General features: G+C 63.9%; 46 protein-coding genes and 1 pseudogene (2 of these 47 cut by a window edge). 28 read left to right on the forward strand and 19 right to left on the reverse strand.

The window, feature by feature from the left end; translation table 11 throughout:
* The 8 genes and pseudogenes from DWG20_RS06035 to DWG20_RS06065 form a co-directional block, all read left to right on the forward strand.
* Positions 1-471, forward strand: partial view of a glycosyltransferase family 2 protein gene (locus DWG20_RS06035; RefSeq protein ID WP_115432967.1) — the 3' end only. The gene continues 561 nt to the left of window position 1, outside the view; the window shows 471 of its 1,032 coding nt (coding positions 562-1,032); the start codon falls outside the window, past its left edge; it ends in the stop codon at positions 469-471.
* A gap of 153 nt (positions 472-624) precedes the next feature.
* Positions 625-1,539, forward strand: coding sequence for a glycosyltransferase family 2 protein (locus tag DWG20_RS06040; RefSeq protein ID WP_115432968.1), 915 nt, complete (start codon positions 625-627; stop codon positions 1,537-1,539).
* Positions 1,536-2,684 carry a hypothetical protein gene (locus DWG20_RS15925; RefSeq protein WP_147289923.1) on the forward strand — a complete coding sequence of 383 codons (1,149 nt, stop codon included), beginning with the start codon at positions 1,536-1,538 and terminating at the stop codon, positions 2,682-2,684. The genes DWG20_RS06040 and DWG20_RS15925 overlap by 4 nt, the downstream gene beginning before the upstream one ends.
* Positions 2,662-3,711: a glycosyltransferase family 9 protein gene (locus DWG20_RS06045; RefSeq protein ID WP_115432969.1), complete on the forward strand. Its 1,050-nt coding sequence runs from the start codon at positions 2,662-2,664 to the stop codon at positions 3,709-3,711. The genes DWG20_RS15925 and DWG20_RS06045 overlap by 23 nt, the downstream gene beginning before the upstream one ends.
* Positions 3,708-4,835, forward strand: a complete 1,128-nt coding sequence (locus DWG20_RS06050) for a glycosyltransferase family 9 protein (RefSeq protein WP_115432970.1) — start codon at positions 3,708-3,710, stop codon at positions 4,833-4,835. Before DWG20_RS06045 ends, DWG20_RS06050 begins: the two co-directional genes overlap by 4 nt.
* Before the next feature lie 25 nt (positions 4,836-4,860).
* On the forward strand, positions 4,861-5,442 hold the full coding sequence (locus DWG20_RS06055) for a D-sedoheptulose-7-phosphate isomerase (RefSeq protein ID WP_115432971.1): 582 nt from the start codon (positions 4,861-4,863) through the stop codon (positions 5,440-5,442).
* 20 nt (positions 5,443-5,462) lie between these two features.
* Entirely contained in the window at positions 5,463-6,926 is a 1,464-nt protein-coding gene (hldE, locus tag DWG20_RS06060; RefSeq protein WP_220272022.1) for a bifunctional D-glycero-beta-D-manno-heptose-7-phosphate kinase/D-glycero-beta-D-manno-heptose 1-phosphate adenylyltransferase HldE, read from the forward strand.
* Between the two features lie 31 nt (positions 6,927-6,957).
* Positions 6,958-7,161, forward strand: a pseudogene (locus DWG20_RS06065) (transposase); the annotation flags it as partial.
* Between the two features lie 89 nt (positions 7,162-7,250).
* Here the strand turns inward: DWG20_RS06065 and DWG20_RS06070 are convergent.
* From DWG20_RS06070 to rpmH, 6 genes are all read right to left on the reverse strand, one after another.
* Positions 7,251-8,945 carry an IS1634 family transposase gene (locus DWG20_RS06070; protein ID WP_115432973.1) on the reverse strand — a complete coding sequence of 565 codons (1,695 nt, stop codon included), beginning with the start codon at positions 8,943-8,945 and terminating at the stop codon, positions 7,251-7,253.
* A 764-nt stretch (positions 8,946-9,709) separates the two neighbouring features.
* Positions 9,710-11,056 carry a tRNA uridine-5-carboxymethylaminomethyl(34) synthesis GTPase MnmE gene (gene mnmE, locus DWG20_RS06075; protein WP_181881007.1) on the reverse strand — a complete coding sequence of 449 codons (1,347 nt, stop codon included), beginning with the start codon at positions 11,054-11,056 and terminating at the stop codon, positions 9,710-9,712.
* Positions 11,057-11,192: 136 nt separating this feature from the next.
* Positions 11,193-12,830: a membrane protein insertase YidC gene (yidC, locus tag DWG20_RS06080; RefSeq protein WP_115432975.1), complete on the reverse strand. Its 1,638-nt coding sequence runs from the start codon at positions 12,828-12,830 to the stop codon at positions 11,193-11,195.
* Positions 12,831-12,847: 17 nt separating this feature from the next.
* The gene (yidD, locus tag DWG20_RS06085; RefSeq protein WP_115432976.1) at positions 12,848-13,057 is read right to left on the reverse strand and encodes a membrane protein insertion efficiency factor YidD; all 210 of its coding nucleotides are present in this window, start codon (positions 13,055-13,057) and stop codon (positions 12,848-12,850) included.
* Positions 13,033-13,395 carry a ribonuclease P protein component gene (gene rnpA, locus DWG20_RS06090; RefSeq protein ID WP_115432977.1) on the reverse strand — a complete coding sequence of 121 codons (363 nt, stop codon included), beginning with the start codon at positions 13,393-13,395 and terminating at the stop codon, positions 13,033-13,035. Before rnpA ends, yidD begins: the two co-directional genes overlap by 25 nt.
* A 3-nt stretch (positions 13,396-13,398) precedes the next feature.
* Positions 13,399-13,533, reverse strand: coding sequence for a 50S ribosomal protein L34 (gene rpmH, locus DWG20_RS06095; protein WP_115432978.1), 135 nt, complete (start codon positions 13,531-13,533; stop codon positions 13,399-13,401).
* A 279-nt stretch (positions 13,534-13,812) separates the two neighbouring features.
* Between rpmH and dnaA the strand changes: the two genes are divergently transcribed.
* The 7 genes from dnaA to DWG20_RS06135 all read left to right on the forward strand — a co-directional run bounded on the left by dnaA (position 13,813) and on the right by DWG20_RS06135 (position 26,620).
* On the forward strand, positions 13,813-15,219 hold the full coding sequence (gene dnaA, locus DWG20_RS06100; protein ID WP_115432979.1) for a chromosomal replication initiator protein DnaA: 1,407 nt from the start codon (positions 13,813-13,815) through the stop codon (positions 15,217-15,219).
* A gap of 32 nt (positions 15,220-15,251) precedes the next feature.
* Positions 15,252-16,358, forward strand: a complete 1,107-nt coding sequence (dnaN, locus tag DWG20_RS06105) for a DNA polymerase III subunit beta (RefSeq protein WP_115432980.1) — start codon at positions 15,252-15,254, stop codon at positions 16,356-16,358.
* A gap of 70 nt (positions 16,359-16,428) precedes the next feature.
* On the forward strand, positions 16,429-18,825 hold the full coding sequence (gene gyrB, locus DWG20_RS06110; protein ID WP_115432981.1) for a DNA topoisomerase (ATP-hydrolyzing) subunit B: 2,397 nt from the start codon (positions 16,429-16,431) through the stop codon (positions 18,823-18,825).
* A gap of 538 nt (positions 18,826-19,363) precedes the next feature.
* Positions 19,364-22,165, forward strand: a complete 2,802-nt coding sequence (locus DWG20_RS06120; RefSeq protein ID WP_281269949.1) for a YjbH domain-containing protein — start codon at positions 19,364-19,366, stop codon at positions 22,163-22,165.
* Positions 22,166-22,224: 59 nt separating this feature from the next.
* Positions 22,225-24,114 (forward strand): SLBB domain-containing protein, encoded by a 1,890-nt coding sequence (locus DWG20_RS06125; RefSeq protein ID WP_115432983.1) that lies wholly within the window; start codon positions 22,225-22,227, stop codon positions 24,112-24,114.
* Positions 24,115-24,171: 57 nt separating this feature from the next.
* Positions 24,172-25,362 carry a GumC family protein gene (locus DWG20_RS06130; protein ID WP_115432984.1) on the forward strand — a complete coding sequence of 397 codons (1,191 nt, stop codon included), beginning with the start codon at positions 24,172-24,174 and terminating at the stop codon, positions 25,360-25,362.
* 262 nt (positions 25,363-25,624) lie between these two features.
* Positions 25,625-26,620: an MBL fold metallo-hydrolase gene (locus DWG20_RS06135; RefSeq protein WP_115432985.1), complete on the forward strand. Its 996-nt coding sequence runs from the start codon at positions 25,625-25,627 to the stop codon at positions 26,618-26,620.
* A gap of 62 nt (positions 26,621-26,682) precedes the next feature.
* On the opposite strand, the gene DWG20_RS06140 is transcribed toward DWG20_RS06135, so the two are convergent.
* Positions 26,683-27,708 (reverse strand): porin, encoded by a 1,026-nt coding sequence (locus DWG20_RS06140; protein WP_181880982.1) that lies wholly within the window; start codon positions 27,706-27,708, stop codon positions 26,683-26,685.
* A gap of 383 nt (positions 27,709-28,091) precedes the next feature.
* On the opposite strand from DWG20_RS06140, the gene DWG20_RS06145 reads away from it, so the two are divergent.
* Positions 28,092-29,552: an NCS1 family nucleobase:cation symporter-1 gene (locus DWG20_RS06145; RefSeq protein WP_115432987.1), complete on the forward strand. Its 1,461-nt coding sequence runs from the start codon at positions 28,092-28,094 to the stop codon at positions 29,550-29,552.
* A 100-nt stretch (positions 29,553-29,652) separates the two neighbouring features.
* Here DWG20_RS06145 and DWG20_RS06150 read toward each other — a convergent pair whose 3' ends face one another.
* From DWG20_RS06150 to DWG20_RS06160, 3 genes are all read right to left on the reverse strand, one after another.
* Entirely contained in the window at positions 29,653-30,429 is a 777-nt protein-coding gene (locus tag DWG20_RS06150) for a 3-hydroxybutyrate dehydrogenase (RefSeq protein ID WP_115432988.1), read from the reverse strand.
* A 240-nt stretch (positions 30,430-30,669) separates the two neighbouring features.
* Positions 30,670-32,082, reverse strand: coding sequence for an ATP-binding protein (locus tag DWG20_RS06155; RefSeq protein ID WP_220272023.1), 1,413 nt, complete (start codon positions 32,080-32,082; stop codon positions 30,670-30,672).
* The gene (locus tag DWG20_RS06160) at positions 32,079-32,789 is read right to left on the reverse strand and encodes a response regulator (RefSeq protein WP_115432989.1); all 711 of its coding nucleotides are present in this window, start codon (positions 32,787-32,789) and stop codon (positions 32,079-32,081) included. The genes DWG20_RS06155 and DWG20_RS06160 overlap by 4 nt, the downstream gene beginning before the upstream one ends.
* 194 nt (positions 32,790-32,983) lie before the next feature.
* Between DWG20_RS06160 and DWG20_RS06165 the strand changes: the two genes are divergently transcribed.
* The 4 genes from DWG20_RS06165 to DWG20_RS06180 all read left to right on the forward strand — a co-directional run bounded on the left by DWG20_RS06165 (position 32,984) and on the right by DWG20_RS06180 (position 38,039).
* A complete protein-coding gene (locus tag DWG20_RS06165) occupies positions 32,984-33,472 on the forward strand; it encodes a Spy/CpxP family protein refolding chaperone (protein WP_115432990.1) in 489 nt (162 codons plus the stop codon).
* Between the two features lie 85 nt (positions 33,473-33,557).
* Positions 33,558-34,712, forward strand: coding sequence for an efflux RND transporter periplasmic adaptor subunit (locus DWG20_RS06170; protein ID WP_115432991.1), 1,155 nt, complete (start codon positions 33,558-33,560; stop codon positions 34,710-34,712).
* 10 nt (positions 34,713-34,722) lie between these two features.
* A complete protein-coding gene (locus DWG20_RS06175) occupies positions 34,723-36,651 on the forward strand; it encodes a MacB family efflux pump subunit (RefSeq protein WP_115432992.1) in 1,929 nt (642 codons plus the stop codon).
* Between the two features lie 11 nt (positions 36,652-36,662).
* A complete protein-coding gene (locus DWG20_RS06180) occupies positions 36,663-38,039 on the forward strand; it encodes an efflux transporter outer membrane subunit (RefSeq protein ID WP_181880983.1) in 1,377 nt (458 codons plus the stop codon).
* Positions 38,040-38,123: 84 nt separating this feature from the next.
* Here the strand turns inward: DWG20_RS06180 and DWG20_RS16110 are convergent, their stop codons facing one another.
* On the reverse strand, positions 38,124-38,261 hold the full coding sequence (locus DWG20_RS16110) for a hypothetical protein (RefSeq protein ID WP_181880984.1): 138 nt from the start codon (positions 38,259-38,261) through the stop codon (positions 38,124-38,126).
* A 433-nt stretch (positions 38,262-38,694) separates the two neighbouring features.
* Here DWG20_RS16110 and DWG20_RS06185 point away from each other — a divergent pair, with 433 nt between their 5' ends.
* From DWG20_RS06185 to DWG20_RS06205, 5 genes are all read left to right on the forward strand, one after another.
* Positions 38,695-39,561, forward strand: a complete 867-nt coding sequence (locus DWG20_RS06185; RefSeq protein ID WP_115432994.1) for an outer membrane protein OmpK — start codon at positions 38,695-38,697, stop codon at positions 39,559-39,561.
* Positions 39,562-39,707: 146 nt separating this feature from the next.
* Entirely contained in the window at positions 39,708-41,078 is a 1,371-nt protein-coding gene (locus DWG20_RS06190; RefSeq protein WP_220272024.1) for a nucleobase:cation symporter-2 family protein, read from the forward strand.
* Positions 41,079-41,241: 163 nt separating this feature from the next.
* Positions 41,242-42,180 carry a LysR family transcriptional regulator gene (locus DWG20_RS06195; protein ID WP_115432995.1) on the forward strand — a complete coding sequence of 313 codons (939 nt, stop codon included), beginning with the start codon at positions 41,242-41,244 and terminating at the stop codon, positions 42,178-42,180.
* A gap of 112 nt (positions 42,181-42,292) precedes the next feature.
* Positions 42,293-43,012: a response regulator gene (locus DWG20_RS06200; RefSeq protein ID WP_115432996.1), complete on the forward strand. Its 720-nt coding sequence runs from the start codon at positions 42,293-42,295 to the stop codon at positions 43,010-43,012.
* A 12-nt stretch (positions 43,013-43,024) separates the two neighbouring features.
* The gene (locus DWG20_RS06205; RefSeq protein ID WP_115432997.1) at positions 43,025-46,993 is read left to right on the forward strand and encodes an ATP-binding protein; all 3,969 of its coding nucleotides are present in this window, start codon (positions 43,025-43,027) and stop codon (positions 46,991-46,993) included.
* Between the two features lie 126 nt (positions 46,994-47,119).
* Here the strand turns inward: DWG20_RS06205 and DWG20_RS06210 are convergent, their stop codons facing one another.
* The 3 genes from DWG20_RS06210 to DWG20_RS06220 form a co-directional block, all read right to left on the reverse strand.
* A complete protein-coding gene (locus DWG20_RS06210) occupies positions 47,120-47,656 on the reverse strand; it encodes a porin family protein (protein ID WP_115432998.1) in 537 nt (178 codons plus the stop codon).
* 323 nt (positions 47,657-47,979) lie between these two features.
* Entirely contained in the window at positions 47,980-49,332 is a 1,353-nt protein-coding gene (locus tag DWG20_RS06215) for an ATP-binding protein (protein WP_115432999.1), read from the reverse strand.
* 27 nt (positions 49,333-49,359) lie between these two features.
* On the reverse strand, positions 49,360-50,070 hold the full coding sequence (locus DWG20_RS06220) for a winged helix-turn-helix domain-containing protein (RefSeq protein WP_115433000.1): 711 nt from the start codon (positions 50,068-50,070) through the stop codon (positions 49,360-49,362).
* 135 nt (positions 50,071-50,205) lie between these two features.
* Between DWG20_RS06220 and rstA the strand changes: the two genes are divergently transcribed.
* The 3 genes from rstA to DWG20_RS06235 all read left to right on the forward strand — a co-directional run bounded on the left by rstA (position 50,206) and on the right by DWG20_RS06235 (position 52,568).
* Positions 50,206-50,907 carry a two-component system response regulator RstA gene (gene rstA, locus DWG20_RS06225; RefSeq protein ID WP_115433001.1) on the forward strand — a complete coding sequence of 234 codons (702 nt, stop codon included), beginning with the start codon at positions 50,206-50,208 and terminating at the stop codon, positions 50,905-50,907.
* 73 nt (positions 50,908-50,980) lie between these two features.
* The gene (rstB, locus tag DWG20_RS06230) at positions 50,981-52,321 is read left to right on the forward strand and encodes a two-component system sensor histidine kinase RstB (protein ID WP_115433002.1); all 1,341 of its coding nucleotides are present in this window, start codon (positions 50,981-50,983) and stop codon (positions 52,319-52,321) included.
* A gap of 61 nt (positions 52,322-52,382) precedes the next feature.
* On the forward strand, positions 52,383-52,568 hold the full coding sequence (locus DWG20_RS06235) for a hypothetical protein (RefSeq protein ID WP_147289924.1): 186 nt from the start codon (positions 52,383-52,385) through the stop codon (positions 52,566-52,568).
* A 125-nt stretch (positions 52,569-52,693) separates the two neighbouring features.
* Here DWG20_RS06235 and DWG20_RS06240 read toward each other — a convergent pair whose 3' ends face one another.
* The 5 genes from DWG20_RS06240 to DWG20_RS16115 form a co-directional block, all read right to left on the reverse strand.
* Positions 52,694-53,374 carry a Fe2+-dependent dioxygenase gene (locus DWG20_RS06240; protein ID WP_115433004.1) on the reverse strand — a complete coding sequence of 227 codons (681 nt, stop codon included), beginning with the start codon at positions 53,372-53,374 and terminating at the stop codon, positions 52,694-52,696.
* Between the two features lie 148 nt (positions 53,375-53,522).
* Positions 53,523-55,706 (reverse strand): TonB-dependent receptor, encoded by a 2,184-nt coding sequence (locus DWG20_RS06245; RefSeq protein WP_115433005.1) that lies wholly within the window; start codon positions 55,704-55,706, stop codon positions 53,523-53,525.
* 282 nt (positions 55,707-55,988) lie between these two features.
* Positions 55,989-56,399 (reverse strand): ExbD/TolR family protein, encoded by a 411-nt coding sequence (locus DWG20_RS06250; protein WP_115433006.1) that lies wholly within the window; start codon positions 56,397-56,399, stop codon positions 55,989-55,991.
* Positions 56,386-57,063: a MotA/TolQ/ExbB proton channel family protein gene (locus DWG20_RS06255; RefSeq protein ID WP_115433007.1), complete on the reverse strand. Its 678-nt coding sequence runs from the start codon at positions 57,061-57,063 to the stop codon at positions 56,386-56,388. Before DWG20_RS06255 ends, DWG20_RS06250 begins: the two co-directional genes overlap by 14 nt.
* Positions 57,060-57,671, reverse strand: partial view of an energy transducer TonB gene (locus tag DWG20_RS16115; protein WP_220272026.1) — the 3' portion only. 51 nt of this gene lie beyond the right edge of the window; the window shows 612 of its 663 coding nt (coding positions 52-663); its start codon lies beyond the right edge, outside the window; the stop codon is at positions 57,060-57,062. The genes DWG20_RS06255 and DWG20_RS16115 overlap by 4 nt, the downstream gene beginning before the upstream one ends.

Genomic DNA, 57,671 nt, shown 5'->3' on the forward strand with positions numbered 1-57,671 from the left:
CAAACACTATCCATACTGGAATACATAAGCAAAAAACCTTTTCGGATTTATTGGTACGAGGATGAGATCATCGAGTCTTACGCGACCCATACCAGCTCAACATGGCTTAAAAATACCTGCGATATTTTCATAAAAAACTGGTATTACGGCATAATGTCGCTATCACCACAATATAGTCATGAAGCCAAGAAAGTCTGCATAAGAAAGCATTCCGACCATTCAAATCTGTTCAATATAAAAAGCATGCTTTTATTTAGCACCCTTGGCGGAGCCAAATTTAGCACCATAAAAAATCACGCATCAATACTACCTGATACAATAGGCCTCAGAAAAACTGCCATCCTCTTAACCGTTTCACTCATACCCCAATCCATTCTTAAAATATCATATTCAGCATACAAAAAATCACAACTCATCAAAAACAAAAAAACACACCCAATAAAAGTGAAAAAACTTAACCGAATTTTTTAGTTTCACACAGAACCCTGATTAATACGCAATAGATATTGCGCCAAGGTTATTATTCTTATTTGCCAAAACACATGACAATTAGACCTTTATCTGGTGCAAAATTTGCACGGCATTATTTCAAGTATATTGCGAGACAAGGAGTAAGGTAGCGCAATGATTTATACGATACTGGTCAACTGGAATGGCGGGGAAGAAACAATTGCATCCCTCTCCAGCTTGATGAAATTGAACGTTGATAAATTCCACGTCCTTGTTTGCGACAACAATTCAACGGATGAATCCCTGGAGAAACTAAACAATTGGGTAACCGAACACAAACTGACTTGTGTTTCTATCTTGCAAACTGGCCATAATCTTGGCTTTGCAGGCGGCAACAATGTGGGCATTAAGGTTGCACTGAAAGACCCTGAGACAACGCATATTTGGCTGCTTAATAACGATACCTTGGTTGATGAAAAGGCACTTACAGCCATGCTGCAAGTAATGGAGAAAGACCCACAAATTGGAATTTGTGGATCCACTCTGCTGTATGAACATGACCCGAAAGCCATTCAAGCTGTTGGCGGATATTATAATTCCTGGCTGGGTATTTCATCACATGCTTTGGGCGGGGAACCTTATTCGGCAGAATTATGTAAAAGCGTTGACCCAGGAAAATTTGATTACATTGTCGGTGCCTCCATGCTGGTCAGCCGGGAATTCATCGAGAAGGTCGGCTTAATGGATGAGCAATACTTTCTGTATTGCGAGGAATTGGACTGGGCAACACGGGCCAAGCGGGCAGGATTCAAGCTGGGATATGCTCCCCAAAGCATCGTGTATCACAAGGAAGGTGCCACCACGGGTAGTGCAGCGCATATTCGACGTAAAGCGCGGTCGGAATTTGCGGATCGGTGTGCATTGCGTAGTCATTTGATCTATGCGAGAAAGTTCCATCCTGTACGAAAGTGGACCGTGTGGCTATTTTACATAGTCAAGTCCATCAAACGGTTGATGCAGGGAGATATCCGGGGCTCCGCGCGCGTGCTAGCCTGCTTTTTTAATGTCAAGCATTTTATTTCGATATGATTGCAAAACGCGACATAGTTTTTTTTGCGCTGCTATTTTTTTCTCAAATATGGACCATCAAAATTGGCCCGTTAAGCGTTGCAATGCTTTTTTTTGCAGCTTGCGCACTTTTTTACCCGAAATTTAATAAAATCCCACTTGCAGCCTATCTTTTAGGGACCGCAGCAGTGTCGAGTATTATTTTTTGGTGGGTCCCTGCATACGACTCAACTCTGCATTATTCAAGATTAATGCCTATCATTTCTGTTTTTTTTGTATTTCTATTTTTAAGCTTAATCAAATTATTTGACAGTTACAAACTTTCCTCCGCAGCAAGAAACTACGCATTGACATGCCTACTGTTCTCCCTCCTTTCTGCCGCCATTTTTACCACGCAAAATTTCATTTCGGCCGAGGACGGCCCCGTTGGCTTTTTTAACGAAAAAGGCCTATATGGATACTATTTGGTTCTACTAGGGTTAATATTAATCACCCAACGACCGGGGCTATTTAGCATTTCAATTTTATTCCTTATTACAAATTATGTTTTTTTTGTTGTAGAAGCAAGTAGAGCTTTACTTCTCTATATTGCCTTTGCCTTTATATACCTCCAAGCAGGAAATATAAAAACCAAAATCTGGCTGCTATTTTTTGCGCTTCTCTTAGCCATGGCTGTTATATTTAGTAACTTCGGGGAAATGCTCGCCTTGAAGTTATCAATATTAGGTTCCGGAGAAGGCACCATCGGGCGATATGCCGCAATGACCTTAGTTGCAAACTCCACTCTTTCTGAATTTGTTTTTGGGCATGGGTTTGGCACATATTTGAATTACCGTGCCATGCATTTGGAACTGCCCGGCGATGCAACTTATGATTATGCAGGTTCGTTGATACTTGAGCTTATTTTTGAAGTTGGATTACCCGCCACATTAATGCTTTTGGTTATTTTAACGAAATATGTTTTTGGACGTTTCTCTGTTTTCCTATTTTGTGCCTTTATTTGCCTTGTTGCAATAGGCGGAAAACACGACATCCAAATGCTCACAAGCATTATTTTCATGAAGATAATTTATGAAAATTTAACAACAAAAAAATTGAATCTATCATTAAGAAATAAATCACAAAATAGAGGGCATAGCCTGAATGCGAAAAGTATTGCTTGTTAAGCTCGCTTCGCTGGGTGACGTATTAGCAACATCACCCTTTCCGATGCTGATAAAAAAGCATCACACCAATCTCAGTCTCCATCATTTAGTTATGGAACACTGCAGGGTGGTGACGGAGCATAATCCATGGCTCGACAAACAGATTGTCATTGAATTCATGCCCTCTGGCAACCGCTGGGTCGATCTGGCCAGAGCGGCCAAACTGGTATTTCGGTTGCGTGCCGAAAAATATGATACCGCCTTCGTTTTTCATCGCAACCTGTTCTTTCAGGTCGTGTGCTGGCTGGGAGGCATAAGGGAAATATACGGCTTCAGTTCCAGGCTGAACCCCTTTTACAAAAAACACATGACTTACCGCTTCGATGTGAATCGCACAGAACAGGAATGCGATTTGTTGCGCATGGGTGGGCTTGATATTCCAAATGTGGAGTCGTTGGAGTTTCACCCCGCTGCAAGTGAATTGTCGGATGAAATCGCCCAGAAACTTCCTGATCAATTTATTGCCTGCAACCCGGGAGGTGGCAATCCACATGCGCCAGCGGATAACCGCATGTGGCCCATCGAAAAATATGCAGCCTTGATCAATGCCTCCAGCTTGCCTTTTGTCATTCTAGGCCATGGAGCAGCGGACGCAGAAAGAGTCAATGAATTGACCAAGATGGTTGACTCGGCCAGGATGGTGAGTCTGGTCAATAACACTTCATTCTCCGATACAGCATTGGTGTTGCAACGGGCAACGCTTTATGTAGGTAACGATAGTTCCCTGATGTTTCTGGCAGCGGCGATGGGGATAAGTACCGTGGGGCTGTATGGGCCAACCCAGTCTGTTGCGGCCAACCCCGTGGGGAAAAAGCAATATGCAATCATTGGAAATGCAGAGTGTGCACCGTGCTACAACCCTTATGATGGCGTGAGCGGAAAGATGTATGCCTGCACAAATAATATTTGCATGCAAGATATTGATGTGGAAGTCGTGTTGAACCGTATCAACACCCTGATTAAAGAATGTGGCGCTGAAAACAAATGAAGTTGTTCTTATTAAAAATTTTCGATCGATCTTTTGCCTTAGTGCTCGCTCTGCTTCCGGCAAAGAAACCACCAAAGCAAAATGTCCCAAGGAAAGTGCTGGCTATCAAGTTGTCAGCGATGGGGGATGCATTATGTTTGATGCCTGCATTGCGGATGCTGCACGACTCCATGCCCGGAGCGGAAATTGATTGGTTAACCACTCGCCGGGCCAACCCTGGTCTCTTTTCAAAACTCGATTTTTTGAAAGACACCTTGCTGTTACCCGTCAGCCCTCACGGCATGCTTCTGTTTTTCTTCAAGCATTTCCGTAAACTACGATCTTATGATCTCGTCATCGATTTTGACCAGTATTACCGGATTTCGGAACTGATCGCTTTTTGTGGTCGAAGCAGTGCCGGGTTCCATGCACCGCTAAAGGGCCGTACCTTTGCCTTAGCGCTGGATTACGAAGCACATAAAAGCGAAAAGCTGCAGTTTTCTGACCTAGTGAACTTGGTCATTGCTTTTTATGGAAAGCAACCCGCAACGTATTCGGTAGAGTTGCCTGAATTGCTTGCGGGATTTGAGCCAAGCAGTGCCTTGCAGGAATTCGCACAATCCCTGACTGGAAAAGGTTTGCCCGTGGTCGTGCTTTATCCGGGCTCCAGCATGAACGCCTCTTTTCGACGTTGGGATTTGAGCAATTACCATGAGGTTATTAAAGGGCTGACGGGACGGTGCTCATTCATCGTGGCAGGGGGACCAGATGAAGTTGAACTGAAGCCCTTCTTTTCTCAAATCGGGCTAGGCGATCTCGACCATATAAATGCATGGACTCTGAAAGAGTGGCTATGGATTTTCAGACATTGTGCAGACTTGCTGGTGGGCAATGATGGTGGGTTGCTACACTTGGCCGAGTCCCAAGGTGTTCCGATGGTGGGTATATTTGGCCCGGCCCTTTATGCAAAATGGGGTTCCATTAATCCAGAAAGCATCGGCATTGAAACAGAAATGGGCTGCCGACCTTGTTTGCGTAATTACGAGGGCCACGTACCAAGCCAATGTGCAAGGGGTGATCGAGCCTGTTTGCAAATGCTGAAACCAGAGCAAGTAGTTCGTGCAATAGGAACACGAATCCGATAACGATTATAGATAAGGAATATAAATAATGAATGATTTGTTTCTGAAAAACGTGCGGCAGCATCTTGACGTCATATCAAAGCTTTCTGACTGCAACGAGGCCGTTAGTGCCAGCATTGAAAAAATAGTTTCTTGCTTGCGAACCGGAGGGAAGGTCATGTTTTGTGGCAATGGCGGTTCGGCTGCGGATAGCCAACACCTTGCAGCTGAATTTACCGGACGTTTTATCAAGGACCGCCGTCCATTGGCTGCGCTAGCACTTTCCACCGACACCTCTGCGCTGACTTGCATCGGTAATGATTATTCGTTCGATGATGTTTTTCTGCGCCAAGTGATGGGTTTGGGTAAGGAAGGAGATTGTCTGGTGGGGATTTCAACCTCCGGCAATTCTCGAAATGTGATCCTGGCTGTTGAGGCCGCAAAAGACATGGGTATCCATACCATTGGTTTGCTGGGCCGTGATGGCGGCAAGCTGGCAACGCTGTGCGATTGCAGCATTGTGGTACCCAGTGATGTGACGGCCCGCATTCAGGAGGCGCACATTCTTATCGGCCACACGCTATGCGGTGGTGTCGAACAGGCTTTGGGCCTCGTTCCTGCTGAATTTTAAAAATACGCAAGGAAATGATCTTGAAACCACTCAGCGATTTGCCGGATTTTTCTCAAGCCAGCATGTTGATCGTGGGCGATGTGATGCTGGATAGCTATTGGCATGGCAATACATCCCGCATTTCGCCGGAAGCCCCCGTGCCCGTGGTGCATGTCACCTCTGAAGAAGCACGGGTTGGCGGGGCGGGCAACGTCGCACTCAATGCGGCTGTGATTGGGGCAAAGTCCTATCTGCTCGGCCTGGCGGGACACGATCCTGTTGCCGATCAGATTGAAGCGATGCTGGCCCAGCAGAATGTGGATTGCCGCCTGGTACGCGTGCCTGGTAGCAAGACGATTACCAAGCTGCGGATTTTGTCGCGCCATCAGCAACTGATCCGGGCTGATTTTGAAGATCATTTCCCCAATTGGGAAACCGGAGAACTGCTGCGCGAGTTCATGCGCATTCTTCCCTCCGTCAACGTCGTGGTGCTTTCGGATTACGCCAAGGGTGTATTGCGCGGCTCGGCTGATCTCGTTTCTGCGGCCCGCAAGGCCGGGAAGCCCGTAATCATTGATCCCAAGGGTACCGATTTCGAACGTTATCGCGGAGCCACGGTGATCACGCCCAATTTGGCAGAATTCGAAGCGGTGGTCGGGCGTTGCGCAACCGAGGAAGAAATCGTCCGTAAAGGTATCAACCTGCGCGAAGCACTCGAGTTGGAAGCCGTGCTGGTTACGCGCAGCGAGAAAGGCATGACACTGCTGGCACGTGGATGCGAGCCCCTGCATTTGCCCACCCGCGCCCAAGAGGTGTACGACGTGACCGGGGCAGGCGATACCGTTGTGGCTACCTTGGGCGCGGCGCTGGCTGCCGGCATGGATATGCCATCGGCTGTAGCGCTTTCGAATGTGGCGGCCGGCGTGGTTGTCGCCAAACTCGGTACGGCCACCGTTTCACCTCTGGAATTGAAGCGCGCCTTGCAAGGGAGCAGCGTTGCCGGCCAGCGCGGGGTATACGATGAAGCCGATCTGCTTTTGCAAGTGGATGCCGCGCGTGGCAAGGGCGAACGCATCGTCATGACGAACGGTTGTTTCGATATATTACATCCGGGCCATATCGATTATCTGGAAAAAGCCAAGGCGCTGGGCGATCGTTTGATCGTGGCCGTGAACGGCAATGCTTCGGTCAAACGCTTGAAAGGCGAGGATCGCCCGGTAAATTCACTTGGCGTTCGCATGCGTATGCTTTCTGCCTTGGCGTGCGTCGATTGGGTGGTGCCTTTTGCCGAAGATACGCCGGCCCGTTTAATCGGTGAGGTATTGCCGGATGTCTTGGTCAAGGGCGGTGATTACGCCGTAGCTGAAATTGCAGGTGGCGACAAAGTAATGGCAGCGGGGGGAGAGGTCAGCGTGCTGAAATTTGTAGCCGGGCATTCCACTTCCGAGCTGATAAACAAAATCCAGAAGAGCATCGCACAAGAGCCGCTAACAAAACCTCCTTGATGCCGACAGCGTAAAGCCCCATCTGGTCGGCATGAAGCGAAGTGTTATCAGCCAGAAGCTCTGGAAATCGTTGCAACCGCTGTTGCCACCCGCGCCTTCAAGCCGGGGGTGGTTGATGACCGGGCGCTTCTCAACGGCATCCTGCTCGTCCTCGCCACCGGTATCCCGTGGGAGGATCTGCCCCCAGGAGCTGGGGTTCGACAGCGGCATGACCTGCTGGCGGCGTCTACACGACTAGCAGGCCCACAGGGTTTGGGACCCCCGAGTTCGACAGTTAAACGCGTAAGTTATTGATTCTTCTGTGACAGCGTTTGAAATGCTCCACTACAGAAGGGGCAGTTGCTTGCTAGCGGCCGGTTTTTTGACCCGCAAGGCGGACAGGATGCCGGTTTGTTCCTGGCTGATCGACGAGATCCCCGAGATTGGTTGAGCGTTGTTCAAAGTCACACGGTGATGCTGGATCCGCCGCAGCAGCGATAGCGCTCGCTCGGGCGACAGGCCGCTTTGACTGGCGGCAAGACGCTGGCGCATCACCCGATACAGGATCAGCGCCATGAAGCAAATCGCCGCATGGGCGCGGATGCGATCCGGCAGTCGGTGGTACACCGGCCCGATCTCGATTTCCGACTTGAGCACGCGAAAGCCGCGCTCGATATCGGCCAGCGACTTGTAGCGTTTGATCACCTCCATCGGCGTCAGATCGGCGGCGTTGGTCACCAACAGCAGCTTGCCGTCCATCCGCCGCGCATGAGCGAGCGCCTGCTCGTCGATGTTGTAGCTGAACAGCTCGCTCTTAAGGTCTACCCGGATGATGCGTGCCAAATGCGCTTCGCACGCCTCATGGTAGAACCGGGCGCGCGCACCGCCGTCCGACAGCTTGCGGCCGCGGCCGCGTTTGCCGGCATCCTGCGCATCGAGCTTACCGCTCCATTCGGCCGCTTTCTGCTCCAACTCGGCGATCGTGTGGTCGCGCTGCGCGCCTTGGTCGGAGGCCGTGTCTGGATTGTGCGCGACGATCAGCCGTAAGCCGTTCCACTTGAGTTCGCCGGTGACTTCCTTGGCCGCGCCCAAGCAATGCGCCTGCTGAAACGACGCCAGCAACTCGGTAAATTCGCTATAGCGCCGTCCCGGCACCGCCAGGATGAACTCGAGCGGCTTGCCGCTCGGCAGCGTGATCGCCTGCAGCTCGGTGAGGTTGTCGGTGGACAGCAGCCCACGATCCGCGACGGCAATCACGCGCTGAATCGGGAAGCGCTGGATCACCTTCTCGATGGTCGGCTTGAGCGTGGTGACTTCGGCGGTATTGCCGTCGAACACCTCATGATAGAGCGGGATGCCGTCGGCGGTCTGCACCACGCCGAGCATGAACTGGCGGGCGATCACCCCTTCCTTGGCCATGCCGAACTGGCGCACGTCGCCGCTCTGTTGCGACAGCCCTTCGGCGCGGATGGTGGTCATGTCGTAGAACACCACCGCCAACTCCTGATCCAGCAACGGGCGCAACAGTGCAGACACGACCTCATCGACGGCGTCCCGATGCTCGATCAAGGCATCCATTGCGCGCAGCAAATGATGGTGCTCGATGTTGTCGAGGACGATGCCAGGCAAGCTGACGGTTTCCAGCCAGCGCAATACGCCGAGCTTGGAATCGGGGTCGCACAGCCGGTTGAGCACCATCACCCGCAGCAGTGCTTCGACGTCGATGCCATGGCGCGTACGGCGGAAGGTCTGGCGCAGCTGGCCGAAGCCCAGTTCGTTCCATAGTTCGGTTAACGCCCAGACATCGCCGAGAGAGAGCGCCGACTCGAAGGTCATCGCAGGCGGCTCGGCGGGCTCTGACAAAGAGCGTCCGGTGACGCGCAGCAAGCCTGAAATGACGGATTCGAGTTCCGAGCCGAGCTGATCCAGCCGCCCGAGAGTGGCAACAGTGCGTTGCTTGGGGCGGCCATGGTCGTCGCGGTAGGCTTCGACCAATTGGACGTAGCGGCGCGAGCCGGATGTGGTGACTTTGACGAACATGCCGTTACTTTATATTGGTCTTGAATGCTGCCAACAAAAACATATCACAACAAAAACGTGCCATTACAAGCGTTGGAGTGCGAACCACGCGGGAACCCGCATGGTTATTAGATGTGAGGGGTCAAAATAGGCCGATTTTGGGCGCTAACTGTCGAACTCGGGGGGACCGTTTGCACCTGGCGCTGTTGACCTAACTGAGTCAATGCAACCCGATAGACTGGAGTTGCACCAGCATCGATGGGGGGGAGTGTTGCCAGCACCCGGGGGCCAGGAAATTTGCCCCAATGCCACCGACCGGGGCAAGCTCGTTAGCAAACGGCATCCGATCGTCGACCGGCGTGGTGTGCTGCTGACGCTGAGCATTACCGGTGCCCATCGCCACGACTCGATGGCCTTCTAGGCGTTGGTACACGCCATTCCGACCATTCCCGCTCTTCCGGGACGCCCGCCCCAGCGACCACACAAGCTGTATGCGGACAAAGGCGATGATTACCGTCGCTGCCGCGCGCACTTACAGCATCGGGGCATTCGGGCCCGCATTGCCTGTCGGGGTCTGGAGAGGCGCGAGAAACTTGAGTGGCCCCGCTGGGGGGTGAACGGTCCCTCCCATGCTTGGCTGGCCGCGCTCGGCAAGCTGCGTATCCGCGTTGAGTGGCGGCTGGACACCAATTACGCCTTTCTCAAGCAGGCTTCTTCTTGATCCGCTTACGCTTTGTCAACCCGTTTTGTTAGTGGCTCTTAGAGAATATCTGGGAAGGGGAAAATTACTTCCCAATACAAAACCGCGAAAAAATCACCCCCAGCAAGTCGTCCGGCGTGAACTCGCCGGTGATCTCCGACAGCGCCGACTGCGCCATGCGCAGTTCCTCGGCCATCAGTTCGATCTGCTGGTAGGCGGCTTCGGCGGCGTCGAGGTGGGCTCGGGCGCGGCGCAGGGCGTCGAGGTGGCGTTCGCGCGCCAGGTACAGCCCTTCCTCGGCACCGTGCCAGCCGATCGCCTTCAGCAGCAGCGCGCGCAGTTCGGGCACGCCCGCCATCGTTCTGGCCGACAGGCGCACCGCCGGGCCGTTTGCTTCTTCGACCCGGCCAGCGTCCTCACCGGTGAGGTCGACCTTGTTGTGCACCGTGACGCGCGGCAGCGCCGGCGGCAGGCGCTCGAGCAGCGCCTCTACCGACGCGGTGACGCCGCTGCGGCTGTCGACCAGCACCAGTGCGAGGTCGGCCTTGTCGACCGCCGCCCAGGTGCGCTCGATGCCGATCTTCTCGACCAGGTCCTCGGTTTCCCTCAGCCCCGCTGTGTCGATCACGTGCACCGGCACGCCGTCGATCAGGATTTCCTCGCGCACCGTGTCGCGCGTGGTGCCGGCGATGTCGGTGACGATGGCGATCTCGTCGCCGGCCAGCGCGTTCATCAGGCTGGACTTGCCGACGTTCGGCTCGCCGACTAGCACGACGTGCATGCCTTCGCGCAGGATGGCGCCCTGCTTGGCGTGCGCCAGCACATGATCGAGCTCGGACTGGATGCGGTGCAACTGGCCGCGCGCGTCGGCGGCTTCGAGGAAGTCGACGTCTTCCTCGGGGAAGTCGAGCGTCGCCTCGGTCAGCATCCTGAGCGTGATCAGGTGGTCGACCAACTGGTGGATGTCGTGTGAGAACGCGCCCTTCAGCGATTTCAGCGCGCTCTTCGCCGCGGTGGCGCTGGACGCGTCGATCAGGTCGGCGACGCTTTCCGCCTGCGCCAGGTCGAGCTTGTCGTTCAGGAACGCCCGTTTGGTGAATTCGCCGGGCTCGGCCAACCTGGCTCCGAGTTCGACGCAGCGCGAAAGCAGCAGCTGCATCACCACCGGGCCACCGTGGCCCTGCAACTCGAGCACGTCCTCGCCGGTGAAGCTGTGCGGGCCGGGGAAATAAAGCAGCAGGCCGTTGTCGATCGGCTCGCCCGCCGTGTCGTAAAAGTCGGTGTAGGTCGCGTAGCGCGGCTTGGGGCGTTTGCCGCCGGAGATCGCCTCGGCGAAGGGCAGCAGGGCGCGGCCGGAGATGCGGATAACGCCGACGCCGCCGCGTCCGGGGGCGGTGGCGACGGCGGCGATGGTGGCTTCGGGATAACGCAGTGGGCTCATCCGGCAAGTATACCGCGCGGCGTGGTGCCAAGGTTGGCCGAGCCTTGCGCGACAGGGCTCGGCCAACCTTCCGGCACAAAAAAACGCCCGTCGCGATCGACGGGCGTTTCGGGTATTGCGAACGAGCTCAGCTTTGCAGCGCGGCCTTGCGCGAGCGCTCGATCGAGCGGTTCACGTGCCACTGCTGCGCGATCGACAGGATGTTGTTCACCAGCCAGTACAGCACCAGGCCCGACGCGAAGAAGAAGAACATCACCGAGAACGCGATCGGCATGATCTTCATCATCTTCGCCTGCACCGGGTCGGCCGGCGGCGGGTTGAGGAAGGTCTGCAGATACATGGTGATCGCCATCAGCGCCGGCAGCACGTAGTACGGGTCCGGACGCGCGAGGTCGTTGATCCACAGGATCCAGTCGGCCTGGCGCAGTTCTACCGAAGCGAGCAGCGACCAGTACAGGCCGATGAAGACCGGGATCTGCACCAGGATCGGTAGGCAGCCGCCGAGCGGGTTGATCTTCTCGACCTTGTACATCTCCATTGTCGCCTGCTGCATCTTCATGCGGTCGTCGCCGAACTGCTCCTTCAGGCGTTCCAGACGCGGCGCGAGCGCCTTCATCTTGGCCATCGAACGGTAGGACGCGGCGTTCAGCGGGTAGAACACGCCCTTGACGATCAGCGTCAGCAGCACGATCGCCCAGCCCCAGTTGCCAATCAGCGCGTGCAGCTTGGTCAACAGCCAGAACAGCGGCGACGCGAAGATGTGCACCCAGCCATAGTCCTTGGTCAGTTCCAGCCCTTCTGCGGTCTTGACGAGGGTGTTGTACTCCTCGGGGCCGGCGTACAGTGGCACGGACAGGCTCTTCTTGGCGCCCGGCGCGATCGCCGGCACGTCGACCAGCGTGGCGGCCGAGTACAGGCCGGCGTTTTCCTTCAGCTCGAAGCGGCAAGCCTTGTCGTTGGCGCACACGCTCGCGCCGCCTTCGGGCTTCAGCAGCCAGGCCGACACGAAGTAGTGCTGCACCATCGCGACCCAGCCGTTGTCGGCGTTCTTCACGTAGTCGGCCTTGCCCTTGGCGACGTCCTCGAAGCTCGCCTTCTGGAACTTGCCTTCGGAGGTGTAGACCGCCGGACCGGTGAAGGTATAGGTGAGACGGCTTTCGCCCTCCGGCGTTTCGCCGTCGCGCAGCAGGCGGTAGTAGGCGGTGGTCGACAGCGGCTTGGCGCTGCCGTTTGCGATGTCGTAGCGGACGTCGACGCGGTAGCTGCCCTTCCTGAACACGTACACCTTGTCGACCTTGACGCCGTTCGCTTCGGGTGCCGACAGGCGGACCTCGAGCGAATCGCCGTTCAAGGTGTAGGCGGTCTGTTCGGCGCTGAACACGGTCTTGTGCGTCGGCAGCGCCGGTTCGGCGGTCGACACCAGGCCGGTCTGCGCGACGTAGACGCGGCCGCCCTTGTCGGTGAACAGCTCGAACGGTTTCTTCTCGTCGTTGGCCGAGTCGAAAGCCTTGAGCTTCAGCTCGCGCAGGTCGCCGCCGACGGTATCGATCTGCGCGTCGAACAGGTCGGTGCTGACCTTGACGCGCTGGCCGCTGGCGAGGCGGGCGGCGTCGCCGCCCGGGGTGGCGGCCGACTGCGGGGCCACCTGCGCCACCTGGGGCTGGGTGGCGGCCACCGGCGGCGCCTTGGGCGCGAAGTATTGGTCCCACAGCAGGATGATGCCGAGGGACAGCGCGATGAAAAGGATGAGACGCTTGGAATCCATCTTCGTTAACCGGAAAGTTAGGGGACCGGGTCGTAACCGCTGCCGCCCCACGGGTGGCAACGCATCAACCGCCGGATGGCCAAGTAGCCGCCCTTGAGGGCGCCGTGTCGCCTGACCGCCTCGATCGCGTAGCTCGAACAGGTGGGCGCGAAGCGGCACCGCGGCGCCAGCCACGGGCTGATCGCCACCTGATAGGCACGGATCAAGAGGATGAGGAAGCGCGACATCGGGCTAGTTTAGCAAACAGCGCGGACAATGCCGTGACGGCGTCGTTTCGATCTGTATGGCCGAATGCCAGTCGGGCACGCACCACGAAGTCGCACGCCGGCAGCTCGGGCTGGTTTAGGCGGAACCATTCGCGCACGGTGCGCTTGATGTAGTTGCGCCGCACCGCCTGCTTGGCGACCTTTTTGCCCACGACCAGGCCGAGCCTGGCGTGTCCCAGCGTGTTGGGGGCAGCGTAGACCTGGAAGAAGGTATTGCTGCGGGCGCCGCGCAAACGAAAAACGGATGAGAACTCATCCGTTTTTAGCAGCCGGTGCACTCGGCGAAAGCGAAAGGCCAAAACTTACACGGCCAGACGCTTGCGGCCCTTGGCGCGACGGGCGGCCAGAACGGAGCGGCCACCGCGGCTCTTGGAGCGCACGAGGAAGCCGTGGGTGCGTTTACGACGGGTGGTGGAAGGCTGGTAAGTACGTTTCATGATGTGATTTCCTATTCCGTACGGGAAATAAACCCGTGATTACATAGGCAAAGTTGCCCCGTGTCAACCCAAATCGGCCATCGCCGCCGCGTGGCGGTCGCCGCCTGTGGATAACTTTCCGAAAAGCCTGTAAAATGCGCAAGTTAACCATCCGCTTACCGACGCGGCCGCGCCCCGGGCTTCACCAGGCTTCGCGCGGCCCGTTTCCCCATCATGTTTCCGAGCCCGCGCGCGGTGCGCAAGGGTCACGATGGGTTTGCATTCTTCTGTTGGGTACTGATGACCGATCGCGAACAATTCTGGCCTGCATGCCTCGCGCGCCTTGCCGGGGAACTCTCCTCGCAGCAGTTCAACACCTGGATCAAGCCGCTGACGGCCGAGGCCGGCGAGGACGCGCTCGTGCTGTTCGCGCCTAACCGCTTCATCCTGCAGTTCATCAAGGACCGTTTTCTCGGCCGCATTGAGGAGCTCGCGGTCGAACTGGTCGGTGAGTTGCCGGTGGAGCTGCGCGTCGGCGCGCCGGCCAAGGCACCGGTGAGCGGCGCATCCGGCGTGACGCCGAGCGCGCGGCCGGCGGCCGCAGCGACGGCCGGCGCCGGCAGCGCCAACGTGCAGGCGCAGGCCAAGCAGGCGGCGGTCAAGGCGATCGGCGCCGGCCACGAGAGCACGCGGCTGAACCCGGCGTTCACCTTCGAGAGCCTCGTCACCGGTAAGGGCAACCAGCTGGCGCGCGCCGCCGCGCTGCAGATCGCCGAGAACCCGGGCGACGCCGCGTACAACCCGCTGTTCGTCTACGGCGGCGTCGGCCTCGGTAAGACCCACTTGATCCAGGCGATCGGCAACCACGTCTACCTGAAGAACCCGGCGGCCAAGATCCGCTACATCCACGCCGAGCGCTACGTCGCCGACATCATGCGCGCGTACCAGCACAAGGCGTTCGACGAATTCAAGCGCTACTACCACTCGCTCGACCTCCTGCTGATCGACGACATCCAGTTCTTCGCCGGCAAGAACCGCACGATGGAGGAGTTCTTCTACGCGTTCAACGCGCTCTTGGAGGGCGGCAAGCAGGTGATCATGACCTGCGACACCTTCCCGCGCCACATCGAGGGCATGGACGAGCGGCTGATCTCGCGCTTCTCGTGGGGGCTGACGGTCGAGATCCAGCCGCCCGAGCTCGAGATGCGCGTCGCGATCCTGATGAAGAAGGCCGAGGCCGACAGCATCAAGCTCGACCACACCGTCGCCTTCTTCGTCGCGCAGAACGTGCGCTCTAACGTGCGCGAACTCGAAGGCGCGCTCAAACGCGTCGTCGCGTACTCGCGCTTCTCCAACCAGCCGATCACGCTCGAACTGGTGAAAGAGGCGCTGAAGGACATCCTCGCCGCCGGCAACCGCCAGGTCACCGTCGACGCGATCCAGAAGACGGTCGCCGAGTACTACAAGATCAAGCTGTCCGACATGCACAGCAAGAAGCGTACGCGCGACATCGCGCGCCCGCGCCAGATCGCGATGGCGCTCGCGAAGGAGCTGACGCCGCTGAGCCTGCCGAACATCGGCGATGCCTTCGGCGGCCGCGACCACACCACCGTGCTGCACGCGTGCAAGACCATCGCCGAGATCCGCGCTAATGACGCGGACATGGCGCACGATTACGATACCCTTTTGCAGATGTTGCGTAACTGAGGCCGAGACGGCCGACCCCGGGAGTTTTGAGCATGTTGATTTTGCAAGCCGAGCGCGATGCCCTGCTGAAACCGCTGCTGGCGGTGACCGGGATCGTCGAACGACGTCACACGCTGCCCATCCTGTCGAACGTACTGATCGAGAAAAAAGGCGGCGAAGTCGGTTTCCTCGCCACCGACCTGGAGATCCAGATCACCACGGCCAGCCCCGAAGCGCTGCCGGGCGAGGATTTCCGGCTGACCACGTCGGCCAAGAAATTCGCCGACATCCTGCGCGCGATGCCGGCCGCCTCGACCGTCACGCTGGAAAAGGACGACAACCGCCTGACGCTGAAGGCCGGCAAGAGCCGCTTCAACCTGCAGACGCTGCCGGCCGAAGACTTCCCGCACCTGTCGGTGAACGGCGCGGCGACCGCCGAATTCAGCCTCGCGCAGAAGGACCTCAAGCGCCTGTTGTCGCAGGTGCAGTACGCGATGGCGGTGCAGGACATCCGCTACTATCTGAACGGCCTGTTGCTGCAGACCGACGGCAAGCAGGTGCGCCTGGTGTCGACCGACGGCCACCGCCTGGCGTTGGCCACCGTGTCGCTGGAAGCCGAACTGCCGAAGGCCGAGGTGATCCTGCCGAGGAAGACCATCCTCGAGCTCTACAAGCTGTTGGCCGACTCGGAAGACCAGATCAACATCGAGTTGCTCGCCAACCAGGTGCGCTTCTCGTTCGGCGCGACGGTGATCATCAGCAAGGTCGTCGACGGCAAGTTCCCCGACTTCAACCGCGTGGTGCCGCTCGACAACGACAAGATCTTCCTGATCGACCGCATCACGCTCTTGCAGGCGCTGCAGCGCGCGGCCATCCTCGCCAACGAGAAATTCCGCGGCGTGCGCCTCGTGGTCGCGCCGGGACGGATGTCGATCCTGTGCACCAACAGCGAGCAGGAGGAGGCCGAGGAAGAACTCGAGATCGCCTTCCATGGCGGCACGCTCGAGATCGGCTTCAACATCAACTACCTGTTGGACGTGCTGACCAACGTGCCGGCCGAGACGCTGCAACTGGCGTTCGGCGACGCGAACCGCTCGGCGTTGTTCACCATCCCGGACAACCCCGACTTCAAGTACATCGTGATGCCGATGCGCATCTAGTCGAGCTCGGCCAACCTCAAGGTTGGCCGAGCCTCCCTCCGACCGACGTGCAATCAGCTAGAGAAGGTTTATGAGCGAACAGCAGCAGGAATACGGCGCCGACAGTATCAAGGTCCTCAAGGGGCTGGACGCGGTGCGCAAGCGCCCGGGCATGTACATCGGCGACACCCAGGACGGGACCGGTCTGCACCACATGGTGTTCGAGGTGCTCGACAATGCCATCGACGAGGCGCTGGCCGGCCATGCTGACACCATCCGCGTCATCATCCACCCGGACAACTCGATCTCGGTCGAGGACAACGGCCGCGGCATCCCGACCGACATCCACCCGGAAGAAGGCCGTTCCGCCGCCGAAGTGATCATGACCATCCTGCACGCCGGCGGGAAGTTCGACTCCAACAGCTACAAGATCTCCGGCGGCCTGCACGGCGTCGGCGTGTCGGTGGTGAACGCGCTGTCCGACTGGCTGCGGCTGAAGATCTGGCGCGACGGCAAGGTGCACGAGATGGAGTTCCGCCGCGGCGACGCGGTCGCGCCGCTGACCGTCACCGGCCACACGACGCACCGCGGCACCGAGGTGCACTTCCGCGCCAGCGAAGAAACCTTCGGCCTGATCGAGTTCCACTTCGACATCCTCGCCAAGCGCATCCGCGAGCTGTCGTTCCTGAACCAGGGCGTGGCCATCACGCTGATCGACAAGCGCAGCGGCAAGGAAGAGAGCTTCGCGTTCTCCGGCGGCGTCGCCGGCTTCGTCGAGTACATGAACCGCAACAAGACCGTGCTGCACCCGAAGGTGTTCCACGCGATCGGCGAGAAGGACGACATGACGGTCGAGGTGGCGATGCAGTGGAACGACTCGTACCAGGAGTCGGTGCAGTGCTTCACCAACAACATCCCGCAGCGCGACGGCGGTGCCCACCTGACCGCGCTGCGCCAGGTGATGACGCGTACGCTGAACCAGTACATCGAAGAGAGCGAAGTCGCCAAGAAGGCCAAGGTCGACACTACCGGCGACGACATGCGCGAAGGCCTGACCTGCGTGCTGTCGGTCAAGATCCCCGACCCGAAGTTCAGCTCGCAGACCAAGGACAAGCTCGTCTCCAGCGAGATCGCCCCGGTCGTCAACGAGGTGATCGGCGAGGCGCTGAAGAACTTCCTGCTCGAGAACCCGGTTGAGGCCAAGATCATCACCGGCAAGATCGTCGACGCGGCGCGCGCGCGCGAGGCGGCGAGAAAGGCGCGCGAGATCACCCGCCGCAAGGGCATCATGGACGGTCTCGGCCTGCCGGGCAAACTCGCCGATTGCCAGACCAAGGACCCGGCGATGTCCGAGCTCTACCTGGTCGAGGGCGATTCCGCCGGCGGCTCGGCCAAGCAGGGCCGCGACCGCAAGTTCCAGGCGATCCTGCCCTTGAAGGGCAAGATCCTCAACGTCGAGCGCGCGCGCTTCGACAAGCTGATCGCCAGCCAGGAGATCGCGACGCTGATCACCGCGCTCGGCTGCGGCATCGGCAAGGACGAGTACAACCCGGACAAGCTGCGCTACCACCGCATCATCATCATGACCGACGCCGACGTCGACGGCGCGCACATCCGCACGCTGCTGTTGACCTTCTTCTACCGCCAGATGCACGAGCTGGTAGAGCGCGGCCACATCTACATCGCGCAGCCGCCGCTGTACAAGATCAAGCACGGCAAGACCGAGCAGTACCTGAAGGACGACTTCGAGTTCAACCAGTACCTGTTGAAGCTGGCGCTCGACAAGTCCGAGCTGCTGCCCTCGGCCGGCGCGGCGCCCTTGGCCGGCGAAACGTTGGCCGAGATCGCCAAGCAGTACCTGCTGGCGCGCGCGGTGATCGAGCGCGAGAGCCGCGTGGTCGACCCGGTCGTGCTCGGCGCGATGCTGCGTCTGGACGCGCTGTCGCTCGACATCGAGAGCGCCGCCAAGACGACGCTGGCGACGCTGACCGCGGCGCTCGACGACCCGGCGATCAGCCTCACGTTGGTGCACGACGAGAAGAACGACGGCTACCTGCTGCGCATCACGCGCCGCGTGCTCGGCAACGTGATGACCACCTACCTCGACCAGGACTTCCTCGAGTCCGGCGACTACCAGACGCTGGTGAAGACCTCGCAGCTGCTGAAAGGCCTGCTCGGCGAAGGCGCGGCGGTGCGCCGCGGCGAGACGGTGCGCGAAATCGCCGAGTTCGGCGAGGCGCTCGACTGGATGTTGGCCGAGGTCAAAAAGAACATCAACGTCCAGCGCTACAAGGGCCTCGGCGAGATGAACCCGGAACAACTGTGGGAAACCACGATGGACCCGAACGTTCGTCGTCTGTTGAAGGTGAAGATCGAGGACGCGATGGGGGCCGACGACGTGTTCACCACGCTGATGGGCGACGACGTCGAACCGCGCCGCGCTTTCATTGAGACCAACGCGTTAATCGCACGTAATATTGATGTGTAAATGTTGTAGTACAATGTGAAACTTGAATATTGCCCCTCGGGGTTTCGGGAGACTGTGCGATGAAACGTGTTGCGATTCTGACTTTGTTGGCCGCTTTGGCTTCGAGCAGTGCGATGGCTGCTGTTGAAGCCGGCGCTGCAGGCGCTGCTACGGGTTCGGGTAGCGCTGCCGGTGCGACCGGCACTGCTGCGGCAGGTGCGACCGGGGCAGGTGCGGCCGGCGCCGCTGGCGCTGCCGGTACTGCTGCGGGGGTTGCGGGGGTTGCGGGTGCAGCCGCGGCTGTTGCCGTGCCCGTCTCGTTGACTGCGGTTGCCGTGGGTGCTGCGGTCGCGGGCGCGCTGGCTGTGGCGTCCAATTCGGATGACTCTGCTTCTTCCACATCCCACCATGCTTCGACGTCGCATCACTAAGAAATATCAAGCATCCGGTGCATTGTTCCGGACCAAGGGGAGCCACGTAAAAGTGGCTTTCTTTTTTTTGACCGCTCAATCCGTATAGATTTGTGAACAGGCCTTCCTTATACCGTTGCATTTGCTTAGTGGTTCCGGTTTGCGTTGCCGGCGGCGTTTACGCCGCTCCCAGCCTGACCGGCCAGGAAGGCTATATCAACATGCCGAGCGCGCTGACCGGGCAGGACGGCGCGTGGAGCCTCGGGTACAGCTTCGACCGGCCTTACAGCACGGTATGGACATCGGTGACGGTGCTGCCCGCCTTGCAGGTGACCGGGCGCTATGTGGCGGTCATGGGCATCCCCGGCTTTTCGACTCAGGGCTACGGTGCCGCTTATGGCCGTTACAAGGATAAGGTCTTCGACGCCAAGCTGCAGGTCTTGCCCGAGAGCGAGTATTTTCCGGCGGTCGCCCTCGGCAAGACCGACCTGTTCGGCACGGAGCTCTTCAAGGGTCAATATGTCGCGCTGAGCAAGCGTTTCGGAGGGCTGGAAACGACGGTCGGCTACGGCAGCGGTCGTATCTCCGGGCCGTTCGCCGGCGCCCGCTGGTCTCCGGCAGCCTTGCCGTCATGGTCGCTGGTGGCGGAATACGACGCCAACGACTACCGGAACGATTTCAGGGCCGACAAGACGTTCGCCTCCGAGCGGCAGCGGGGGGTGAAGGCCGGCCTCGAGTACCGCTGGGGCTGGCTATCGATGCAGGTGGCCAAGCAAAAAAGCCACAACAGCATCAACGCCGCGGTGACCATCCCGACCAACGAGCGGGAATTCATTCCGAAGATCTACGAACCGGTCTACTATGCGCCGACCGAGCTGCCGGTACGGCCCGCCGCCGCCGAATGGCAAGCGAATCCGGCCTACGCCCGAAACCTAGTCAGGGCGTTGGAAAAGCAGGACTACAAGCTGGTGTCGGCGCGCTACGAGCGCGGCACGCTCGCCTTGAGTTTGAGCAACAGCCGCATCTCGAACCTGGGCCGCGTCATCGGCCGTGCCGTCAGAACCGCGCTTTATTTCATGCCGCTCGAAACGCGCACCTTGAAGGTGACGTATACCGAGCGGGACATGCCGGTGGCGACGTACGAGTTCTTCAACCTGCACCGCCTGCGCGACTACCTCAACGGTAAATCGGATCGGGAAGCCTTCCGTCAATTTGTGCTGCTCAGGCCTGCGTCGGGCGCCGACGTGGCGATACCTGCGAGGAATGCCGACGACGACTTGATGGTCGGTTTGCAAGATGACCCGGAGCTGAAAGTCCTGCTCTCCGAGGATGGGGACTTCGTACAACTGAAGCAGCAAGACACGCTGCTGAACCGATTCAAGATCGCCCCCAAGCTTGGTTTCTTCTTCAACGACCCTAGCGGCGCGCTCCACTACGAGCTGAACGCGCTGGCCAACTATGACCGCCGCCTCGGCTCCGGGCTCTATTTCAACTCCGCGCTGGGCGCGACGATATCCGAAAGCGTCAGCGATGTGACCCAGCCGTCCAACAGCCTTCTTCCCCATGTCCGCTCGGACGTGGCGGAGTACAAGAAGGGCGGGCGTTTCAAGCTCTTCAGGGCGCTGCTTAACCAGTATTTCAAGCCTGACACGGACTGGTACGGCCGCGTGTCGGGGGGCATCTACGAGGAAATGTTCTCCGGTGCGGGCGGGCAACTGCTGTATGCGCCGCGTGGAAAACGCTGGGCCGTCGACGTCAGCGTTGATGCCTTGCAACAACGCGATTACCGAGGCTGGCTCGGCAGCCTGGATTACAAAACGGTCACCGCCCTGGCCGCGGTGCACTACCGCCTGCCCTACGGGGTGACGGGAACCGTCCGGGCGGGGCGCTTCCTCGCCAAGGATAATGGCGCGCGGCTGGAGTTCAAGCGCCGTTTCCGTTCCGGCATCGAGGTTGGCGCCTGGTATACCCGGACCGACGGGAAAGACATCACGAATCCGGGCAAGCCCGAGGCGCCCTATCACGACCGTGGCATTTTCTTCTCGATCCCGCTGAATTCGATGCTGGCGGTCGACTCGCGCTCGACCGCCGGCTTCAGCCTGTCGCCGTGGACGCGCGACGTCGGGCAGATGGTGGCCAGCCCCGGCGATCTCTACGACATCGTCGAGTCGCCGCGCCGCGATATGGATTTGTTTGACGGGCTGGGCAACTTCGCCGAACGTCGGGATGAACTTTCACATCCGGCCAATACACTGCCGATAGAACGCTTCAATCCCTGGCCGTCGATGCGGCTGCGCCTAGACGATTCGTCGTCGGCCTTTCCGGAAATGTCGCCCTTGCTCAAGGGTTCGGCCTTGGCTGCCGGCGCATTCGGGATCGCCTCCCTCAGCGATAGGCGCTGGGATCGCTTCACCAAGGATCGCCAGGACAACAAGTTGCTCGATGCGTGGGGCAAGGCTGGGAGGATCGCCCCGTGGGTAGGGGTAGGGCTGGCCGGAACAGCGATGGCCTTCGGTGACGACCGCCTGCAGAACACCGGCTTTATCGCGCTGCAGTCTGCCGCCGCCGCGGCAGGAGGCAGCCTGTTGCTGAAGCAGGCGGCCAACCGTGCACGGCCGGAGTCGGAGCAGGGGCATTGGGCGAGGCAGGACGGCAGTGCCTCGCGGTTTGACAGCTCGTTTCCCTCCAACCATTCTGCTCTGGCCTTCGCACTGGCGACCCCCTTCGCGTCGGAATACGACGCTCCCTGGCTCTATGGTGCTGCGACATTGGCCTCTTTGGGGCGTACTGCCGATCGCAAGCACTGGCTCTCGGATACGGTGGCCGGCGGTCTCATTGGATACGCCGCGGGCAAATGGCTTTGGACTGCCCAGCGCCGCGACCCGCGCTACCAGACCCTATTCAGCGTCGGTCAGGACCGGGTCGGCGTGAACGTGGCCGCACAGTATTGAGCTTTTTCCGCGAGTTTGCGTGATGACGAGATTGATGGATTGTTTAGGACGTGTTTCCCATGCAGAAAAAAGCTGTGTTCAGTAACAAGTTCGTGACGATAGGCTCGGCCAGCCTGGCCCTTGTCCTGTCGGCAGCGGCACAGGCCGCCGCCCCCGAAATGAATCCGTTCCTGACCCCCGGTTACGAGACGGGCAGCGCGTCCGGCCTGCCCAGTATCAGCGGCCCGCGTGCTTCTGCAGGGGCCGCCGCCCAGGCGGCGGCTGCGGTACCTCCATTGAGCCGCGCTGAGATTGCCCAGAAACAGCAGTCGTCGTTCGGCGACTATGTGAAGAGCGTAACCGGCAACTCGCTGCCCGTGTTTGGCGGTGAGCTCTTTCAGTCCGCCCCCAAAACCTTTACGCCGCTGGAAGGCGTGCAGGTCAACGGCGACTACGTGATCGGGCCGGGCGACGAGATCCAGATCCGCGGCTGGGGCATGGTGGACATCGACCTGACGGTGACGGTCGACCGCTCCGGCGCCATTTATCTGCCTCGCGTCGGCTCGGTCAAGGTGGCTGGGGTCAAATATCGCGACCTGCAGGGCTATCTGAAAACCGCCGTCAGCCGGGTATTTACCAACTTCGACCTGTCCGCCAGCGTTTCACAGACCCGCGCGGTACAGGTCTATGTGGTCGGCCACGCCGTTCGCCCCGGCACCTACACGCTGGGCGCGATGAGCTCCTTGCTCAATGCGTTGTTCACATCCGGCGGGCCGTCCGGCACCGGCTCGATGCGCAACATCCAGCTCAAGCGCGGCGGCGCGGTGGTCACCACCTTCGACATGTACGACATGCTGGTGCAGGGCGACAAGAGCAAGGACGTGTCCCTCCAGGACGGCGACGTGATCCATATCCCGGAAGTGGGGCCGCTGGTGGCGCTGACGGGCGACGTCAAGCGGCCGGCGGTTTACGAACTCAAAGGCAACAGCAGCATCGCCGATGCCGTGGAGTGGTCCGGCGGCTTCGAGGCTGCGGCGGAACGCAAGGAAGTGATCGTCGAGAGGAACGTCGGCAACCGCTACCAGACCGTTGCCGAAGTCAACGGGGATAAAGCCGCGTTGCGGCAGGCGCTCGGCCAGCTTCCGCTGGCGCCGGCCAATGTGATTCGTGTTTTCTCGCCCTCCGCGGTGCCGGTAACGGCGCAGAAACAGCGCGAATTCGTGCGGGTGGACGGGGAGGTCGCGCAGACCGGCGTTTTCCAGATCGGCAAGGGGGAGTCGCTGCGCGAACTGGTCGCCCGCCTCGGCGGCGTAACCGAGGACGGTTATGTTTTCGCGACCCAGGTCACGCGCGACAGTGTGCGCCGCACCCAGCAGGCCAAGCTGGACGAGATCGCCGACCGGTTCGAGAGAGAAGTCGAAGCTACGGCAACCCAGCGGATCGCGGGGACCACAGACAAGGATAAGGTTGCCACCGTGCAAGCCGAAGTCGAGCGTCAGCGCAGCCTTGCACAAAAAATGCGTTCGGTGAAGGCGGGCGGCCGCATCGTGCTCGAGCTCGAAGACGCCCGCGCCGCGGTCAAGAATCTGCCCGACCTGCCGCTGCAGGACGGCGACAGCGTCTACATTCCTCGCAAGCCGGGCACCGTGGAGGTGCTGGGCTCCGTCTACCAGCAGAACTCCTTCATCTATAAACCGAGCCGCACCGTGTCCGACTACATCGCCATGGCGGGCGGCCCCAGCCAGACCGGCGACAAGTCCGAAATGTACGTGATCCGCGCCGACGGTACCGTCGACGCGACCGGCGGCTGGCTGGGTGGCGTCGGCGGCGCGCGCGTCAACCCGGGCGACACCGTCGTCGTGCCGGAGAAGATCGAGCGCAGCAGCTGGACGCAGACCATCAAGGAATGGACCACGATCCTTTACCAGTTCGGCCTGGGCGCTGCGGGTCTTAAGGTGCTGAAGGACTAACTTATCCGGCCGGAGCCTGTGCGGCGCCGGCCGGAACGCGAGATGGAATGAAGCCTTATGTCTGAAAATCAGAACCTGCCGGCGGCAGCATCCGCCCGCGAGGATGAGATCGATCTGATGGATATGTTGATCGTGTTGGTACGCCAGAAAAAATGGGTGATCGGCTGCACGGTCGTAATAGGGGGGGCGGCCTTGGTCGCCAGCCTGTTGATGACACAGATCTTCACCTCCAAGGCAACCATCATGCCCCCGCAGCAACAGAGCTCGGGCTTGTCGGCGATGCTTGGCAAGCTGGCCGGTGACGTCGGCGGCATGGCCGGGTTGAAGAACCCCAACGACCTTTATGTGGGGATGCTGGAGAGCCGGACGGTGGCGGACAGCCTGATCCGGCGTTTCAAACTCAAGGAAATGTTCGAAACCCAGACCATGGACGACACGCGGAGCGTCTTGAACGGGATGAGCAATATATCGTCCGGCAAGGATGGATTGATCAGCGTGAGCATCGATCACAAAGATCCGCTTTTTGCCGCCCAGCTGGCGAACGCGTACGTCGAGGAGCTGGTCCGGCTCACCCAGACCCTGGCGGTGACCGATGCATCCCAGCGTCGCTTGTTCTTCGAAAAGCAGCTGAAGCAGTCCAAGGAGCAGCTTGCCCTGGCCGAGGTCGCGCTCAGGAAAACCCAGGAAAAAACCGGCCTGTTGCAGCCCGAAGGACAGATTCAATCGATCATCGGCAACGTCGCGCAGCTGAGGGCCACGATTGCGGCCAAGGAGGTGCAGCTGACCGCCATGCGCAGCTTCGCCACCGAACAGAATCCCGAGTATCAGCGTACCCAGCAGGAAATCGGCGGGCTGAAGGCCCAGCTTGCAAAGCTGGAGCAAGGGCAGCAGACCGACGGGGATTTCATGGTACCGACGGGCAAGGTGCCGCAGACCGGCCTGGAATATATCCGGAGGCTTCGCGACGTGAAGTACCACGAGACCATGTTCGAACTGCTCGCCAAGCAATTTGAAATGGCCAAGATCGAAGAGGCGAAGGACACGTCGACGATCCAGGTGCTCGACCGGGCGACTCCCGCCGACAGGAAATCCAAGCCCAAGCGGGCCGTCATCACCCTGCTCGGCGTGGTGATGGGCTTCTTTGTTGGGGTATTGAGCGCTTTTGCCCGCGAGGGCTTGGGGCGTAGCCGACAAGGCGATGGGGCGAAGCGCTGGGCTGCGTTGAGGCAGGCATGGCGTGCTGATTGAACGATACGATCGCTAGCCTTGCCCGTTTGTGACCCATAAAGTCGCATCCCCCGTTCGCGGGGTCGCCGCCAACCGAGTTAGTCAGAGAAGGCCGACGGGAGACCGCCGGCCTTTTTCATGTGCGCACGATGTTGCGGTGGCGCTTCGGCGAGTTCCGGCCGGCGCGCTCGGCCAACGTTCAGACGGGCGTGCGATGAAGGGAGGGGGCGTTTCGCGCGCCGTGGTGGTACGCTATTAGTTCAATGTCATTAAGGATCGGGTCATGAGAATAAAAACGCATCGCGCCGCACGGCTCTCCGGCGCCGCGCTGGCCTGTGCGATGGCGCTGGCGCTTGCACCGTCCATCGTGCATGCCGTGCCGCCTGTACAACAGACGACGCAGGTGCCCGGCTTCTATCGCATGGCGCTCGGCGACTTCCAGGTGACCGCGCTCTACGACGGCTACGTCGACCTCGATACCAAGCTCTTGAAGAACGTCGGCGCGAAGGACGTGCAGGGCCTGCTCGCGCGCATGTTCATCGACAATAGCAAGGGCGTGCAGACCGCGGTCAACGGCTATCTGGTGCATACCGGCAAGAATCTGGTGCTGGTCGACGCCGGTTCGGCGCGCTGTTTCGGCCCGACGATGGGCGGCCTGTTGGCCAACGTGCGCGCCGCCGGCTACAGCCCGGAAGACGTCGACACCGTGCTGCTGACCCACCTGCACCCGGACCACGCGTGCGGGCTGGCGTCGGCCGACGGCAAGGCGGCGTTCGCTAACGCCGAGGTGCGCGTCGCGAAGGCCGACGCCGACTTCTGGCTCGACGAGGCGGTCGCCGCCAAGGCGCCGAAGGACAAGCAGCCCTTCTTCAAGATGGCGCGCGACGCGGTCGCGCCTTACGTGGCGGCCGGCAGGCTCAAGCCGTACGCGCCGGGCGAGGCGCCGCTGCCGGGCGTGAGCGTGGTCGCGGCGGGCGGCCACACGCCGGGCCATAGCGGCTACCTGTTCGCGTCGCGCGGCCAGCGCCTTTTGGTATGGGGCGACCTGGTGCACAGCCACGCGGCGCAGTTCGCGCGGCCCGAGATCGCGTTCGAGTTCGACGTCGACGCCAAGCAGGCTATCGCGTCGCGCAAGAGGCTGTTCGCCGATGCGGCCAAGGACAAGCTGTGGGTCGCCGGTGCTCACCTGCCGTTCCCCGGGCTGGGCCACGTGCGCGCCGAGGGCAAGGCTTACGCGTGGGTGCCGGCAGAATACGGCCCGCTGCGCGCCGATCGCTGATCCGTCCCGACGACAAAAAGCCCGGTCCACGCGGACCGGGCTTTTTTCATCGAAGCCTGCGATCAGAAGTTGTGGACGACTTGCACGCCGCTGGCGCGCTGGCCCTTGAGCGGCGCGGCGTTGCCGCTGCCGTCCAGCCACACCGCGTTGGCGTCGTAGTCGAGCTTGCCGTAGGAGAGTCCCAGGCTGGTGCGTTTCGAGACCGCGTAGCCGACGCCTACCAGGTAGTGCTTGTAGCCGCTATCGGCGAGGCGGTTGCTGTCCTGGCGCACGTCCCAGCCCTTCGTATAGGTGAACTTCGGCGTGAAGGCGCCGATCGAGTAGGCGACGGTCAGCGCACCCTCGTTCTGGCGGAGCTTGGCGCCGGTGACACTATAGGCCTTGTCGTTGGCGAAGCCGCCTGCCACCAGCAGGTCGCCGAACTGGTACGCCGCCTCGGCGCGCTGGTAGAGGCCGGCCGACTGGGTCGCGTTCTGGTCGTTGCTACGCGCCGCGCCGTATTTGACGGCCAGCGCGCCGCCGCTGTAGCCCAAGCCGACGATGTCGACGTAGCGGTCGCCGTGGCCGGCGAGGTTCTTGTTCTCGTCGACGCCGTGGTGCAGCGACAGCGCGAGGCCGCCGTCTAGCGGAGCGTCGTAGCGGATCGAGTTCTTCAGCCGGGTGTCGAAGCCGCTGTGGACGCCCTTGGTCATGTTCGACTTCAGCGCGTTCGCCTCACTAGAGAACAGGTCGAAGATCTCCATGTCGGTGTCGAAGGTGGTTGTCACGTTGCCGATGCGCAGCTTGCCGAAGCCGCCTTCGACGCCGACGAAGGTATTGCGGCTGCCGAAGGTGCCGCTACCGGTGTCGGCCTGGCCGTCGAGGCGGAAGCCGCTTTCGACCTGCCAGATCGCCTTCAGGCCGTTGCCGAGGTCCTCGCTGCCCTTGAAACCGATGCGCGAACCGAGGTCGGCGACGCGGTTGACCGACGGCGTGCCGTCATCCCTGACGTTTTCGAACCCGCTCTGCAGCGAGCCGTACACGGTGACGTCGGCCATCGCGACGCAGGGAAGCGCGGCCAGCGCCAGCGCGATCAGCTTTTTCTCCATCAAACACTCCTTGTAGACACTGCCACGCTCGCCGTCGGGCGGCGGCGGGGCTTTATTGGCGCCCGGCTTGCCGGGCGGGCTTGGGTCCATCCTCCGTCCGTCGGGTGTCGGGCAGGGGGCCGGCACGTCGAGGCGGATGGCGACAGAGTGTATACATGATGTGAAAAATGCGTATACAGAAATGTGGTGTGGATTTTATTTTGACGTCCGACCGCAGCAATGACAAATCATTGAACTCGTACTGATGCTTGAAAAACGCGCATTGGGTAGTTGTTGTATTTTTGCGTATCCAAAAAATCTATTGTTTTGTATACGGTAAGGACGGGGAATAATCCTGAGGGCGCCGGCGACTACGATAAAAGCACGACGAAGGAGAAAAGCCGATGCCAGCCACCCCTCGAGGCCGCGCCGACCTGCCGCCCGGCTACAGCGAACGCCTGTACAACGAGGACCTCGCACCGCTCAAGGACCAGCACTGGAACTGGTACAACATCTTCGCGTTCTGGATGTCGGACGTGCACAGCGTCGGCGGCTACGTGTTCGCCGGCAGCCTGTTCGCGCTGGGGCTGGCCAGCTGGCAGGTGCTGGTTTGTCTGTTGGTCGGCATCGGCATCGTGCAGGTGCTGGCCAATCTCGTCGCCAAGCCGAGCCAGATGGCCGGCGCGCCTTATCCGGTGGTGTGCCGGCTGTCGTTCGGCGTGTTCGGTGCCAACATCCCGGCGGTGATCCGCGGCTTGATCGCGGTGGCCTGGTACGGCATCCAGACCTATCTGGCGTCGTCGGCGCTGGTCATCGTCGTGCTGCGCTTCTTCCCCGAACTGTCTTATCTGGCGCAGATCAAGTTCGCCGGCCTGTCGCTGCTCGGCTGGGGCGGCTTCATGACGATGTGGTTCCTGCAGGCGCTGGTGTTCTGGCACGGCATGGAGGCGATCAAGCGTTTCATCGACTGGGCGGGTCCTGCGGTGTATGCGGTGATGTTTTTGCTGATGGCGTATATCGTCTACAAGGCTGGCTGGTACAACATCGACCTGAATCTGGGCAGCAAGACGCTGTCGGGTTTCGACGCCGCTTGGCAGATGGTGATCGCGACCGCGCTGGTGGTGTCCTACTTCTCCGGCCCCCTGCTGAATTTCGGCGACTTTTCGCGCTACTGCCGCAGCATGGACGACGTGAAGCAGGGCAATTTCTGGGGGCTGCCGGTCAACTTCCTGATGTTCTCTATCGTCACCGTCGTCGTCATCTCGGGCACGCTGCCGGTGTTCGGCAAGATCATCCACGACCCGATCGAGACGGTCGGCCTGATCGACAATACGGCGGCGGCGGTGCTCGGCGCGTTCACCTTCGTCACCGCGACGATCGGCATCAACATCGTCGCCAACTTCGTGTCGCCGGCGTTCGACTTCGCCAACGTGAACCCGCAGAGGATCAGCTGGCGCATGGGCGGCATGATCGCCGCGGTCGGCTCGATCTTCATCACGCCTTGGAACCTGTTCGACTCGCCGGCGGTGATCCACTACACGCTCGACACGCTCGCCGCCTTCATCGGCCCGCTGTTCGGCATCCTGCTGGTCGACTTCTACCTGGTGCGCAACCAGCGCATCGACGTCGACGCGCTGTACAGCGCCAAGCCGGGCGGTGCCTACTGGTACCGCAAGGGTTTCAACCCGGCCGCGATCAAGGCGCTGGTGCCGGCGGCCATCCTCGCGCTCGTCTGTACCCATACGCCGGGGCTCAAGGAGCTGACCGGCCACTTCTCGTGGTTCGTCGGCTGCTTCGCCGGCGCGCTGCTGTACCGCTACTTCGCGCGTTCGCTCAAGGCGGCGCTGGCGCTATTGAACGCGTAAGAGGATGGGGGTCGACAGGCCGCAACTTGCGCGGGGCATGTCCAAGGTTGGCCGAGCCCGGCGCCAGGCTCGGCCAACCTTCGGCACGCCGAGGCCCGACCTATTGGGCGACCCAGCCGCCGTCCATATTCCACGCCGCGCCGCGCACCTCGGCCGCCGCGTCGCTGCACAAAAAGAGCGCGAGCGCGCCGAGCTGCGATGGCGTGACGAAGGCGCCCGACGGCTGTTTTTCGAGCAGCAATTCGGCTTCGGCGTCGTCGACGCCGATGTTTCTCGCCTGCGCGCGCGCGGCGATCTGCTGCGCGACGAGCGGTGTCAGCACCCAGCCCGGGCAGATCGCGTTGCAGGTGATGCCGGTCTTCGCCAGTTCGAGCGCGACGGTCTTGGTCAGCCCGACGAGGCCGTGCTTGGCGGCGACATAGGCCGACTTGTTGACCGACGCGACGAGGCCGTGCGCCGACGCGATGTTGACGATGCGCCCCCAGTCGTTTGCCTTCATATGGGGCAGCGCTAGCCGCGTGGTGTGGAAGGCGGCCGACAGGTTGATCGCGAGCACCGCGTCCCATTTCTCGGGCGGGAAGGCGTCGATAGGCGCGACGTGCTGGATGCCGGCGTTGTTGACGAGGATGTCGACGCCGCCGAACTCGCGGCCTGCGAAGCCCATCATTTCGGCGATCTGCTGAGGCTGGCCGAGGTCGGCGCCGTGGTAGCGCACCTCGGTGCCGAAGCGGCCGACTTCGGCGAGCGCCGCGGCCACGTCGCCGAAGCCGTTCAGCACGAGGTTGGCGCCGGCCTCGGCCAGGGCTTTGGCGATGCCGAGCCCGATGCCGCTGGTCGAGCCGGTGACGAGCGCGGTCTTGCCCTTGAGGATGTTCATGTCTGTCTCCTTGCGTTCTCTTCGGGGGGGCGGCGGCGATCACGACGGACGCCGCCGGCGGGTCTCGATCGGGGGCCTCGCGAAAGGCCACGTCGCTTAGGGGGTACGCACATCATTTGCCACGCCATCCACGTTTCCCTCATGGCCCCTTCTTCATAGCGTAAAGACGGGGGGAGGCGTGTGGGTCGTTAAAGCTCGGCCAACCTTCCCAAAGGTTGGCCGAGCTTTTTCGCGAAGGCGCTATGAAGCGATCGGCAGCGTCAGCCGCGCACAGAGCCCGCCGCCGGGCCGCGCGTCGAGCCTTATGTCGCCGCCGTGGCCGCGCGCGATCGCGCGGGCGATCGCGAGGCCGAGCCCGCTGCCGCCGGTGTGGCGCGCGCGCGAGCCCTCGATCCGCACGTAGGGTTCGAACACGCGCTCGCGGTCGGCGCCGGGCAGCCCGGGGCCGCGGTCCTCGATCAGGATCGCGAGCGTGTCGCCTTGGTCGACCACGCTGACGTCGATCTGTGGCCCGCCGTAGCGGCGCGCGTTGTCGACCAGGTTGGCCAGGCAGCGGCGCAGCGCCAACGGCCGCGCGGTCAGCGGCGCGCCCGCCCGCCCGTGGCGTTCTACTGTCGCGCCGAGCGCCTCGGCGTCCTCGATCACGCCGTCGATCAGCGCGTTAAGGTTGATCTTCGCCTGCGGCTCGCCGCTGTTGCCGGCGCGCAGGAAGGCGAGCGTGTCGTCGATCAGCGCGTCCATCTCGGTGAGGTCCTTGTCGATGCCGGCCTTGTGCGCGCCGTCGGGCAAGGCCTCGAGCCGCAAGCGCACGCGCGTGATCGGCAACCTCAGGTCGTGAGAGATGCCGGCGAGCATCTCGGCGCGCGTGTCCAGATACCGCTTCAGCTCGGTCTGCATCGCGTTGAACGCGCGCGCCGCCTGCGCGACCTCGTGAGGTCCGGTCTCGGGCAAGGGCGGCTGGTCGAGGTTCTTCGCCAAGCCTGTTGCCGCGTCGGAGAACACCGCGAGCGGCCGCGTAAGCCGGCGCACCGCCCACGCCGACAGCAGCGTGACGCTGACGCCGATCAGCGCGAGCCAGCCCAAGAGGCGCAGCGGCGTCTCGGGGTTGGGGCCGGGCAGGAAGTAGCGGAAGGTGAGCACGGTGCCGTCGGCTAGCCGGGTCTGCGCGAGCACGCGCGTCAGCGGCGCGCCGCGCGGGCCTTCGCGTCGCGGCGGCTCGGCCAACCTTGCAGCGTCGGCGTGCGGAGGGTGGGATTCGGGCGACCGGTGCCAGCGCTCGGCGCGCGGCACGCTCTGGATCGACAGCACCTGCAAGGGCGTCGCGTCGCCGAGCTTCTCGCGCAACTTGGCGGCGAACGCGGCGGCGTCGTCGCCTGTGTTAGGGGCTTGCGTCTGCCAGGGCTCAATGGTTGAAAGCCTAATCGGCGGCGCGTCGAGCACGCGCACCAGCCGCTCGCGGTCGCCCGGAGCGACGTCGTTCAGAAGAGAAGTGATCTCGGCGATGCGCTGCGCCGCGTATTCGCTCCTCATCATGCGGCCCATGCGCACGCGCTCGTCGAGGTTGAGCCACATCCCAGCGAGGTTGGCGGCGGTCAGCCCGGCCATCAGCGCCAAGAGGATCTGGCCGAACAGCGTGCGCGGCAAGAGTCTCACGAGCGGCGCTCCACGTCGGCGGTCAGCACGTAGCCTTCGCTGCGCATCGTCTTGATCAGCGCCGGTTCGCGCGCGTCGTCGCCGAGGCGGCGGCGCAGCCGGCTGACCATCACGTCGATGGTGCGGTCGAACGGGTCGGCCTCGCGGCCGGCGAGCGCTTCCATCAGCTGGTCGCGGCTGAGCACATGGTTCGGGTGCTCGGCGAACGCCTGCAGGATCCGGAATTCGCCCGACGACAGCGGCGTGACGACGCCGTCTGCGCCGACCAGGTGGCGCGCCGACAGGTCCAGCGTCCAGCCGGCGAAGCAAAGCGCGCGCGGCGCGGAAGGTTCGCTCGCCGTCTCCTGCGTGCGCCTGAGGATGCTCTTGATGCGCGCGAGGAGCTCGCGCGGGTTGAACGGTTTGGGCAGATAGTCGTCGGCGCCCATCTCCAGGCCGATGATCCTATCGAGTTCGTCGCCACGCGCGGTCAGCATCAGCACCGGCAGGCGCGAGCGGGCCCTGAGGTCGCGGCACAGCGTCAGCCCGTCGGTGCCGGGCAGCATCACGTCGAGGATGACGAGGTCGAACGCCTCGCGCTCGAGCGCGGCCTGCATCGCGTCGCCATCGCCGGCCTTGGTGACGGCGTAGCCCTGCTGGCCGAGATAGTCGGACAGCAGCGCCCTGAGTTCGGGGTCGTCGTCGACGACGAGCAGTTTGTCGTGCATGTTTGTCCTCGGGTAGAAGCCTATGCGCTTAAGGATACCCGCACAAAGGCGCGCGTTCGCGCGTGTAACGCGCCGTTGACGATTTTTTACACAGTGTTTACAAAAAGCCGCGCCCGCGACAAAGCCCATTCACATCGCACTGCTTTAATGGCCTCAGATCGATGCGATCGATTCCATCTTGAGGAGGCGAAACCATGAAATCCATTCAATTTTCCCGCACGCTCGGCGCGCTGGCGCTGGGCGCCGCCCTATTGACCGCCGCCATGCCGGCCCTCAGCCAGCCCGGCCCGGAAGGCGCGATGCCCCACCGTGCATTCAGCGAGGCCGACCGCGCCGCGTTCGCGCAGAAACGCCTCGACCACATGGCGGCTCGCCTCGAGATCAAGGCGTCGCAGCAGGCCGCGTGGAAGGCGTACAGCCAGGTCGTGCTCGACCAGTCCAAACGGATGGGCCCGCCGCTTGCCGACATGAAGGGCGACGCGGCGACCGTGCTACGCGCGCGGGCCGAGCGGATGAACCAGCACGCGAAGAATCTCAACCAGCTCGCCGACGCGACCGCCAGGCTGTCGGCGGCGCTGACGCCCGAGCAGCGCCAGGTGCTCGACCAGACGGCGCGCGAGCACGGCCGCTTCAGGCATCACGGCGGCAAGCACGGCGAAGGTCAGCAAGCGCCCAAGCCTTAAGCGTCACGCCCCGCGCCGGCCTCCGAGCCGGCGCGGGGTGCTCTGACGTTGGCCGAGCCCCTCGCCCGGCAAACCAGGATTCCCGATGAAAACTCCGCAGATACGCCGCTGGCTGATCGCGGCCGTCGTCGTGATCGCCGCCGCGTTCGCGTGGCGCCATCTCGCCGCTGACGACGACGCCGGCCTCGTGCTGCACGAGGTAAAACTCGGCCGCCTCGAGAAGACCGTCACCGCGCTGGGCAGCCTGCAGCCGAAGGACTACGTCGACGTCGGCACCCAGGTGTCGGGGCAGTTGAACAGGGTGCACTTCAAGATCGGCGACCTCGTGAAACAGGGCCAGCTGTTGGCCGAGATCGACCCGACGCTGTATCAATCCAAGGTCGCCGCCGACCGCGCGAGCCTCGCCGACCTCGCGGCGCAGCGCGAGCGCCAGCAGGCGCTGGCCTTGCTCGCCAGACAGAAGCTGCGCCGCGCGAACGAATTGCACGGCATCGGCGCGACCAGCGACGAACTCCTGGAAGAGGCGAGATCGAGCGACGCCGAGGCGCGCGCGCAACTGGCGTCGCTCGCCGCGCAGATCGACAAGGCCAGGTCGACGCTGGACGGCGACGCTGCCAGCCTCGGCTACACGAAAATCTACGCGCCGATGGCCGGCACCGTCGTGTCGCAGGCCGTGCTCGAAGGCCAGACGGTGAACGCGAGCCAGCAGGCGCCGACCATCCTGCGCATCGCCAACCTCGACGTGATGACGCTGAACGCGCAGGTCGCCGAGGCCGACGTCGGCCAGTTGAGCGTCGGCATGCCGGTCTACTTCACCACGCTCGGCCGGGCCGGCCAGCGCAACGAGAGCAAGGTGCGCCAGATCCTGCCGACGCCGACCACCGTCAACGACGTCGTGCTCTATACGGCGTTGATCGACAGCACCAACCTCCGGCACGCGCTGATGACCAATATGACCGCGCAGGTGTTCTTCGTGCTCGGCCGCGCCGACAAGCTGCCGGTGGTGCCGCTCGCGGCACTGCGTCCGGCAGGTGGCATGACCTACACGGCAAGGGTGAAGACCGACTCGGGCATCGAGCGGCGCCGCGTCGTCGTCAAGCTCGCCAGCCGCACCGAGGCGGCGATCGAATCGGGGCTTGAGGCGGGCGAGATGCTCGTGATCGGCGCGCCGGCCGCCAAGGCCCGCGGTCAGAGTGGCAGTCGCCAGGGACAGGGCGGCGGCATGCGCCCGCCGATGTGAGGACAGGAGCATGGCACTGATCACACTGCAGGACGTCGTCAAGCGCTACCCGAACGGCGACGCCGAGGTCCGCGCGCTCGACGGCCTGAACGTCGAGATCGAGCGCGGCGAGTTCGTCGCGCTGCTCGGCCCGTCCGGCTGCGGCAAATCGACGCTGATGAACATCCTCGGCTGCCTCGACACGCCGAGCGACGGGCGTTATCTCGTCGACGGCGTCGACGTCGCGACGCTGTCGCGCGACGAACTGGCCGCGCTGCGCCGCGACACCTTCGGCTTCGTGTTCCAGCGCTACAACCTGCTGCCGACCGCCAGCGCCGAGGAGAACGTCGAGATCCCGGCGATCTACGCCGGCCTGCCGCGCGACAAGCGCCGCGCCCGTGCGCGCGACCTGCTCGGCCAACTGGGCCTCGCCGACCGAACCGCCAACAAGCCCGGCCAGCTGTCGGGCGGCCAGCAGCAGCGCGTATCTATAGCGCGCGCCTTGATGAACGACGCGCCGGTGATATTGGCCGACGAGCCGACCGGCGCGCTCGACACCGCGAGCGGCGGCCAGGTGCTCGCGCTGTTGAGAGAGCTGCACGCGGCCGGGCGCACCATCATCCTGATCACGCACGATCTGGCTATCGCCGAACAGGCCGAACGCATCATCCGGCTGCGCGACGGCCGCATCGAGTCGGACGGCGGCAAGGTTGGCCGAGCTTCGGCCGCAGTGCCGCACGGCGAGGCTCGGCCAACGTCGGTGTCGATGTGGCCCGAGGTCGGCGAGGCGCTGCACATGGCGTTCACCGCCTTGCGCGCCAACCTGTTCCGCACCGCGCTGACGCTCTTGGGCGTCATCATCGGCGTCGCCGCCGTGGTCGCGATGCTCGCGATCGGCGACGGCGGCAAACAGGAGGTGCTCGACCGCATCTCGGCGATGGGGACCAATCTGCTCTTGGTCCGCCCCGGCGCGCCGGGCGTGCGCGCGAGCGGCGACGTCGCGACGCTGACGACGATGGACGCCGAGGCGATAAGGTCGCTGCCCAACGTAGAGGCGGTGGTGCCCGAGCGCGGCACGAGCGCGACGCTGCGCTACGGCAACACCGACTACCAGACGCAGGTGCGCGGCGTCTGGGAGGACTACCCGCTGGTGAAGGACTGGGGCATCGCGCGCGGCACCTTCTTCGGCCGCACCGACCTTGCGAGCTACGCGCCGGTGATTGTGCTGGGCAAGACGGTCGCCGCCAACCTGTTCCAGGATGGCCAGGACCCGATCGGCCAGTACGTGCTGGTCAAGAACATCCCGTTCGAGGTGATCGGCGTGATGATTGAAAAGGGCGCATCTTCGTTCGGCTCGGACCAGGACGACATCGTGTTCATCCCGCTGTCTACCGGCTTCATGCGCGTGTTCGGCAAGCCGTACGCGAGCACGATCACGGTGCGCGTCGCCGACGTGAAGGACATCGCCGCCACCGAGGACGCGGTCAGAAAACTGTTGATCGACCGCCACCGCGCCGAGGACTTCCAGGTGCGCAACACCGCGTCCCTCCTCGAGACGGCGAGCGAGACGCAGAACACGCTGACGGTGCTCTTGGGGTCGGTCGCGGCGATCTCGCTGCTCGTCGGCGGCATCGGCGTGATGAACATCATGCTGGTCAGCGTGACCGAAAGGACGCGCGAGATCGGCATCCGCATCGCGACCGGCGCGCGGATGAGCCACATCCTGATGCAGTTCAATATCGAGGCGATCGTCGTCTGCGGCCTCGGCGGCGTGCTCGGCATCGCGATCGGCCTGGCGACCGCGTGGATCGCCGGCAGCATGGGCGTCAGCGTCGCATTTTCCCCGTGGCCGGCCTTGATGGCGTTCAGCTGCGCGTTTCTCACCGGCTGCCTGTTCGGCTACCTGCCGGCGAAGAAGGCCGCCGAGCTCGACCCGGTGATCGCGCTGGCGTCCGAATGAGGAATCAGAACATGAACAGACTCAGGATGATGACCGCCGCGCTGATCGCGCTGTCGCTCGCCGGCTGCGCGATCGCGCCGGCCCGGGTCGACCGGCCGCAGGTCGCCGCCGCGTGGCAGGCGATGCCGACCGCAGGCAGCGCGCAGCAGCAAGACGGCGCATGGTGGCGCGCGTTCGGCAGCGCGGAACTTGACCGGCTGATGGACACGGCGCTCAAGGGTAACCTCGACTGGCACGCGGCGCTCGCCCGCATCGAACAGTCGCGCGCCTTGCTTAAAGCCACCGAGGCCGACGCGTATCCGCAGGCGAGTCTGGACGGTTCGGTGTCGAACAGCCGTAACCGCTCGGGCGGAGCCCAACGTACATCGACCACCTCGAACAGCCGTCAGGCCGGTGTCAGCGTGTCGTACGAGGTCGACCTGTGGGGCCGGCTCGCCGCCGACCGCGGCTCGGCCAAGTCCAGCCTAGCCGCGGCGCGCTTCTCGGCGCTCGGCACGCGGCTGCTGCTCGAGACCGAGCTCGCGTCGACCTATTTCCAGTTGTGCACGCTGGACGAGCGGCTGGCGCTGGCGAAGAAGAACACCACGCTCGCGCGCGACACGCTGACGCGTGTCGGAGCGCAGCGGCGTCTCGGCGCGGTCGACGACGTCGCCGTCGCGCAGCAGAGGCAGCTGGTGGAGAGCCTCGCCGCGGGCGAGGCGCTGCTTACGAGCCAGCGCCACGACGCTAAGACCGCGCTCGCGGTGCTGACGGGCAGCGCGCCGCAGGGCTTTACTCTCAAGACGCAAGCTGTCGCGTCGTTCGCGCTGCCGACGCCGGCAGCCGGCCAGCCTGCCGAGCTCTTGACGCGCCGGCCCGACATCCTGCAGGCCGAGGCGCAGCTCGCCGCCGCCGAGGCCGACGTCGCGTCGGCGCGCGCCGCCTTCTATCCGCAGCTGACGCTGACCGCGAAAGGCGTCGTATCGGCCGTTTCGGGCGGCGGCACCGGCGTGCTGACTTCGCTTCTGGCCGGCCTCACGCAGCCGCTGTTCGACGGCGGCCGGCTCTCCGCGTCGCTATCGCTGAACAAGGCGCGCCGCGATGAGCTCGTCGCCGCGTATAAACAGACGGTGCTGGCCGCGCTGAAGGAAGGCGAAGACGCGCTCGACGGCTGGCTGCAGACGGCGACGCGCACCGACGCACTCGGCCGTTCGCTCGCTGCCGCGCGCGACGCCTACCGTCTGTCTGACGGCCGCTACCGCGCCGGCGCGATCGACTACCTGACCCTGCTCGACGCGCAGCGCACGCTGATCGCGAGCGAGGACGGTTACCTCGCGGCCGGCAACGACAGGCTCGACGCGCTGTTGACGCTGTACAAGGCGCTCGGCGGCGCGGGGCGGCCGGCCTGAGCGGGCGGATGGGAAAGGGGGCGGCCATGGGTCGCCCCCTTTTCATGTCCGCGTCTGGCGCGTTCAGCGCGCCGCGCCGTGGCTCTACAAGGTGCTGGTGTTCTTGGTGATCGCGTGCCCGTGCGCGCTGGTGATCGCCAACGGCCTGCGCCTCGTGCGGCGGCCGACGGCCGGGCCCGGGGTGGCGAAGTAGCGGGAGAAAGACGAAAGCGAGCGCCGCATGCGGCCCGAACCGTGTCGGGCCGTTTTTCTTGGTCGGGCGTGGCAAGAAAGCCACGCTTGCCGCCCGCGTGCCTCGCCGCGTCGCCGGAAAAGTGCCTGAACGGCGCGTCGTCTCGTGCAGATTATGCGTATTTTCTAATAAGTCAGGTCGCTTCGCGTAAAACTAAAAACACTGCAAAACGTGGAGCGTAGTCGGTTGGATGCGCTAAGAGGCCTTTGTTATATGGAAGTCCGTCGTTTTCACAATGCGGAAATTGATTCCGATATCACATGCTGTCTCGATGTAAAAAGAGTGCAATATAAAAAAACGTAATAAAACCTATGAATACGGTTTTTCAAGCTCCTTGCTAGTATCGGCTGCACAACAAAACAGCAGTCATGTGGCCGAGCGCCACCGAGCTGCGTCTACAAGCTCCAAGGAGAGAGAACCATCATGAAGCAAAGCCATACCCGCATGGCCAGCGTCCTTTTCGGCAGCGCCCTGCTGCTGGGCGCCGGCGCAGCCCAGGCCGCGACCTGGAGCGACACCTTCGTCGGCTACCGCTACGGCACCGATTTTCACGAGCCGAACAATCCGGAAGATGTCAAGAAGAACGTCGTCCAGCTCGGCCACGCCAGCGGCTACGCCTACGGCAGCAACTTCTTCAACGTCGACGTGCTGATGTCGGACGACAAGGATCCGGCCAACGGCGCGACCCGCGGCGACGGCGGCAGCGGCGCACAGGAAATCTACGTCGCCTACCGCACCCAGCTGCACCTGTCCAAGGTCACCGGCCGTGACTTCTCGTTCGGCCCGGTCAAGGACTTCGCGCTCACCGGCGGCTTCGACCTGAACACCAAGAACACCGCGGTTGCTCCGCAAAAGCAGATGTTCGTGATCGGCCCGACGGTGAAGTTCGGCCTGCCGAACAACGGCTTCGCCGACTTCAGCGTGTTCTACCGCACCGAGAAGAACCACAACAATTTCGCGACGCCGAAAGACATCCGCTTCGACGACACCTATCAGTTGAACCTGGCCTGGAAGGCGCCGTTCCAGGTCGGCCCGGCACCGTTCAAGTTCCAGGGTTTCGCCGACTATATCGGCACGAAGGGCAACAACACCAAGCAGGAAATCCTGATGCGCGCCTCGCTGATGGTCGACGTCGGCCAGGTGGTGGCGGGCAAGAAGGATACCGTCTACGCGGGTGTCGGCTACGAGTACTGGCACAACAAGTTCGGCAACAATCCGGGTACCGGCAATCAGCCGGGCCTCGGTCTGAAGACCACCGCGCCGACGCTGAATCTGGAATGGCATCTCTGACGCGCGAGCGTCGGAGTCCCGCCGCGCGGCAGCCCAGCGCTGCCCCGATGGCTTGAGGCAAGCCCGCCCCGCAACGTCGCAGCCCCGTACCAGGCGGGCGCCCGACCGGGGCGGGAAAGACTGCAGGAAAGCATGAGGAGATTCTTGTGAGTACGACTCAAAGTAATGCCGTAAATACCGTCCATCCGGTCGACCAGGTGCTGCCGTGGGGCACGATGCTGCCGGTGGCGCTGCAGCACGTGATGGTGATGTACGCCGGCGCGATCGCCGTGCCCTTGATCGTCGGCGGCGCGATGAAGCTGTCGCCCGCCGAGATCGCCTATCTGGTGAACGCCGACCTGTTCGCCGCCGGCATCGTGACGCTGATCCAGTGCCTCGGCATCTGGAAGTTCGGCATCCGCATGCCGGTGATCATGGGCGTGACCTTCGCCGCCGTCGGCCCGATGGTCGCGATGGCCAACTCGGGCCTCGGCCTGACGCACATCTACGGCGCGGTGATCGCGTCGGGCATCTTCACGGTGCTGGTGGCGCCGATCTTCGGCAGGCTGGTGCGCTTCTTCCCGCCGGTGGTGACCGGCACCATCATCGCGGTGATCGGCATCACGCTGCTCAAGGTCGGCATCACCTGGGCCGGCGGCGGCGCGAAGGCGGCCGATTTCGGCGCGGTGCAACACGTCGGCATGGCCGCCCTGGTGCTGGTGGTGATCCTCGCGATCAGCAAGTTCGGCCGCGGCTTCCTCGGCAACGTGTCGGTGCTGGCAGGCCTGATCGCCGGCTACCTCGTCGCGATGGCGCTTGGCCTGGTGCGCTTCGACCATGTGAACGAAGCCGCCTGGTTCAGCGCGATCACGCCGTTCCACTTCGGCCTGCCGCAGTTCGAGATCGGCTCGATCATCTCGCTGTCGCTGGTGATGATCGTCGTGATGGTCGAATCGACCGGCATGTTCCTCGCGCTCGGCGAGCTGTGCAAACGCAAGGTGGACGCCGACGATCTGTCGCGCGGCCTGCGCACCGACGGTATCGGCACCATCATCGGCGGCGTGTTCAACACCTTCCCGTACACCTCGTTCTCGCAGAACATCGGCCTGGTCGGCATGACCGGCGTGAAGAGCCGCTGGGCGGTCGCGTGCTCGGGCGTGATCCTGTTGATGTTCGGCCTGTTCCCGAAGATGGGCGCGATCATCGCGTCGATCCCGCAGGCGGTGCTCGGCGGCGCGGGTCTGTGCATGTTCGGCATGGTCGCCGCGACCGGCATCAAGATCCTGCAGCGCGTGAACTTCGAGAGCCGCACCAATCTGCTGATCGTCGCGATCAGCGTCGGCCTCGGCATGATCCCGATGCTCGCGCCGACCTTCTTCCACAGCCTGCCGGCTTGGACCGCGCCGCTCACGCACAGCGGCATCACGCTGGCGGCGGTGTCGGCGGTGCTCCTGAACGCTTTCTTCAACCGTGCGCAGACCGAAGAAGAGATCGAGAAAGAATTGATGCACACCGCGCACAGCGCCGGCGCCGAATAAAGTTTCCCACGCAAATCTGCCAAATAGGCACCTCCGGCCGCAAGCCGGAGGTTTTTTTTTGCCGCGCGCGGCCGGGAACGTAGTTACCCGGATGCGGAGCAGGGGAATCGGGCTTACCATGGCGGGTTGGCGCGTGTCTGCCGCCAAGCGAGGAAGTGGAACGATGTCTGGCAAGAAAACCTGGGAAGCACTCGACGTCCAGCACCTCAGGGTGCTGTATACGCTGCTGTCCGAACGCAATGTGTCGCGCGCCGCGCGGCGCCTCAACCTGTCGCAGCCGGCGGTCAGCATCGCGCTCAAGCGCCTGCGCGAGATCTTCGGCGATCCGCTGCTGGTGCGCAGCCGCAACGGCATGACGCCGACCGATATCGGCGAATCGCTGTACCAGCCGGTCAAGAGCGCGCTCGACCAGCTCGAGAGCATCGTCGCGCACAACAGCGCGTTCGACCCGCAGCAGACCACGCGCACCTTCAACGTCGCGACGCCCGACTATTTAAGCCCCGAGCTGTTGCGCGACTTCATGGTCAACGTGCGCCAGAAGGCGCCCGACGCGCAGCTGGTGCTGCATTCGCTAGGCTACCGCTATGACTACGACCAGGGGCTCGAGAACGGCGAGCTCGACCTCGTCGTCGGCAACTGGTCGGAGCCGCCCGGCCACCTGAGGATGACGCCGCTGCTGGACGACGAGATCGTCTGCATGATGCGCAACGGCCACCCGATGGCTAAGGACAGCCTGACGCTCGACGAGTACCTCGCGCTCGACCACCTCGCGCCGACACCGTACGCGGTCGGCCAGCGCGGCGTGATCGACACCTTCCTGAAGAAGGAAAAGCTCAAGCGCAACGTCGTCGCGCGCGTGCCTTACTTCCAGCTCGCGCCCTACCTCGTCGCCGAGAGCGACATGGTGTTCACCGGCTCGCGGCTGTTCAGCGAGCACTACGCGCGTTTTTTGCCGCTGAAGCTGGTGTCGGTGCCTATCCAGTTTCCGCGCATGCACTACTACCTGCTGTGGCACGACCGCACCCACCATTCGAGCGACTGCCGCTGGCTGCGCGACCAGTTCCTGCTCGCCGCGCGCGACCGCTTCGTCGGCCAGTCGTAAGCGCTCGGCCAACGTCGTCGAGCTTCCGGGCTTTCTTCACGACACGCATGGCATATAAATAGGTTATGCGTTACGCCGTGGGGCTATTCCTGCGGCGCGTCGGGAGGCCGCCATGCTCGACTACTCCAAGCTATCCATCCTCGTCGTCGACGACCAGACGCTGGTGCGCTCGCTGCTCGTGCCGCTGCTCAAGGGGCTGGGCTTCGCCGCCGACCACGTGCATCAGTCGGTCGACGGCCTGTCGGCGCTGCGCTCGCTCAACGTGCGCGCCGTCGACGTCGTACTGTGCGACATCAGCATGCTGCCCTTGAACGGCCTCGACTTGCTGAAAGAACTGCGCATGGGGCGGCCGCTCGCGACGCCGTCCAACGTGCCTTTCATCTTTCTCTCCGGCCACGCCGAGCGCCACAACGTCGAACTCGCCGCCGGCCTCGACGCCGACGGCTTCGTCGTCAAGCCGCCCAAGCCGGTCGACATCGAAAAGGCGCTCGGATTCGCGCTGACGCGGCCGCGTCCGGCGCCCGACCCGTTCCGCTACGCCCATATCGCCACCGGCTCCGAATACGACCGCTCGCACGGCTTCCGCCTCGGCGAGATCGGGCCGGCGCTGGTGCTGGCCGACGATGCCTGCTTCGAGCGCGCGCGGCCGCAGAGCCTGTCAGACGTCGGGCAGGACGCGCTGTTGGCCGAGGACCTCGTCTCGCCGACCGGCCGCCTGCTGCTCAGGCGCGGCAAGCGCATCACCGCCGCGCAACTGGCGGTGCTGCGCGAGCGGCCAGAGCGGTTCGGCGTCGCAGAACTCGTGATCGAGGACGAGGACGCCCCGGCCTGAGGAGGAACGGCGATGAGACGGCTTAAGCTGTTCCGCCCGGCGACCACGCACAGCATCGGGCTGTGGGCGGTCTATCTGACCGGACTGATGGGGGCGGCCTTGATCCTGGTGCTCGCCTTCGGCTTGTGGCACGAACGCGGCGAATACCGTATGGCGCGCCAGCGCGCGGCGATCAACGAGGCCAATCAGGCGCTGTATCACGCGCTCGACGCCTACGCGACGGTGCGCGGCCGCACCCGGCTGCTGCTGGCGAACGACAGGCGTATCGCCGCCGACATCGAGCATTGGCAAAGAGACCGGCAACGCGCCGAGGACGCCTTAGGGCAGGCGCTGGCACGGATGCGGCGCGCCGATCCGGACAGCGGGCCGGCGATCGCCGAGGTGCAACGCCTGCGCCTCCACCTGCAAGGACTGGCCGGCGAAGTCGCCCGGCAGCTGGCTGACCCGCTGCACGGCCGCGACCAGAACCTCGCGTTCGCCCACACGCTGAGCGCCAGCCACCTGCTCGACGCGGTCGAGAGCCTGGTCGCGCGCGCGAGCCTGCAGCTCGCCAGCGGCCATGGCGCGACGGTCGGACGCGTCGGCGACGTGCAGCTCAACGTCTGGCGCTTGCGCAATTATCTCGACCAGAAGGCGGTCGGCCTGATGGTGTTGGCAAAGCTCGGCCGCCCGGCCAACGATGTCGACGCCGCCGCGCTGCTGACCGCCGGCGAACGCGCCAGCGTCAGCTGGGAACTGCTGCGGCGCGACGCCGACATGACCGCCGATCCGGAGCTGTTACGTACCGTACGCCGCCTCGGCGACGCCTACGTCGCCTTCGAGCGCGGCAGCGAGGACTTCGAAGCCGCCGAGGCGGCGCGCCAGCCGCCCGACGCGGCGTCTTTCCTCAAGCTGCTTGACGCGGCGACCGGCGAGGTGCGCCGGGTGCACGAGGCGGCGGAGCACTTCACCGGCGCCGTGTACGCCGCCGCGGTCGCCGAATCGCTATCCGAAGCACGCTACGACGGCGCGTTGCTCGTCTTGTGCGCCGCGATCACGCTGTTCACCGTGTTCGGCCTGCGCCGCTATGTGCTCGCCCCCTTGCGCCGGCTGCAGCTGATCCTCGAGTCGACCAGCGACGCCATCCTCACCCTCGACGACAGGCTAGCCATCCTGATGGCCAACCCCGGCGCCGAGCGCCTGTTCGGCGTGCCGCTGCCGGCGCTGCTCGGCCAACCCCTGGCGCACCTGCTCGAACTGTCCGAGGCCGAACGCACCGTCCTTTCGGTGCTGCCGCATACGCTGTCCGAGCTCAAGTTCGACACCCTGCTTGCGCCCGACACCGGCGGCCTCTACGTCAGCGTCACCGCCAGCCCCATCGCCACCGGCAAGACGATGGGCGTGTTGATCATCGTGCGCGACGTGCACCAGCGCTCGCTCGCCGAACGCTCCTTGTCGCGCAGCCTCGCGCTGATCGGCGCGGTCTGCCAGGTGCAGAACCACATCTTCACGCACGGCCGGCGCAGCAGGGTCTACCGCGACTTCCTGTCGGTGCTGACCGACGTCGGCGGCTGCGACTACGCCTTCGTCGCGACCGCGTGCGCGCTGCCCGACGGCGCGCCGGCGCTGCAACTGAACGACTTTGCCGGCCGGCCGGGCAAGGTGCTGCCCTACGTGCCGCAATGGCAGCCGGGCCAGCTGATTGCCGGCACCGGCGGCCTGTTCGGCACGGCGTTGATCGACGGCAAGCCGGTCATCCTCAACGGCGGCGCAAGCTTGGCCGAGCTCACTGCCGCGCTGCCGCACGATGAGCCGCCCTTCGCCAACTGCCTCGTGCTGCCGGTCTTGGTGAACGGCCGCGTCGTCGCGATGCTCGGCATGGCCGACCGCCCCGGCGGCTTCGACTCGGAACTGATCGCCGAGCTCGAGCCGCTGCTCGGCTCTTGGGCCAATATCGTCGCCTTCTTCAAGGAGGAAGACGCGCGGCTCGCGTCCGAGGCGCATCTGAGGCAGGTGCTGCGCGAGGAGGCGGCGATCTTCCTCGCGTCGCCGGTCGGCCTGTTGATCGTGCAGGAAGAAACGATACGCCGCGCCAACCCGCGCGCCGGCGAGATCTTCGACGCGCAAGAGGACGAGCTGCTCGAGACGCGGCTGATCGACCTGCTCGAGAACGCCGATGATTGGCCTAGGCTGGTCGAGCTTCTGGCGCGTTCCCTGCAAAACGACGAGGTCGAGGCCGTCGAATTCCACTGCCGGCGTCTCAACGGCGAGCCGTTCTGGGCGCTGCTGCAGGCGCGGCCGCTCGACACCGCCCATCCCGAACTCGGCTTCGCGCTCGTCTGCCTGGACATGACCGAACAGAAGCGCCACGAGGCGATGCTCGAGCAGGCGAAGGAAGACGCCGACGCGGCCAGCGTCGCCAAGAGCGCCTTCCTCGCCGCGATGAGCCACGAGATCCGCACGCCGATGAACGGCGTGATCGGCATGCTCGAATTGTTGTCGCTGACCCCGCTCGACGAAGAACAGCGCGACACGCTCGCCACCGTCGATGAGTCGGCGCGCTCCCTTTTGCGCTTGATCGACGACATTCTCGACTTTTCAAAGATAGAAGCCGGCCGGCTCGAGATCGTGCCGGAGCCGATGTCAGTACCGGAACTCGTGAAAAAGGTGCACGCGCTGCACGCCGAGAACGCGTCGCGAAAGGGACTGTGGCTGATGCGCTGGGTCGATCCCGAGATCGCGCCGGTCGTCGAGGCCGACGCGTTCCGGCTCGGCCAGGTGCTCAACAACTTCGTCGGCAACGCGATCAAGTTCACGCCGAGCGGCCGCGTCGAGATCGCGGTGCGCCGCGTCGCGCACGACGATAAGGGGCAGACGCTGCGCTTTTCGGTCACCGACACCGGCATCGGCATGAGCGATGAGAGCCTGGCCCGCGTGTTCGAGCCGTTCACGCAGGCCGAATCTGACACCACGCGCCGCTTCGGCGGTACCGGGCTGGGGCTCGCCGTCTGCAGAAGGTTGGCCGAGCTGATGGACGCCGTCATCGACGTGCACAGCACGCCGGGGCAGGGTACCGAGATCGGGCTGACGCTGACGCTGCCCTACGCCGACGAGGCGGCGCTGAAGACGGTCGTGCAGGACGCGAGGAGCGTGGCGCCGCGCGCGCACTTCGCCGGGCTCGCTCCGGTGCTGTTCGCCGAAGACAACCCGACCAACCGCAAGCTGATCGTCAAACAGCTCAAACTGCTCGGCCTCGATGTCGACGCCGCCGAAGACGGTGAAGAAGCGCTCGGCCTGTGGCGCGCCGGCCGCTACAGCCTGGTGCTGACCGACTGCCACATGCCGCGGATCGACGGCTACCGGCTCGCCCGCGAGATCCGGGCGGCCGAGGCGCCGGGGCGGCGCGTGCCGATCGTCGCCTGCACCGCCCATGCGTCGAGCGAAGAGAGAGAGGCGTGCCGCGACGCCGGCATGGACGACTTCCTGACCAAGCCCTTGACGCTCGACAAGCTCGCGCAATGCCTTGCGCGCTGGCTCGCCCCAACGGGGATGGGCGGGGAAGCGCCCGAGGAAGAATTGACCGCCGCGCACGTGCTGTCGACGCCGCCCGGAGAGGGACGGGCAGAACCGCAAAGCTCGGCCGAGCCATTGCGGCCGCCGTCGCCGCCGTTGCAACGCGAGGCGCTCACCGTCTACAGCGGGGGCGATGCCGCCGTCGAGGCCAGGATCATGCGCGAATACTGGCAGGCCAACGAGGCTGACCTGGCTGCACTCGAAGCGGCGCTCGCGGCCGCCGATGCGCCCGAAACGGTGCGGCACGCGCATCGCGTCAAGGGCGCGTCGCGCATGGTCGGCGCGGTCTCGCTCGGCGACGCCGCCGAAAAGCTCGAACACGCGGCGCGCGGCGGAGCCAGCCCGACGGCGCTGGCCCGCGCGCTGTGGGATGAACGCGACCGGCTCGCGGCCTTCCTCCTGGCAGCAGGCTGGCTCGAGTCGGCCTGAAAAACCGCATAAAGAAAGGGCCGGTCATCGGACCGGCCCAGCAATCACACAACACGGAGAGGAGAAACTGCAATCGAACAGGGTGCTACGGGTCTTACAAGACTGACTTCGGTGTGAGCTTCGCGATCAGAAGCGCGCGGTCACGCCGACGTTGTACGCGTTCAGGTCGCTCTTCAGCGCGTTATCGCCGACGTTCATGATGCGGTCGTAACCGGCGCGCACCCCGACCCGGTCGGTCAGCTTGTAGCCGACACCGACGCCGACGCCGGGCGCCCAGTCGTTGGCGGTTCTGGACACGCCGTTCACGGTGCCCTTGGTGTGCAGGTAGTTGGCCGAGGCCGCACCGTACACGTCGACCTTGTCGTTCAGCGGCAGGATGCCGAGCGCCGCGACGCGCGCGCCGTCGCGCTTGATCTCGCCGTTGTCGGCCTTGGTCTTGCCGTAGTTGGCGTAGCCGCCTTCGACCGCGAAGTTGTCGTTCACGCGGTAGCCGAGGCCGAGGCCGCCGGAACCGTCGCGGTTCTTGCTGTTTTTCAGGCCGTCCGGCTTCTGGTCGGTGTAGCCGAGGTTGCCGTAGCCGTACAGGCCGGTGTCGGCGGCGTGGGCGGCGCCGGCGGCGGCGATGAGGGTCGATGCGATCAAGAGGGTGCGCGTCAGTTTCATGGTCGTGTCCTTTGCTTAAGGTTGACTGCCAAGGCTGGCTGCCCGTGACGAGAGCGCCTTGTCGATGAGTGCCAGTCTAGGGCGCGGCGGCAAGGCGGTCTGTGGGTGCTGTGTGAGTGGAATGCGGGTCTTGTATGACCTTGTGTGACGGTCTGTGACGAGGGCGGGGGAAGCCGTTAAGGAAGCTTGCGCATTAACGGTCGCTTAACACCTGGAGTCGGAAAAGAACGCCAGGAAAGCGGGGACGGGTTCGTGCGGCGGGGCTCGGCCAAGCTTGAGGGCGGTTGGCCGAGCTTGGTCTTGGTGCAGCGAGGAGAGGCGGTTCAGGCGTCCGGGTCGGTCGGCTCGGCGTCGGGCAGCACGATCCAGAAGCGCGCGCCGCCCAAGGGCGAGGTGTCGACGGCGAGCGTGCCGCCATGCAGACGCGTGACCGCGCGCGACAGCGCGAGCCCCAGCCCGTAGCCGCCGCGGCTCTTGGTGCGGCTGGCGTCGAGCCGGAAGAAGGGTTCGAACACGCGTTCGCGCGCGTCCTCGGGAATGCCCGGCCCGTCGTCCTCGACACTGAGCCGCACCGCGTCGCCGACGCGCTCGGCGCCGATCGCGACGGTGCCGCCGCCGTACTTGACGGCGTTGGTGACGAGGTTCCTGAGCGCCATGCCGAGCTGGTCCGGGTCGACCGTGGCGATGACGCCGTCGCCGACCGTCAGCGTGAACGCGGTGTCGGGCGCGGCGCGTTCGAGCGGCGCGACGAGCTCGGCCAACCACGGGGCGATCGCCAAGGGCGCACGCGCCAGCCGCGTGTCGCCGCGCTGGATGCGCGCCCAGGTGAGGCTGGTCTCGATCAGCCGTTCGAGCTCGTCGAGGTCGGCAATCAGCCCGGCCTGCTGCCGTTCGCGCTCTGCCGCGTCGTCCTCGTCGAGATACATTTCGAGCCCGAAGCGTAAGCGAGCGATCGGCGTGCGCAGCTCGTGCGACAGCGCCTGGCTCATCGCCTGGCGGCTTGCCATCAGCGTTTCGATGCGGCTGGCCATGCGCTTCAGGCCGCGCGTCAGCGGGCTGAACAGCTTGGTCTCGGCCGGAGGCGGGCGGGCGGCAAACTCGCCGGCGGCGTACTTCTCGGCCGTGGCGAGCAAGCCGACGATGTCGCGCCAGAATTCGCGGTACCAGCGGTAGAGCACCAGGCCGAAGGCGATGCACAAGAGCAGCGTGGCGATCAGCTCGGCGGTCTTCTCCGGCGACAACAGGCGTTGCTTGGACAGCACCAGCGCCTCGCGCAAGGGGCCGATCTGCACCGTCTGGCCGTGCGGCAGCTTCAGGTAGGCGGTGACCTCGCCCTCGTCGATCGCCCAGTCGCGGCCGATCAGGCCGGTACGCGCCGACAGCGGCAGCTTCTCGGGGTTGAGGCGGATCGGGTAGCCGAATTCGCGCGCGAGCCGCGCCGAAAGTGCCGGCCAGTCGTCGGCCTTTGTGCGCAGGTACTCGGCGCGCACCAGGCCGACGGTGCCGCGCAGCAGGCGTTCGAGGTCGCCGTGCTCGTATTCGGGGAAGAAGCGCGTCAGCCCGCCGTTGATCAGGATGATCAACAGGAAGAAGCTGCCGACGATGCGCAGGTAGTAGCGGCCGAACAGCCTGAGCTGTTCGAAGCGGCCGGGCAAGAGGAAGCGCTTGCGCGGCATGTCAGCGCCCCTCTTCGAACCGGGAACTCACTGCGCTTCGCCCCAGTCGCTCGCCGAGAACAGATAGCCCTGGCCGCGCACGGTCTTGATGCGGCGCGGGTCGTCCGGGTTGTCGTTGAGTTTCTTCCTGAGGCGCGAGATGCGTGCGTCGATGCTGCGGTCCAGCCCGTCGAAGCCGATGCCGCGCAATTCGGTCAACAGGTCGTCGCGGCTGAGGATCTGGCCGGCGTGGCTGGCCAACAGCCACAGCAGATCGAATTCGGCGGTGGTCAGCTCGATGCGTTCGGCGGCGAGCCACGCCTCGCGCTCGCCCTGGCTGATGCGGAAGTCGCCGAACGCGAATTCGGGCGGCGCGTCCGGCGCGGCCTCGGGCGGCGCGACGCGGCGCAGCAGCGCCTTGATGCGCGCGAGCAGCACGCGCGGCATCACCGGCTTGGCGATGTAGTCGTCGGCGCCCAGCTCGAGGCCGAGCACCTGGTCGAGGTCGTCATCGCGCGCGGTCATCATCAGGATGATGCCGGGGTAGGCGGCGCGCACCTCGCGGCAGATGTCGAAGCCGTCCTTGCCCGGCAGCATCACGTCAAGGATGACCAGCGCCGGCGATTCGGACAGGATGCGCGCGCTCGCCGCCGCGCCGTCGGCCTCGCAGGCGACGGTGTAGCCGTGCTTTTCCAGGTAGGCCGACGTCAGTTCGGCGAGGCGGCCGTCGTCTTCGACCAAGAGGATGGAGGGGGTCATGGCGCACCCGGTCGGGTTGGGAATGCCTGCCATGATACAGAGCCCCCGTCCGTCTAAGCGAGCGTAACCGCCGCTGCCTAAGTCGCGGTGCCGGGAGTATGCTTCGCGTATGACGCAAACCGACAAGGAGGCCGCGTGAGCCGCATCATTTTCGTGGAAGACGACGCCGAACTGGCCTCTCTGATCGCCGAATTCCTCGGCCGCAACGGTTTCGCCGTAAAGATCGAGCCGCGCGGCGACAGCGCGCAGGCGGCCATCCTCGCCGACCCGCCCGAACTCGTGATGCTCGACATCATGCTGCCGGGCAAGGACGGCCTGACCATCTGCCGCGAACTCAGGCCGCAGTTTGCCGGCCCCATCGTGATGCTGACCTCGCTCGACAGCGACATGAACCAGATCCTCGGCTTGGAGCTCGGCGCCGACGATTACATCCTCAAGACCACGCCGCCGCCGGTGCTCTTGGCACGGCTGCGCGCGCAGCTCAGGAGCCGCGGCGCGCAGTCGCCGGCCCCGGGCGGCGACAAGCGCTTCGCCTTCGGCGTGCTGGCGATCGACGCGACCAGCCGCGACGTGAGGCTCAAGGGCGAGACGGTGACGCTGTCGACCGCCGAGTTCGACCTGCTGTGGATGCTCGCCAGCCGCGCCGGCGAGGTGCTCTCCCGCGACGACCTGTTGAAGACGCTGCGCGGCGTCGAGTACGACGGGCTGGACCGCAGCATCGACGTGGCGATCTCGCGCCTCAGGAAGAAGCTCGGCGACAATCCGACCGAGCCCTTCCGTATCAAGACCGTGCGCCACAAGGGTTACCTGCTGTCGCCGTCCGGCTGGCAGGAGTGAGCCACGCCCGGGGCTCGGCCAACCTTGAGCCCGGCCAAGCCTTGAGTCCCGCTCGTCCCACCGGATTCCCCCGATGCGCCGCATTTTCATCCAGTTTTATCTCTTATTGATCGCCTGCTTCGTCGTCGCCGTGCTCGGCGTCGGCCTCGTCTACAAGCGCGCCGCCAGCGACATGGGCGACCGCTACCTCGGCGACCTGTTGAAGGCGACGCTGTTCATGATCGAAGAAGACCTCAAGGGCGTGCCGCCAAAGCTATGGGGCGAGACGCTCGCGCGCATGGACCACGGGCTGACGTTCAAGGTGCGCATCGAGCCTGTGAACGCCTACGAACTTGACGCGGCCGCGCTCGCGGCGCTGCATCGCGGCGACATCGTCATGCTCGAGAACAGCTACGAATTCCTGCAGCGCCTGCCCGACAACGGCGACTACATGCTGGTCGCCGGCCCGCTGCGCTACCTGTTCTTCCTGCACCAGCTGAAGTGGATCGACTATCTGCTGCTGGCGCTGGTCGGCCTGTCGCTCGCCGTGCCGGTGTTCCTGTGGATGCGGCCGCACTGGCGCGACCTGATGGCGCTGGAGGAAGGCGCGCGCGCGCTCGAGCACGGCGAATGGTCGTGGCGCGTCGAGCTGCCCGAGCGCTCCGGCGTGTACCGCGTCGGCCACGCGTTCAACCAGATGGCCGATGCGATGGAGGCGTCGATCGCCAGCAAGCAGGGGCTGATCCGCGCGGTCGCGCACGAATTGCGCACGCCGCTCGCACGCCTGCGCTACCGGCTCGCGATGCTCGACGGCGACGCGGCCGGCCATCCGGGCATCGAACGCGACATCGACGCGATCGAGTCGCTGGTCGAGGAGCTGCTGTTGCACGTGCGGCTGGACCGCCCGCTGGTCCCGCTCGAGGCCGACGCCTTCGACGGTGCCGAATGGCTCTCCGAGCGGGTCGACGAGGCGGCGGCGCTGTCGCCGTCGCTCGAATGGTTGGCCGAGCCGGCGGCGGGTTCGATCGCGCTCTGCGGCGACCGTGTGCTCCTGACGCGCGCGCTCGACAACCTGTTGGGCAACGCGCGTCGCTACGCGCGCACCACCATCCGCGCGCGGCTCGAACTGGCCGGCGACACGGTGCGGCTGACCGTAGACGACGACGGGCCGGGCATCCCGCCCGAAGAGCGCGAACACGTGTTCGAACCCTTCGTGCGGCTCGACGCCAGCCGTGCGCGCGACACCGGCGGTCACGGGCTCGGCCTGGCGATCGTCGCGTCGGTGATGCGCGCGCACCACGGCGAGGTCCGGGTCGACGAGGGTCCCGAGGGCGGCGCACGCTTCGTGCTCGCCTGGCCCAAGCTCGGCCCGGCGGTACATTCGGTTACGGAAGGAAACACGCGACTCACAGATCATGGCGAAGCGTGGCGCTAGCATGATGGTGGTTCGGGGTGCCGTGAGGCCCCCGATGCTCGATCGACAGGAGTGGCGCGTCATGAACTGGATGACTGCCCTGACGGCGCTGGGGATGTGCTCCAACGCCGGGGGTGCGGTGGTCAAGCCGCCGGAAACGCCGGTCGCCTCACGGCCGGCGATCATCCACAGGACTCACGCCGGCAAGGCGCACGAACATCAGGCTTTGAAGAAAGAAGTGAAGAAGGCAGCCTCCGCCGCCCCTTAGGGCGATAGGGTGGTTGAACAGGGGTTGGGGGCAGCGCGAGCTGCCCCGATTTTTTTGTCCCGACCTTGCCATTCTCCCGTTTACCCGCTACTTGCCGCCCCGTTCGCGGGTCGGCCGAGCTCGCGTCAGACCTCGGCCCACTGGCGCAAGAGGTTGTGGTAGGTCGCGGTCAGCGCGATCAGCTCCTCGGTGTCGCCGTGCTTGTCGCGCAGGCTCGCGATCGCCATGTCCATGTCGAACAGCAGGCTGCGCTTGCCGTCGTCGCGCACCATGCTCTGCACCCAGAAGAACGACGCGACGCGCGCACCCTGCGTGACCGGCGCGACGCGGTGCAGGCTGGTCGACGGGTAGAGCACCATGTCGCCGGCCGGCAGCTTCACCTTGTGCAGCCCGTAGCTGTCCTCGACCACCAGCTCGCCGCCGTCGTACTCGTCGGGGCCGGTGAAGAACAGCGTGCACGACACGTCGGTGCGCACCCAGGCGCCGGTGAACGGGTCGGCGCGCACCGCGTTGTCGACATGGTTGCCGAAGTCCATGCCGCCCTGGTAGCGGTTGAACAGCGGCGGGAAGATGGTCTTGGGCAGCGCCGCCGAGAAGAACAGGCCGCTGCGCCGGACCGCCGCGTCGACCATCTTGGCCAGTTCCTGCGACTCGGGCGCATCCTGCGGCAGCTGCCTATTGCGTTTGACCTGCGCCGACTGGCTGCCGGCGGTGATGCGGCCGTCGGCCCATTGTGCTTTTTCGAGCAGCGCGCGACCGCGCGCGAGTTCTTCGGGGGTCAGGACGTCGGGGATGTGTAACAGCATGAGGGTCTTCCTTGCTCGCTGGCTTGGCCGATGCCGCCTGGGCGGACGGCGGGCTGGCTGAGGGTTTTCGTTTTCCTGAGCGCGGTCGCTCGGGAAAACGGCCTCGGCCAACCTTGAGGGTTGGCCGAGGCTTTGGCTCACGTCGGGCTTAGTACTTGAAGCCGACGGTCAGCTGCGCTTCGCGCGGCGTGCCGAAGGTGGCGTGGCCGCCGTAGGCGCCGTCATAGTAGCGCTTGTTGGCGAGGTTGTTCAGGTTCAGCTGCACCAGATACTTGCGGGTCTCGTACGCCAGCATCGCGTTGGCGGTGGTGTAGGCCGGCAGGTGGTTGGTGTTGGCGGTGGAGCCAGCTTCGCCAGCGTAACGCTTGCCGATATAGGTCAGACCGAAGCCGCCGGTAACGACATCGGTGAGCTTGTACGTCGTCCACAGGTTGGCGGTCGCGCGCGGCGTGTAGCGCGGCATCTTGCCCTTGCTGCCCGGCTGTTCTTTCGATTCCTCGTCGATCTTCGAGTCCATATAGGTCGCGCCGGCGAACAGTTCCCAGCGTTCGGTCAGACGGCCGGCGCCTTCGATCTCGACGCCGTTGGTGTGGCGTTTGTTCGACAGCACCGACAGGCTGGGCACCAGCGGGTCAGTGTTGCGCTCGTAGAACTTCACCGTGCGGAACAGCGCCGCGCGCAGGCTGGCGTCGCCGTCCATCAGGTCCCACTTCGTGCCGAGCTCGTAGTTCTGGTTCTTTTCCGGCTTGACGTTCTCGCCCGGCTTGTCGAGCGCGTAGGTCGCGCCGGACGGGTTCATCAGGCTGCCGTAGCTGGCGTAGTAGCTCTGAACGGTGTCCGGCTGGTAGATCAGGCCGGTGCGATAGCTCCATGCCTTGTCCTTGCGGTTGATATCGGACGTGGTGGTCTGAGCGCCGCTCGAGTTGAAGTTCTTCTGCTGGTAGTCGCCGTCGAAGCGGTCCCAGCGCGCACCGAGCACCGCCTTCCATTGCGGCGTCAGCTCGAGCGTGTCCATCGCGTACAGTCCGACGTTGGTCACGTCATAGGTGGTGTTGGCCGACTTGTAGCGCGACAGGTCGACCGGGTCGCTAGGGCTAGCAGCGCCGACGGTGCTATTGGCGGGGTTGTTGCGCAGCGCGTAGCGGTTGGTGCTGGATTCTTCCTTGATCAGCTCCATGCCGGCCAGCACGGTGTGGCGCAGCGTGCCGGTGTCGAACTTGGTGACGAAGTCGGTCTGGTTGACCCACGCGTCGTCGACGCCGTCGCGCATCGGCTTGCTGCGGCGCAGCGTGGTGGCGTCGGTGACCGGCACGCCGGCGGTGGCACCGACCAGTCGCGCAGCGGTCGGCGAGACGTCGCGTTCGAAGCGGCTGTAGCGCAGCTGGTTGGTGATCGAGGTGTCGTCGCTGAACTTGTAGCTCAGCTTGGCGGTCGCCATGTCGGTGACGGTGTCCTCGAAATCGCTATTGAAACCGTAGAACTTCTTGCGGTCGACGTCGATAGGGCGCTTGGTGTTCGGATCGTACGGCACGCCGTAGTCCGGCACGTTGTTCTCTTCCATGTGGAAGGCGGACAGCGTCAGCGTCAGCGGCTCGCCGAGGCCGAAGGCGACCGACGGCGCGATGCCCCAGCGCGTGTTCTCGACCGGGCCGCGGTCGCTGCCGTCGTTGGTCGCCATCAGGTTAAGACGCGCGGCGGCGGTGTCGCTGAACGCCTGGTTGACGTCGAAGGTCACGCGCTGGAAGTCGTTGGTGCCGACGGTCAGGTTGCCCTCGATCTTTTCGCCGGCGAACGGCGTCTTGCTCACCTGGTTGACCACGCCGCCGGTCGAGCCGCGGCCGAACAGCATCGAGCTCGCGCCCTTCAGCACCTCGACGCGCTCGTCGTTGAACGGGTCGCGGTTGTACTGGCCGGAGTCGCGGATGCCGTCGAGATAGGTGTCGGTGGTGGCGGCGAAACCGCGGATCACGACCTGGTCGCCGGTGCGGCCGCCTTCGCCGGCGGCGAAGGTGATGCCCGGTACGTTGCGCAGCGCGTCTTTCAGCGTCGAGGCGCCCTGGTCTTTGATCAGCTGCTTGTTCACCACGCTGACCGACTGCGGGATGTCCTTCAGTTTCTGGTTGAGCTTGCCGATCGAGCTGGTCTCGGTCTTGTATGTGCCGCGCACCGGCTCCTCGGCGGTGACCTTCACCGTTTCCAGTTCGGCGCTGCTCTTGTCGGCGGCGTGCGCCAGCGCCGGCACGAAGGCGGCGGCGGCGATCAGGCCGACGGCGCGGCGCGCCGGCAGCTTGCCGTGTTCGATCGATGGCGAATCGGTCAGCTTCGATTTCATGGTTTTCTCTCTTCTTGTGTGGGTATGGATGGTCGACGCTGGGCAAGCCGGCCCCCTGCCGGTCTGTTCCAGCGTCGAAAACTTGGGTGGGGAGGCGTTTCCAGAAGCTCGGCTTCATGGTTTTCTCTCTTCTTGTGTGGGTATGGATGGTCGACGCTGGGCAAGCCGGCCCCCTGCCGGTCTGTTCCAGCGTCGAAAACTTGGGTGGGGAGGCGTTTCCAGAAGCTCGGCCAACCTTTGAGGGGTTGGCCGAGCCGGGTGATGCAGAGGGTGGAGGCGGGCTTACGGCGCCTCGGTGACGAAGCCGATGCGGCTCACCCCGTTCTGCTGCGCGCTGGCCATCGCCTCGGCGACGAATTCGTAGCGCGCGGTCTTGTCGGCCCTCAGGTGCAGTTCGACCTGCGGGTCGGCCTTGGCCGCTTCGGCGAAACGCGCGGCGAGCGCGTCACGGGTGACGGGTTCGTCGTTCCAGAAGTAGCTACCATCCGGCTGGACCGCGAGGCGGATCGCCTTCGGCTCTTCCTTGTATTCGGCGGCGGCCGCCTGCGGCAGGTCGACCTTGACCGCGTTGGTCAACAGCGGCGCGGTGATGATGAACACCACCAGCAGCACCAGCATCACGTCGACCAGCGGAGTGGTGTTGATCTCGGCCATCGGGGCGTCGCTGCCCTTGTCGAAACTACCGAACGCCATCGATCGCCCCCGCTTCGGTCAACAGTTGCGCGTGCAGGTCGTGCGCGAAGTGGTCGAGGTCCTGGCCGATCACGCGGTTCATGCGGATGAAGGCGTTGTAGGCGAGCACGGCGGGGATCGCGGCGGCGAGGCCGGCGGCGGTCGCGATCAGCGCCTCGCCGATCGGGCCGGACACGGCGCCGATCGACACCTGTCCGGCGGCGCCGATATTGACCAGCGCGTGGTAGATGCCCCACACGGTGCCGAACAGGCCGATGAACGGCGCGGTCGAACCGATCGACGCCAACAGCGTCATGCCGGTCTCGAGGCGGCCGGTCTCGCGCGACAGGCCGCGGCGGATCGCGCGGGTCAGGAACTCGTTCAGGTCGCAGCTCTGGCCGAGCGACGCGCTGGCGTGTTCGCGGTAGTGCTTCATCGCGGCGAGGCCGTCGCGGGTCAGCGCGGCCACCGGCGCCGGATGCTCGGCCAACTGCGCCTGCGCGCTCTGCCAATTGTTGGCATCCCACAGCGCAGCCTCGGCCTCGCGGTTGTCACGGCGGGTGCGCGCGATGCGCAGGCCGCGGCTGATGATCAGGGTCCACGTCAGCACCGACATGGCGATCAGGATGAGAAACACCGTGATCAGGACGGCGTCGCCTTGCTTAAATACGGTCAACAGGTTCATGACTGGGTCTGCTTTTTAATCGAAAAGTCCAAGGGAACGGTATAGGTGAAGGCAATCGGCTCGTCGCCGCGCCGGGCCGGCACGAAACGCCAGCCGCGCACCGCGGTCAGCGCCGCGCGGTCGAGCCGCGGGAAGCCGCTCGAGCGCTCGACGTCGGCCGATTCGGCGCGGCCGTCGACGCTCACGTGCACGCGCAGCAGCACCTTGCCTTCTTCGCCGAGCTCGACCGACAGCGGCGGGTAGGCGGGGCGCGGGTTGTTCAGATAGCCGCCCTTGTGCGTCGGCGGCGTCACCGCGGCCGGCTTGTCGGCCTTCTCGCCGCTGGTCGCGCCGGCTGGCGGCGCGGAAGGCGCCGGGGCCGGTTCGGGCGGGGCGGTGAAGGTCTTGGTCGCGGCAGGCACGGGAGCCTTGGCGGTCAGCAGCTTCGGGGTGTTCGGTTTGGGCGGGGTCTTCACCTTCGGCGTCGGTCGCGGGTCCGGCTTCTTGACCGGCTCGGGCGCGGGCGGCGTCGGGGCCGGCGTCGACGGTGCGACGCTGACCATGGTCAGGCTCTCGACCTTGGGCGGCGTGATCGTCTCCCGGGCGTGCGCCAGGCTCACCAGCAGCGC

Origin of the sequence: Crenobacter cavernae (assembly GCF_003355495.1) — a bacterium.
Classification (GTDB): Bacteria; Pseudomonadota; Gammaproteobacteria; order Burkholderiales; family Chromobacteriaceae; genus Crenobacter; species Crenobacter cavernae.

Coding starts and splice junctions, on each gene's coding strand:
- DWG20_RS06040 (WP_115432968.1), top strand. CDS start 625: ATGATTTATACGATACTGGTCAACTGGAATGGCGGGGAAGAAACAATT.
- DWG20_RS15925 (WP_147289923.1), top strand. CDS start 1,536: ATGATTGCAAAACGCGACATAGTTTTTTTTGCGCTGCTATTTTTTTCT.
- DWG20_RS06045 (WP_115432969.1), top strand. CDS start 2,662: ATGCGAAAAGTATTGCTTGTTAAGCTCGCTTCGCTGGGTGACGTATTA.
- DWG20_RS06050 (WP_115432970.1), top strand. CDS start 3,708: ATGAAGTTGTTCTTATTAAAAATTTTCGATCGATCTTTTGCCTTAGTG.
- DWG20_RS06055 (WP_115432971.1), top strand. CDS start 4,861: ATGAATGATTTGTTTCTGAAAAACGTGCGGCAGCATCTTGACGTCATA.
- DWG20_RS06070 (WP_115432973.1), bottom strand. CDS start 8,945: ATGTTCGTCAAAGTCACCACATCCGGCTCGCGCCGCTACGTCCAATTG.
- yidC (WP_115432975.1), bottom strand. CDS start 12,830: ATGGATTCCAAGCGTCTCATCCTTTTCATCGCGCTGTCCCTCGGCATC.
- yidD (WP_115432976.1), bottom strand. CDS start 13,057: ATGTCGCGCTTCCTCATCCTCTTGATCCGTGCCTATCAGGTGGCGATC.
- rpmH (WP_115432978.1), bottom strand. CDS start 13,533: ATGAAACGTACTTACCAGCCTTCCACCACCCGTCGTAAACGCACCCAC.
- dnaA (WP_115432979.1), top strand. CDS start 13,813: ATGACCGATCGCGAACAATTCTGGCCTGCATGCCTCGCGCGCCTTGCC.
- dnaN (WP_115432980.1), top strand. CDS start 15,252: ATGTTGATTTTGCAAGCCGAGCGCGATGCCCTGCTGAAACCGCTGCTG.
- gyrB (WP_115432981.1), top strand. CDS start 16,429: ATGAGCGAACAGCAGCAGGAATACGGCGCCGACAGTATCAAGGTCCTC.
- DWG20_RS06125 (WP_115432983.1), top strand. CDS start 22,225: ATGCAGAAAAAAGCTGTGTTCAGTAACAAGTTCGTGACGATAGGCTCG.
- DWG20_RS06130 (WP_115432984.1), top strand. CDS start 24,172: ATGTCTGAAAATCAGAACCTGCCGGCGGCAGCATCCGCCCGCGAGGAT.
- DWG20_RS06135 (WP_115432985.1), top strand. CDS start 25,625: ATGAGAATAAAAACGCATCGCGCCGCACGGCTCTCCGGCGCCGCGCTG.
- DWG20_RS06140 (WP_181880982.1), bottom strand. CDS start 27,708: ATGGAGAAAAAGCTGATCGCGCTGGCGCTGGCCGCGCTTCCCTGCGTC.
- DWG20_RS06145 (WP_115432987.1), top strand. CDS start 28,092: ATGCCAGCCACCCCTCGAGGCCGCGCCGACCTGCCGCCCGGCTACAGC.
- DWG20_RS06150 (WP_115432988.1), bottom strand. CDS start 30,429: ATGAACATCCTCAAGGGCAAGACCGCGCTCGTCACCGGCTCGACCAGC.
- DWG20_RS06160 (WP_115432989.1), bottom strand. CDS start 32,789: ATGCACGACAAACTGCTCGTCGTCGACGACGACCCCGAACTCAGGGCG.
- DWG20_RS06165 (WP_115432990.1), top strand. CDS start 32,984: ATGAAATCCATTCAATTTTCCCGCACGCTCGGCGCGCTGGCGCTGGGC.
- DWG20_RS06170 (WP_115432991.1), top strand. CDS start 33,558: ATGAAAACTCCGCAGATACGCCGCTGGCTGATCGCGGCCGTCGTCGTG.
- DWG20_RS06175 (WP_115432992.1), top strand. CDS start 34,723: ATGGCACTGATCACACTGCAGGACGTCGTCAAGCGCTACCCGAACGGC.
- DWG20_RS06180 (WP_181880983.1), top strand. CDS start 36,663: ATGAACAGACTCAGGATGATGACCGCCGCGCTGATCGCGCTGTCGCTC.
- DWG20_RS16110 (WP_181880984.1), bottom strand. CDS start 38,261: ATGCGGCGCTCGCTTTCGTCTTTCTCCCGCTACTTCGCCACCCCGGGC.
- DWG20_RS06185 (WP_115432994.1), top strand. CDS start 38,695: ATGAAGCAAAGCCATACCCGCATGGCCAGCGTCCTTTTCGGCAGCGCC.
- DWG20_RS06195 (WP_115432995.1), top strand. CDS start 41,242: ATGTCTGGCAAGAAAACCTGGGAAGCACTCGACGTCCAGCACCTCAGG.
- DWG20_RS06200 (WP_115432996.1), top strand. CDS start 42,293: ATGCTCGACTACTCCAAGCTATCCATCCTCGTCGTCGACGACCAGACG.
- DWG20_RS06205 (WP_115432997.1), top strand. CDS start 43,025: ATGAGACGGCTTAAGCTGTTCCGCCCGGCGACCACGCACAGCATCGGG.
- DWG20_RS06210 (WP_115432998.1), bottom strand. CDS start 47,656: ATGAAACTGACGCGCACCCTCTTGATCGCATCGACCCTCATCGCCGCC.
- DWG20_RS06215 (WP_115432999.1), bottom strand. CDS start 49,332: ATGCCGCGCAAGCGCTTCCTCTTGCCCGGCCGCTTCGAACAGCTCAGG.
- DWG20_RS06220 (WP_115433000.1), bottom strand. CDS start 50,070: ATGACCCCCTCCATCCTCTTGGTCGAAGACGACGGCCGCCTCGCCGAA.
- rstB (WP_115433002.1), top strand. CDS start 50,981: ATGCGCCGCATTTTCATCCAGTTTTATCTCTTATTGATCGCCTGCTTC.
- DWG20_RS06235 (WP_147289924.1), top strand. CDS start 52,383: ATGAACTGGATGACTGCCCTGACGGCGCTGGGGATGTGCTCCAACGCC.
- DWG20_RS06240 (WP_115433004.1), bottom strand. CDS start 53,374: ATGCTGTTACACATCCCCGACGTCCTGACCCCCGAAGAACTCGCGCGC.
- DWG20_RS06245 (WP_115433005.1), bottom strand. CDS start 55,706: ATGAAATCGAAGCTGACCGATTCGCCATCGATCGAACACGGCAAGCTG.
- DWG20_RS06250 (WP_115433006.1), bottom strand. CDS start 56,399: ATGGCGTTCGGTAGTTTCGACAAGGGCAGCGACGCCCCGATGGCCGAG.
- DWG20_RS06255 (WP_115433007.1), bottom strand. CDS start 57,063: ATGAACCTGTTGACCGTATTTAAGCAAGGCGACGCCGTCCTGATCACG.